Origin of the sequence: Fictibacillus fluitans, assembly GCF_030418125.1 — a bacterium.
Classification (GTDB): domain Bacteria; phylum Bacillota; class Bacilli; order Bacillales; family Fictibacillaceae; genus Fictibacillus_C; species Fictibacillus_C fluitans.
Genome location: NZ_JAUHTR010000025.1, coordinates 1 through 42,537 on the forward strand (window position 1 = coordinate 1; position 42,537 = coordinate 42,537).

Consider the following 42,537-nt stretch of genomic DNA (forward strand, 5'->3'; position numbering starts at 1 on the left):
CTTATAGGATTTCAGGCTCTTTCCATTTACATTAGTTAAAAATGATTTGCGGGGTAAAAATCATTTCAGAAACTTCTTCCACAGCAAAAACCTCTTGATGGCGTTCCTCTCCGGAAGGCGTCCACGTTTCAGTGAGCTGAAGTCTTCCATCGGGCAATGTTTGGGGAACTGCGGTACATGTACCGCCCCTGATTTCATGGTCCTGATTGATGTGGCTGTATGTCATTTGTATGTTTCCGTTCTCATCTGCCACTCCTACCATATTTCCTTTCAGTATATCGCCGCCGGAATAGGTGGCACTGACAATCGATCCCTCTTGTTTATATGAAAAATAGGTTTTTGATGAAACCTCTCCCTTTTTTGCTTGACGGATGGTTACAAATTGCCGGTTATTGTAATCAATCATTTAACGCGTCCTCCCTTTAAAGTTTTAAAGATAATGATAACAGAAGTATTAACTAATTAAAACAGAAAATTCAGTTTTTTATTATTTTTTTGAAGGAATTCTTGTTGGCTTGATGAATAAGTTCATGCTGTCCTTAATGGTAATACTTGTTTATAATAGATAAAGTGAACATGAGACTTTAAAAAGGCGGATGATAGAATGATAGGGAGAAAGAGGTTCGGAATCCGGGGCAAGATCTTTATCGGATATCTGGTCATTATTCTGTGTCTGGTCGTTTCAATAATCGCAGTGAACAACCAAGTTTCCTCCATGCAGAAAGAGCGGAATTATATTATTAACCACGATATTGAAGTGCACGGGCTAACGAACGAAATTGAAAAGCAGGTCCTCGATATGGAAAACGGACAGCGAGGCTTTATCCTTACAGATGATGAAAGCTTTCTGGAACCGTATAACCAGGCTGCGGACGATTGGAAGAATAATTACAACAAATTGTATGATTTAATTTCTGATAACCCGTCACAGCAAAAAAGGCTGCAGGATATCCGCGATGACATCAATCAATGGATTCAATATACGGCTGAGCCATCCATACAGATGAAGAGAGAAGGCCAGGACAGTGATGTGCTTTCTTTTTTCAGAAAAGATACCGCCCGTACCAAGGGAGTAGAGGACATCCGCAACCAGTTTGATACGTTCAGGACAACAGAAAAAGGATATACCAAAGAAAGAGCGGACAAGCTTGATCACCAAAATGATGTATTGAAGACAAGCCTGTTTGTACTGTTGTTCTTAGTAGTCCTGATATCTTCTGCGATTGCTGTGTTTGTGTCCGGTTCCATTGTGAAGACCGTAAAAGCGGTTGTACGATCCATAGCTGCCATGTCATCGAACGGCGATGTCAGCCAGCGGATCCATGTGAAAAGCAGGGATGAAATCAGAGACTTGGCGGAAGCGACAAACAACCTTCTTTCTGTTGTTGAAAGCAGGGAATGGCTGCAGTCAAGCACCAATGAGGTAGTAGAGCGCTATCAGGGAACCTCGACCATTAAAGTTCTGGGGGACAAGTTTATTACAGGGATCGCCCACTTTACGGAGGCATCCACAGGGGCCATTTATATACGTGAAGGAGAAGGCAATAAGGCTTCTTATATTAAAAAAGGCGTTTACGCAGCTCCGATGAATTCGGCTGGCCGGGAATCTTTTAAACAAGGAGAGGGTCTCATTGGCCAGTGTGCCGCTGAACAGCGTGTAATGGTCGTTGAAGATCTTCCGGATGATTACCAGATGATCGGTACCGGACTTGGTGAGGTACACCCAAGAAGTTTATTGATGGCACCGGTAATGTTTGAGAATGAAGTTATCGCCGTCCTGGAGCTTGCTTCTCTCGGAACATTTACACAAGAACATGTCGAGCTTGTGGAAAATACTACGAAAACATTTGGACAGACCATTGACAGTGTGATTCGCCGAATGGAGGTTGTGCGCCTCTTGAAGGAATCCCAGGCCATGACCGAAGAGCTTCAGGCACAATCTGAGGAGCTCCAGACGCAATCCGAGGAGCTGCAAATGCAGTCGGAAGAATTGCGCATGATTAATGAACAGCTGGAACAGCGTTCTATTGAGGCAGAAGGAAAATCAGCCGAACTACAGCAGGCAAAAGTGGAACTCGAAGAAAAAGCAAAACAGCTTGCCTTAAGTTCGCGTTATAAATCTGAATTTCTGGCCAACATGTCCCATGAGCTGCGCACGCCGCTCAACAGTATTTTAATTCTGTCCGAAATGCTTGCCGAGAATTCCGCGAAGGGACTTTCCTCTGAGGATGAGGAGTTTGCCCGGGTCATTCATTCATCCGGACAGGACTTGCTGAATTTGATTAATGATATTTTGGATTTATCCAAGGTCGAGGCAGGCAAGCTGGAAATGCATTTCAGTGAAGTCAACATGAGTGAATTGCCTTCACAGCTTGAACGTAATTTTGGTCATATGGCCGATAAAAAAGGGCTAACCTTTGAGGTGAAAAAGGATATCGATGTTCCTGATATTTTTTATACCGATGAAAAACGGTTCCAGCAAATTATCAAAAACCTTCTTTCCAATGCTTTCAAGTTTACAGAGAAAGGCCGTGTGTCTCTTCATATAGCGAAAGACAAGGCTCTTCATCCGGAAGTCGGAGCCGATCACTGGCTGAAGGTCTCGGTTAAAGATACTGGAATAGGAATTCCAAAGGATAAGCATGATCTCATTTTTGAAGCCTTCCAGCAAGGTGATGGAGCGACTGTTCGGAAATATGGAGGAACGGGTCTTGGCCTCTCAATCTGCCTGGAATTTGTTAAATTGCTTGGCGGACAGCTGGATCTGGAAAGCGAAGAGGGAGAAGGAAGCACCTTTACACTGTACATCCCGAGCCTGCCAAATGGCTTGATGAAAAGCGAGCCATTGCTGCCGTTTAATGAGACAGAAAGCGAAGTTGCTGCCACCATTATGGATGATTCAGCAATTGAAGAAGTGAAAGAATCCGAAGATGACATTGTCCGTGGACAAGAGCTTATCTCTGTCAAAGAAAATGACAGCTCTTTTAAGGGGAAAAAGGTGTTAATTGTTGATGACGATCACCGCAACATATTTGCGTTGAAAACGGCACTTGAAAATGAGCAAATGAATGTTATCACTGCGGAAAACGGAACGGCATGCCTCGAGATGCTTGAACATGAAAATGATGTGGACATCATTTTGATGGACATCATGATGCCAGTGATGGACGGTTATGAAACGATGAGAATAATCCGGGCTGAGAAGAGCATGGCTGATATTCCAATCATTGCCCTGACCGCCAAAGCCATGAAAAGTGACCGGGAAAAATGCCTGGAAGCCGGAGCCTCTGACTACATCAGCAAGCCGCTGAAAATTGAACAGCTGTTTTCTGTCATGAGGGTCTGGATATTAAACAAGTAAGGAAGAACTCGGATGAACAATCAAGTAATGTTAAGTGAAGAGGAACTGGACATTGGAATGGTGGAACACATTGAAGTCGATTTGCTGCTTGAAGCGATCTACCGACTGTCCGGTTTTGATTTCAGAAAGTACATGAAGTCCTCCATCATCCGGCGCATCCAAAACCGGATGAGGCTGGAGCGGATCGGGACCATTACGGCCATGCAGGAAAAAATCATTCATGAAAAAGGATTCCTGGAAAAGATCCTCAACGACTTTTCCATTAATGTAACCGAAATGTTTCGTGATCCTTCATTTTTCAGATCCTTCCGCCAAAAAGTGGTTCCTGAGCTGAAGAAGCTGGAGAACATACGCATTTGGCATGCAGGCTGTGCTACGGGTGAAGAAGTTTATTCCATGGCCATCCTGCTTAAAGAAGAAGGTCTTGCGGATAAAACAACGATATATGCTACCGATATGAATGAAAATGTATTGCAAAAAGCAAAACAGGGAACCTTTTCTCTAGTCAAAATGCAGACGTACACGAAAAACTACATGCAGGCTGGCGGAACAGAGGCATTCTCCGAGTATTATACAGCGGATGACCATTTCGCTTATTTCCATCCTTCTCTTTTGAAGAACATCAGCTTTGCACAGCATAACCTGGTTACCGACTCCTCGTTCAATGAGTTTCATGTGATTATTTGCCGGAACGTGCTGATTTATTTTACAGGGGAGTTGCAGAATCAAGTCCAGGATTTATTCTATGAAAGCCTGTGTACTGGCGGGTTTCTTGGTCTCGGCGACAAAGAATCCCTTCGTTTTTCAGAAAAGACCACACACTACCTGGAGTTTGACTGCACAGAAAAAATATATCAAAAACGATAAAAGACGGGCCGCCGGCCCGTCTTTTTCTGTTGTTATTCAGCTGTTTATAAGATGGAAGTCACTTTGCTGGCCTGTGCCTGAATCATCAGGATACACATATCATCCTGCTGATTGCCCAGTTCTTCTTCCGGGATGACCATATGGATGGGAGACGTAATCGTCTGGTTCCACTTTTGCGAAGCGATGTACTGAAGTTTCTCCAAAAGCAGATTTTCATCTTTGTTCGCTTCAACCACTCCGTCTGTAAAAAGAAGGAGCTGGATGTCGTTCTCAAAGTGAATCGTAGATTTTGTCACCTGCATCTGATCAAAAAAGCCAACCGCACAGCTGCCTCTCTCCAGCATGCAAAGTTCGGAATCATCGACTAAAACAAAGCCTGGAGGGTGGCCGGCATTCACATATTCCACTGTTTTGCTTTCTGTATCGATCACAAGGTATATACAGGTGAAATAATAATTGTAAAAGTTTTTTTGGTTATACAGCAGTGCCATATACCGGTTCAGCTCTTTAATCACGAGTTCCGGATCTTCAAGCATCTTGATCGCATCTCTCATGACAGAGGAGATGTACATGCAAACGAGGGAGGAAGACAGTCCATGACCCATCATATCCAGAAGAATGACACCGTATCGGTGATCATTGAAACGATGCCAGTAGTACATATCCCCTGCAAGCTTAAAAGATGGCAGATGGGATACATTGATTTGGATGTTCTCCTGAAGAAGTGGGGGATTTAATAGGCTCCGCTGCACTTGCATGGCCAGATCCAGTTCATCCCTGATTTTTTTCTCCTGCTCCATGTGCCAATCTTTTTCATATTTTAGCCGGAGGGCGACACGAATTCGGGCGAGCAGCTCGACTTTATTGATAGGTTTGGTTATGTAATCCATTCCCCCCACATCCAGGGCCTCAGCCAGTTTATTGGCGTCCTCCAGAGCGGTAATAAAGATAATGGGAATATCCTTTAGGCGTTCTGATTCCTGAATGCGCCGGCAGGCCTCGATACCGTCTGTTTCCGGCATCATGATATCGAGAAGAATCAAATCGACGTCGGGCTTAGGGGCCTGGGGCTTGTCGATCTGCAGATAGTCAAACAGCTGGCCAGCTGATGAGAGGGACACCGTATTTTCATATCCGGCACCTTTTAATATTTTATCAATAACAAATAAATTCACAGAATTATCATCTACCATAAGAATGGTCATGGACGGTTTTCTCCTTTAAATAAACTTCACGGTCATATTCTATTATTATACTAAAAATGTGAAAGAAAGGTATCAATTACCCCTTTTACATGCAAAAACCGTGAGAGAACGATGATAGACTGATAAAATGATAGTAATGGCAGTATTGTAAGGAGGAACTGAAATGGCACAGCATTCGTTTCACTTAAAAGCAAACTGGCCCGGCCTTCGCAATGATGTAGGAGAAATCGAGGCGGGCAATTTAAAAACAAAGATATCCATTCCACCGGAAATGGATGGCCCCGGTATAGGAACCAATCCGGATGAGATGCTTCTTGGGGCGGCGGCAACTTGTTATATTATTACACTCGCTGCCATGATGCAACGAAGCAAGCTTGAAAAAGTGAGCTTGACCATGGAATCAGAAGGAATCGTTGATGTAACAAAAGGGGTTATCACCTATAAGAAGATTATTCACCGCCCCCTTATTGTTTTAAAAGAAGATGCCTCGCAAAAGGACAAGGAGACGGCCAAGCTTCTTGCCGAAAAAGCGGAATCGTCCTGCATGATTACGAGGGCTATCCAGGGTAACGTGGAAGTCAGCCTGGAAGCAAGGATTGTTACCGGACAAGATCAATAAACCAGCACAATTGTGCTGGTTTTATTTTTTACATACAAGCCCACTCGTGTTCGAGGATGCTGTATAGAAGTGAATCACGCCAGCCGTTCTCCATCTTCAAATCTTCCCTCATCGTTCCCTCTTTTTTCATCCCGAGCTTTTCCAATACACGTATGGAGCCTGTATTTTCAGGGTGGCATGTTGCATAGATCCGGTGAAGCTCAAGGACGGTGTATCCTAAATGGAGAAGAAGAGCGCCTGCTTCTGTGGCGTACCCCCGGCTCCAAAAATCAGGATGGATGATATAACCTATTTCCCCGATTTTATTGCTGAAGTCACGTATGTTCAATTCCGCTACACCGATTAGTTCTTCATTTTCCTCTTCTATTACCGCAAACGCGAACCGTGATCTCGGGCTTTGTTTCGTATCCCTTATCGCCTGGCTCACAAACTTTAGTGTTTCTTCTTCAGAATTGGGCCCCCACGGCTGATAACGGCAGGAGATGTCGAGGCAAGCGTAGGAATGTATAAATCTCCAGTCGGTTTGCCTTAATTCTCGCAAGCGGGTTCTTTGTTGAATTGCCATGATTGGTGATCCTCCACTATTAAAAATTCTGTACTTAGATAATAGTTCTGCATAAAAAGTTGGTTTCCTGTTTCTTGAACGTCTTGAGAGCAGGAAGATGTCCGCTCTTATCGAATCCATAAAAGGCAGCTATTAATCGAAAAAGGGTGATATAAGGATGGAAAATTATTCACTGAAAATCATGAATTACCATCAATGGGCCAATCATAAATGGTTTGAACACTTAAAGAAGCTTCCGGAAGACATGATCACTCAAAACATCAACAGTGTTTTTCCAACCCTGAAGGATACACTTGTTCATATGCTGAAAACGGATTTTATCTGGCTTTTGACCATAACTGGCAAGGAATATACAGAAACCATAGACAGGTTGAATGAATTTAATGAAAAAATACAGAACATGTCACTGGCAGGACTGGAAAAACAGTTTGATGAGATCACAGGACAATATTTAAACTTTCTGAACGGAATTGAAGATCCGCAACAGACCCTCACCATTTCTCATCCGAAATTTGGTGAGGCCAAGGCTCCGCTGCAGGACCTTATTGGCCATGTCGTTAATCATGGCACTTATCACCGCGGGAACCTGACGGCCATGCTCAGGCAGATGGGTGAGTCAGGGGCAGCGACCGATTATATTTTTTATTTGTATGAAGAACAGTCGTTATTCGCTCCAAAACATTGACAGGTTTAACCGATCATTTCTATTCTTTTAGTGATAGTGCTATAATAAAAAAAAGAGTACAGATGTTCGAAGTTTTCGTTTCCCGGGAGTGAACCATGAAGTTAATTATTGCTGAAAAACCATCACAGGCCCAGGCACTTGCAGGGCCTTTTTCTAAAGTGAAAAAACAAAAAGGCTATTATGAGATTCCTCCTCAGGATCCCTTTCCTGACGGAGCTTATTTAACATGGTGTGTGGGCCATCTTCTGGAACTTGTGCCGCCTAAGGAGTATAAACCGGAATGGGAAAAGTGGAAGCTCGACACATTGCCCATGATGCCTGAGCGGTTCCGCTACAAAGTATCCCCCTCCAAATGGGACCAGTTTCAAATCATAAAAAAGCTGGCGTTTGATCCGAAAGTTACAGGCATTATTGGAGCAACAGATGCAGGGCGTGAAGGGGAACTCATTTACAAATCGCTTCTGATGAACATGAACTGCAAAAAGCCGGTCATGCGTCTGTGGATCTCTTCCTTGACAAAGAAAGCCGTTCTTGATGGCTTCCATCATTTAAAAAGCGGACAGGAAACGCTGCCTGTCTTTTTTGAAGCCTATTCCAGAGCATGTGCAGACTGGCTGGTAGGATTAAACACTACAAGAGCGTATACGCTGCTCATGCAGAAAAAAGGAATAAGAGAGACCTTTCCAACGGGAAGAGTAATGACTCCCACCGTTGCTTTGGTGGTGAAACGCGAAGCGGAAATTGAAAATTTTAAACCGGAGCCTTTCTTTGAAGTCATTGGGGAGTTTGATGTGAACGGCAAGCAGTACAGCGGAAAATGGCAGGAAAAAGAGAACAGCCGCCTCAAGAACAGGGAAGAAGCGGAGGCGATCCTGGAACGGACCAGGAATCAGCACTGTGCGGTCGCCGATATCAAAAAGGACAGAAAAGAATATCACCCGCCCATGCTGTATAACCTGTCTGCTTTACAGGCAAAAGCCAATCAAATCTACAAATACTCGCCAGATAAAACGCTGAATATCACAAGCGAACTGTACCTGAAAAAGATGGTCAGCTATCCCCGTTCGGACAGCCCGTATATAACGGAGGAAGAGGCAAAAACGCTGCCAGGCATTTTACAAAAGCTTGGCCAGCATGAAAACTATAAGCATTTGCTGCCGGCGCCTAAACGTTCCTTAATGGGAAATCCGCGCTTTGTGAATGCGGCCAAAGTTTCAGATCACTATGCTATCATCCCCACTGAAAATGTGGCAAATCCGGAAAAGCTAAGCCGAGATGAGCGGAATATTTATGACCTGATTGTCAGGAGTGTAATCGCCGCTCATTATGATAAGGCCATTATGGATACAACCACCATTGTAACGAAAGTCAATAACCGCGATGAGTTTGTATCTAAGGGGAAAGTGATCATACAGGAGGGCTGGCGCAAGGTCCTGTTTGAAAAGAACACCAAAAAAGAAGACACTAAAGACGATGAAGAGAACGTTGTACTGCCGGATGTTCAACCCGGAGAAAATGGTAACGTAGAAAAGGTATCCATAAGGGAAGGAAAGACACAGGCTCCGAAACGGTATACCCTTGGAAGCCTGGTCACCTTAATGAAAACCGCAGGAAAGACGATTGAAGATGAAGAGCTCAGCAAGGTGCTGAACCAGGTCCAGGGACTGGGAACAGAGGCCACAAGAAGCAGTATCATCAAAAAAATAGAAGAACTGGACTATATTCATGTTCAAAAAAACCAAGTGTTTGCGACTGAAAAGGCGAAAGCGTTAATTATGGCAATCGGCGAGGATTCGATTTTGACCTCCGCTGAGACAACAGCTCTCTGGGAGCAGCGCCTGCACGAAATTGGCAAGGGACGTGCGGACGCCAGACAGTTTATGGAAATGACGAAAAGGATGACAGAGAAAGTGATTCAGGATGCCATTGCAGCATCCGGAAGCTGGAAGGTGGAACCTCTGCCCGAATCCAGGACGGCAAAAACGGCAAATGAGCCTGTGGGCAAATGCCCGTTTTGCGGAAAAGATATCATCCATATTGCTATTAAACGTAATGATTTTTACGGCTGCAGCGGCTATAAAGAAGGATGCAAATTTACGATTTCGGGAAGAATTGCCAGGAAAAAGCTGTCACCCGCGCAGGTGAAGAGTCTTCTGAATAAGGGTGAAACCACCAAGCTGAAGGGGTTCAAAAGCAAGCAGGGCAAACCCTTTGCTGCTGCTCTTGCCCTGAACAAAGAAACAGGAAAAATCGAGTTTAAAATGTAGGGTGAAGAGTGTTCACTTCGGGACTGTCTTTCCGCGGATATGGTATCCTAAAGTCAGAAGGACAGACGAAACCAAACCCCAAAGGAGACAGGGCCATGAATCAAAAACAACTGGCAGGCGAAAAAGCAGCCGATTACATCGAAGACGGGATGACGGTCGGACTTGGCACAGGCTCCACCGTGTTTTATACCATACAAAAAGTTGGAGAGGCTGTGGAAAACGGCCTTCGGATAAAAGGTGTATCAACGTCAGCTTCTACGACCAAGCTGGCTGAATCACTTGGCATCCCGCTAGTCTCCATAGACGAAGTGGATCAGATCGATTTGACCATTGATGGTGCCGATGAAGTCGATCCGAAGCTTAATGGCATTAAAGGAGGAGGCGGGGCACTTTTGTTTGAAAAGGTGGTCGCGAATGCCTCATCAAAAGTAATCTGGGTGGTGGATCCTGCAAAGAAAGTAGAATCATTGGGCAAATTTCCACTGCCTGTGGAAGTGATACCATTTGGAGCACAGCGATTATTTCGATATTTTGAAAAACAGGGTCTTTCCCCGGTGATTCGGAATAAAGAAAACGCTCCTTATGTGACAGACAGTGGACATTATATTATCGATCTCCACTTGGAGAAAATTCGTGAGCCGGAACAGCTGGCAGCATGGCTGGACAGTCTGACGGGTGTTGTAGAGCACGGCCTGTTTTTGAATGGTGCCGATCTCATTGTGGTCGGAGAGGCTGACGGTCCGGAAATCATCGAAAAATATTAAAACGCTTAAAATATTTCTTGTATCAAACTGGAATATGCTGTATATTCTAATTTAATAAAACTGAACGGTTAAAAAGCATTGAAAGGAACATGAGTCATTCTGAACGGTTGCACAGAGAGGAAGGGTGCTGAGAACTTCCCAACGCAGCGGAACGACTTACCATCCCTGAGCTGTTTGGGTGAACACAGTAGCTCATACCGCAGACGCTGCGTTAAAGCCAAGGAGCCATCAATTAGCCATGCCTTTTTGATGGGAATCTGGGTGGAACCACGGGTAAAAACGCACTCGTCCCTTTTTTATGGGATGAGTGCGTTTTTTCTTTTAATCATCCTCTAAATGAAAATAGTGGAGAACAGGACAATATCCATTGCCAACCGGTCATACAGAGAAGGAAGGAAAGCTGAGAACTTCCTGACAAAGGGGCCTGGATTACCACCTGGGAGCTGAATGAGTAAAACTAAGATTGACTAGCTTATTCCGCAGATGCTGCGTTAAAGCAAATGGAGCTGCCATTGACCAATATGGCAGGAACCAGGGTGGAACCACGGGTAAAAGCACGCTCGTCCCTAGAATAGGGATGGGTGTGCTTTTTGTTATCTAAAAACAGATTGGAGCGGAGAAAAATGAAAGAAAACGAAATCAGCCTTCAGTTTCCCGATGGTTCCCGGCACAGCTATCCAAGTGGTGTATCTATTCAAGAAATTGCATCCTCCATCAGTCCTGGCTTAAGCAAAAAAGCAGCTGCCGGAAAGGTAAATGGACGGCTAGCGGATCTCAGCACATCTCTTGAAGAAGAAGCGAAAATCGAAATTATCAGCCTGCAATCCCCTGAAGGCGAAGAGGTATTAAGACATAGCGCAGCCCACGTACTTGCACAGGCCATTCAACGGATCTACGGAGAGGTGAAGTTTGGGGTCGGGCCTGCCATTGAGAATGGGTTTTATTATGATTTTGATTTGCCATTCTCTATCTCAAAAGAAAATCTTTCCGCTATAGAAGCTGAAATGAAAAAAATTATTGATGAAGATTTACGGATTGAACGCATCACGGTATCAAGAGACGAAGCCGCCTGCTACTGGCAGGATAAGCAGGATGAGCTTAAACTTGAATTGCTGCGTGATATTCCTGAAGGTGAGTTGATCACTTTTTATAAACAAGGAGAATTCCAGGACTTGTGCTGGGGGCCACACCTTCCTTCAACAGGGCGGATTAAGGCATTCAAATTAACTTCAGTTTCTGGTGCCTACTGGAGGGGAGACTCCAATAACCGGATGCTACAGCGGATTTACGGTGTCGCCTTTTCTTCTAAAAAGGAACTGGAAGAGCATCTGAAATTATTGGAAGAATCCGCTAAAAGGAATCACAGGAAGCTAGGTAAAGAACTGGAGTTGTTTATGTTTTCAGAGGAAGCTCCAGGGATGCCGTTTTTCTTGCCGAAAGGACAGGTGATTCGAAAGGAATTAGAACGCTTTTTACAGCAATTCCAGGACATAGGCGGATTTGAAGAAGTCAGGACTCCGCTGATGATGAACCAGAGGCTGTGGGAGAAGTCGGGCCACTGGGGGCATTATAAGGATAATATGTACTTCACGAACGTGGATGAAGCCAGCTTTGCGCTTAAACCCATGAACTGTCCCGGACATATGCTCATTTTCAAAAATAAGCGGCGTTCCTATCGGGACCTTCCGCTCAGATTGGCAGAGTTTGGACAGGTGCATCGACATGAATTCAGCGGTGCATTGAATGGACTTTTGAGGGTAAGAACGTTTTGCCAGGATGACGCTCACATTTTTGTAACACCCGGGCAAATTGAAGAGGAATTAGCATCTGTTTTACAAGTGGTCAGTAAGGTCTACAGCACATTTGGCTTTTCTTTTGAGGTCGAGCTTTCCACACGTCCGGAGGATTTTATGGGAGATGAAAAACTCTGGGATCAAGCTGAAAGTTCTCTGGCCAGGGTATTACAAAAGTCAGGTTTCTCTTACCGGATCAATAAAGGAGATGGCGCCTTTTACGGACCGAAAATTGATTTTCATATCCGTGACGCCATCAACAGAAGCCATCAATGCGCAACGGTTCAGCTTGATTTTCAAATGCCGGAAAAGTTTGACCTTCACTATATGGATGAGCATAATGAAAAGCAGCGTCCGGTAGTTATTCACCGGGCGGTTCTTGGCTCCATTGACCGTTTTTTGGGTATACTAATCGAACATTATGCCGGGGCGTTTCCAGTATGGCTTTCTCCGGTGCAGGTGAAAATTATTCCCGTGTCGCTTGAAGCCCATTCGGATGAAGCAATAGAAATCCTGAAACATTTGAAAAAATCGGGAATCAGAGCCGAAGCCGACCTCAGGGAGGAAAAACTGGGATATAAAATTCGTGAGGCACAAATGCTGAAAACTCCATACACACTTGTAATTGGTGATGAAGAGGTTAAAAACAAAGGAGTCAGCGTAAGGAGGTATAGTGAAAAGGCATCAGTTTTTATGAAACCAGATGATTTTTTAAATATAATAAAGGTGGAAATTGAGAATAAAAAATGATGGAAAAGAGAGAGTTTCTCATGTGAATGAGAACGTCTCTCTTTTTTTATTCATAGCTATTAGTACAAAAGCACTATTAATTATTCTTAGATAAGGGGGGAATCTGTTTCTGAACCAAGGGCTTCATAAAGGGATTAATCCCAGCTCTGCAAGGAATTTAAGCATATTTGGCAGCTAGATAACCATGCTGTTGAAAGGAGAAAAGATAATTGATAATGGTTCTCAAGTATGATTGACGATGAGAATAGTTTTCATTTAGAGTAGAGGCTGTAAATGTTAATGAAAATCATTATCAATTAAAGGGAGTTTTGATATAGATGGCCACCCAACAAATAACAAAGAATGAATTTCTTTTAAAACAACAGGAGCACAGAGAATCCAATGCCCGGTCGTATCCGCGCAGAATTCCTATAGCAATTGAGGAAGCCGAGGGTATTTTTGTAAAAGATGTGGATGGAAAAACCTATTATGACTGTCTGGCCGGTGCCGGAACGCTTGCGCTCGGACATAATCATCCTGTGGTGATTGAGGCGATACAGCAGGTGATCAAGGATAAGCGTCCTCTGCATACGCTTGACCTTACCACTCCGGTCAAGGAAGAATTTGTAACCGAGCTGTTCGACTGCCTTCCGGCGGAATTTGCGCAAAATGCCAAGATCCAATTTTGCGGACCGACAGGCGGAGATGCCATTGAGGCTGCCATTAAATTAACAAAAACCGCAACAGGAAGGCAGAGCATTCTATCTTTTCAGGGTGGTTATCACGGGTCGACACATGGCACGATGGCACTCAGCGGAAACCTTGGGCCGAAGGAGAAAGTAAGGGGCCTGATGCCTGACGTTCACTTTTTGCCCTATCCATATACCTACCGGGACCCGTTCGGAATTGGCGGAGAAGATGCCCACCGCATCAGTTCACAATACATAGAGAATCTTCTCGATGATCCGGAAAGCGGTATCTTGGCACCGGCAGCCATGATCCTTGAAGTCGTTCAGGGCGAGGGCGGCAGCATTCCGGCTCCGGTCGAATGGCTTCAAGAGATGAGGAGAATTACGAAAGAACGCGGCATACCTCTGATCATTGATGAAGTCCAGACAGGGATCGGAAGGACAGGGGAATTCTTTGCTTTCGAACATGCCGGAATTGTACCGGATGTACTTGTGCTGTCAAAAGCGATCGGGGGAAGCCTGCCGCTCTCGGTCGTAATTTATGATAAGCAGCTCGATCAATGGTCACCGGGAGCGCATATTGGGACGTTCAGAGGCAATCAAATGGCAATGGCAGCGGGTACAGCTACCCTTAGTTTCGTCAAAAAACAGAACTTGTCTGCCCATGCGAAAAGGATGGGAGCGCTTTTGAGTGAAAGGCTTGGGCAAATTCAGTCGTCTTATCCGCAAATTGGAGACGTAAGAGGGAGAGGATTGATGATTGGTGCTGAAATCGTCAACTCTGAGGGACAGAAAGGGAAGAACGGAAGCCTTCCTGCCGCTCCAGCGCTCGCGAGTGCGATCCAGCGGGAATGCTTTAACCGCGGGCTAATTCTTGAAGTCGGCGGCCGCCATGGCAGTGTGATTCGTTTTCTGCCGCCGCTCATTATTACAGAAGAACAGGTCTTGGATGTAGGCTGGATTTTTGAACAGGCCATACAGGCAGCTGTAAAGGAGGAATAGTTCACATATGACAACAGCAATTCATCCAAAAACAAAATTTGATGACTTGTTTATCAAGGAAGGATTGAACGGACAGGATGCCTACTTTCAGGCAATTGACCAGACAAAGAAGTTAATTTCGGATGTGTCAGCTCAAACGAGAGGACCGTTTTGCGGAGAAACGCCACAAATGATTCAACGAGCGGTGAAAGAGATGAAACTGGCTGCAGAAAAAGGCCAGCCGCTTGAGACGGTATTGGAGGATGTGGAGACGCTGCTCCTGCATGGCATCCAGGTGAATCACAAGGCATGTATCGGACATCTCCATTGCCCTCCGCTCATTCCGGCTCTTGCGGCTGAAATGGTGATCAGTGCGGCCAATCAATCACTGGACTCGTGGGACCAAAGTTCAAGCGCCACCTATCTTGAACAAGAGTTGATTAACTGGATTTGCAGCCGGCTCGGGCTTGGTAATACTGCGGATGGAACGTTTACGAGCGGAGGAACACAGTCGAATTACATGGGCCTGCTGCTCGCAAGGGACAGCTTTTGCCAACAGCAGTGGAACTGGAATGTGCAGAAAAAGGGCTTGCCTCCGGAAGCAAGCCGGTTACGAATCCTTTGCTCGGAAGCTGCTCATTTTACGGTAAAAAAATCTGCTTCACAGCTGGGGCTTGGTGAAGACGCAGTGATCCAGGTGAGCACGGATTGCCATCAACGTATGTCTTTAGGGGATCTGAAAGAGAAACTCCGAATCTTGAAAGCTGATAATCTGCTGCCTTTTGCACTGGTCGGTACGTGCGGAACCACTGATTTTGGAAGTATCGACCCTCTCGATCAGATGGCAGAAGCAGCGAAGGAAAACAGCTTATGGTTTCATGTGGATGCTGCCTACGGTGGAGCTCTTATGCTAAGCCATAACGATGTTCACCGGCTTAAGGGAATAGAACGGGCTGATTCGATCACCGCCGATTTTCATAAACTCTTTTTTCAGCCGATCAGCTGTGGTGCATTTTTGCTCAAGGACCGGAGGCATTTTCAACATATCAGCTACCATGCCGATTATCTGAATCCTGAACAGGACGATGAGGAAGGGTTGATCCACCTTGTCAATAAGTCGGTCCAGACGACCAGAAGATTTGATGCTTTAAAGCTGTTCATGTCCTTGAGAACAGTAGGATTGGAACGGTTTGGCGATATGATCGACCATACCATCCAAGTCGCCAGGGAAACGGCGCAGCTTATGCAGGAAAGTAGACTGTTTACGGTTATAAATGGAGAACCCGAACTTAATGCGGTTGTTTTCCGCTATGAACCTCCTTTTCTCAAAAACAACTGTGATGCGTTTAATAAACAGATTCACAGTGAGCTGCTTCATGGCGGCAGAGTCTTGTTGGCCAAAACCGTCTATGAAGGAGAGCTGTATCTGAAATTTACATTGCTGAATCCCAGAGTAACCATGGAAGACATGAAGAAATTGATTGCCGATATCGTGGAATTGGGCGACAACATACATAGAAGGGAAGGAAAACCATCGTGAATAGCAAACAGCTTGCCGAGCAGGCGACCATACAAAGCTTTCTGAACTGTTACTTGCGTGAGACGGGAAATTCAAATGAAAAGAAAGCGGGCATGATCCGGGTTATCACGCTGGAGAATCAAAACATTGAGGTCTTAATCCCAGTAAAGTATTGGTCCCCGACAGGAAGGCACCTCTTTTCGTTTCCCGTCATGTACCAAAGTAAAGGAGGAGGAAAACCTGTTCCGGCGGACTATCTGAGCCTGGTTTCACTGCTTGCAAAGGAGCTTTTGCTTAAGCAGGGCAGGGAAGATGCCGAAGACGAGCTTGTTCTGCGTGTCATCCTGAGCTGCAAGAACATGAAGGAGACGATCGAACAGCGGCTGGATGATGCAGGGAAACTAACGGAAGAACAGTTTACATTTATTGAAGCCGAGCAATCTCTTCTTCTGGGCCATCTGCTGCATCCGACTCCCAAAAGCAAACAAGGCATGCTTCCGGGAGAGGAATTGATCTTCTCACCTGAATTCAAGGGAGAATTTCCGCTGCATTATTTTAAGGTCCATCATTCACTCATTCTTCAGGATTCCACATTGAACCAGCCGGCGGTGGAAATTGTAAGACGCATGCTTCTGGATGATCCAGCTGTGCCCCGGGAATTTGCGGTGAATCATTGCATGGATGAGGACTTCTATCTCGTACCGGCGCATCCGCTTCAGGCGAGGGAGCTGGTGAAACAGCCCGCTGTCCAGAAGCTGATTGAGGAAGGCCAAATGGTTGATATCGGCTGTACCGGCAGCCCGTTTACACCTACATCTTCCCTCAGGACGGTGTACCGTAAAACCTCCCGATTCATGTTTAAGTTTTCCGTACCCATTAAGATTACCAACTCGCTCAGAGCCAATAAACCGAAAGAACTTCATCGGGGAGTTGAAATTTCCCGCCTTCTGCAAACTGAACTGGGGAAAGAGCTTAAAAATCGCTATCCTGGTTTTACAATTGTTGAAGACCCGGGCTATCTTTCAGTTGGGACAGAAGAAGAGGAATCAGGATTTGAGATCGTCATCCGGGAAAATCCTTTTTACGAAAATGATCGAAATGCCAGCCTGATTGCGGGACTATGCCAGGATGTACCATACAGCGGGAAAAACCGGCTGTTCTCCATCATTCAATCGATCGCACAAAAAGAAAACCGAACGACGGACGATGTCAGCAGGGATTGGTTTCAATCGTACTTATCACTTTCTCTCGAACCAATGCTATGGCTGTATAAACAATACGGATTAGCGCTGGAGGCTCATCAGCAAAATTCCATCGTCCGGCTTTCAGACGACGGATATCCCGCTGAATTTTATTACAGAGACAATCAGGGCTACTATTATGCTGAGTCCAAGGCACACCGATTGAAGCAGCTTCTTCCGGATTTGAACGGCAAGAGTGAAACAATTTGTTCGGATGCCACGGCCGAGGAAAGATTTCGATACTATCTCATTTTTAATCATCTCTTAGGATTAATTAATGGATTTGGAACGGCAGGGCTTGCGGATGAAACTGTGTTGCTTGATCTTCTGAGGAAAGCTCTTGCCAGGCACGAAGAGGACGATTCCGGTTCTCTGGTGCAGAGCCTGCTGAATGAGCCTGTCCTTCCGTGTAAAGCCAACCTTCTGACAAGACTGCACGACAAGGATGAGCTTGTCGGATCACTGGAGGAGCAATCGGTATATGTAAATGTAACCAATCCAATTGCACAAAGGGCAGAGGTCGCACATGGTGAATGAATTTGAAACATATGATGATGGGATTGAAAGCCGAATCTCCTTCCGGGAGGTCAATTTCAAAAAAGATGCCGAACTCCTCTATAAGTGGATGAACGAAGAGCATGTCATACCATTCTGGAAGCTCAACGGTCCGAGAAATAACTACTATAGACATTTGGAAAAAGCCCTGGCGGATTCCCATCAAACACTGTATATCGGATGCATCAACGATAAGCCGATGAGCTACTGGGAAGCGTACTGGGTAAAAGGGGATGTGGTAGAGAACGTCTATCCATCTGCCCCCTTTGATCAGGGCATCCATCTTTTGATCGGAGAGAAGGACGATTTAGGCAAAGGATATTCATTACCCTTGCTGAAGGCGATGGTGAGGCATCAGTTTGAAGAGCCGGGTACAGAGAAAGTGATTGCGGAACCTGATATCCGCAATGAAAAAATGATACATGTGTTTGAAAAATGCGGTTTTCGCGCGATCCAGCCAATTGAGCTGCCGGATAAAACTGCACTGTTAATGTTTTGCAGAAAAGATGAATTTTACAGGAGGTGGGGCTGCAGTGACAAGGAAAGAGCACAGACACATCTATGACGCGGTTGGAATTGGAATCGGACCGTTTAATTTAGGAATGGCAGCACTGGCTGAAGGCACAGGGATTGATTGCCTGTTTTTTGAACAAAAAAGCGAATTCAACTGGCACGAAGGAATGCTGATTGAAGGGACAACCCTTCAGGTGCCGTTTTTGGCAGATCTGGTCACGATGGCCGACCCGGCAAGTCCATTCAGCTTTCTTTCGTATTTGCAGGAGCAAGGCCGCTTATACCACTTTTATTTTCTTGAAAAGTTTCATATTCCGAGAAATGAGTACAACCATTACTGCCAATGGGCTGCCAAAAAGCTTACGTCCTGCCAATTCGGCATGAAAGTCGAGGAAGTATTGCCCTTTGGATCGGAGGACGGTTTTCTCTATAAAGTATACGTGCGGGATGAAAAGACTGATCAAGTGACATCGGTATATGCTCGCAACCTGGTCATGGGGATCGGCACAAAGCCTTATCTGCCCCCACATGCAGAAACGGTTTCAGGCAGCTCTGTCTTTCATTCATCACAGTACTTAAAAAGAAAAGAGGACATGCTTGGTGTCCTTTCCATAACCGTAGTGGGGTCCGGACAGAGCGCGGCCGAAATTTTTCTTGATATTGCCCGCAATATGGACGATGGGACGTGTCTTAACTGGCTGACCCGTTCAAAGGGATTCTTTCCAATGGAATATTCGAAGCTGGGACTTGAATACTTTTCACCGGACTACATTGATTTTTTTCATGCACTTCCTCAGGAGAAAAGGGATGCGCTTCTGGCTCATCAGGATCTGCTGTATAAAGGCATCAGCGCAGAAACCATTGGGGAGATATATGACCTGCTTTACGAAAAAACAGCAGCCGGGAAAGATACCTCTTTCCATCTTCAGCCTATGGTCGAGGTCACTGGAATCGATCAGTCCGATTCTGCTCATGTGCTGCATTGCCGGCAATGGCTGACGGAAGAATCTTTTAAAAAGGAATCGGACGTGGTTATTTTGGCTACGGGATACAAAACGGCAATTCCGTCTTTTCTAAGTGGACTGGAAGAATATATTGATCTGGATGACCAGGGAAGATTTGAGATCGAGCGGGATTACCGTCTGAAAACCCATTTGTATACTAAGAATGAGATTTTTATTCAAAATGGAGAAATGCATACACACGGAGTAGGAGCACCTGACCTCGGACTTGGTGCCTACCGAAATGCAGTGATCTTGAATGCCATTGCAGAAAAGCAACTTTACCCGGTTGAAAAGAAAAATATATTTCAACAGTTTATGAGTGAAACAATGCAAGAAGCTAAAACAATTAATCAAACCGGCAGAGGGGGACAAACGCATGTTTTTTCTTAAGGAGCTAAAGCAAAACCTGAATCATGAGAACTGGGTGCAAGCCAACCAAAAGCTGCTCGCCAAGATGATCGCAGAATTTATGTATGAGGATATGATTTACCCTGAACAGGCCGAGGCGAATACCTATCTGCTAACAATCGGCGGGCGGGTCCAATACCGTTTTCAAGCGGAATCTCGTTTGTTCAACAGTTATTCCGTAGATTATCAAACAATCGAAAAATACGGCCATAACAGCTGGGAACCGGCTGAAAGCGCGGTGCAGTTGATCCTGGATATTCAGGAAACCATCGGGATGTCAGCCGAAACAGCCGGTCACTTGATCAAAGAGTTGAACGCTACACTGCTTGCTGATGTGAACCTTATGGCCAACCATACCAAAAGTGCAGATGAACTAACTGAACTGGGATATGAAGAACTGGAAGGGGAAATGGCAGGGCATCCATGGATTACCTACAACAAAGGCAGAATTGGCTTCGGGTATGATGATTATTTGAAATTTGCTCCGGAAAGCCAGCAGATGGTACAGCTGTCGTGGATCGCTGTGAAAAAGGAGAAGGCTTCCTTCCAATCGGTTGCAGGCACAAATTATGAATACCTGCTGAGATCTGAGCTTGACCAAGAGACACTTCATGCGTTTCAGGAGCGTCTTGAGGCTGAAGGCTGTGACCACCGTCAGTATTACTTTATGCCGGTCCATGAATGGCAATGGAAAAACGTGATCATCCAGAATTTTGGACCGGAACTGGCTGCAAAGATTATTGTTCCTTTGGGAGATGGCCCGGACCATTACCTTCCGCAGCAATCCATCCGAACGTTCGTTAACACATCAAAAAAAACGAAGCATCATGTCAAGCTTCCGATGAGTATTCTGAACACGCTCGTGTATCGCGGATTGCCGGCTGAACGAACAGTGATCGCTCCCAGGATTACTGAATTTATTAAAGGCATAGCCGATCAGGACCGTTTCCTGAGAGAAGTGTGCCGGGTAATCCTTCCAGGGGAGAATGCCAGCATCAATGTAGACCAAAGCCATTTTTCAGAATTAAAGGGAGCACCTTATCAATACCTTGAAATGCTGGGTGTGATTTGGAGGGAAAGCATTCACACGTATACGGAGGAAGGAGAGCGCCCGATTACGCTTGCGGCACTGGCGCACGCGGATGCTTCGGGCAAGCCTTTTGTTCAAAGCCTTATGGAGAAATCGGGATTGTCGCCGGAGAAATGGATCAGTCAATTGTTTCATGTGGTGATGCCGCCGCTGCTTCATTACTTGTATCAGTATGGTACCGTTTTTTCTCCGCATGGACAGAATACGATTCTTGTATTGAAGGATTACAAGCCTCACCGCCTTGCGATCAAGGATTTCGTCGATGATGTCAACATTAGCGACCAGCCGTTTGCAGAGCTGGAATCACTCGGGCATGAGCTGAAAGCGGTATTGCGCAGCGAACCGCCGGAAGGGCTGACCCAATTTATTTTTACAGGACTGTTTATTTGCCATCTTCGTTATTTGTCTGATCTGCTAATGAAGAACGGCCTTTTGAAGGAAACCGTGTTTTGGCGCCTCCTTGCCGAAGAGATTTATGCTTATCAGGATAAATTTCCTCATCTGCAAGAACGGTTTGAACTGTTTGATTTCTTCCAGCCCAAGCTCACAAAGCTCTGCCTCAACCGGAACAGGATGGTGGATTACGGGTATGGAGACGGAGAGGACAGGCCGCATGCTTCTGAATTCGGAAAAGTCAGCAACGCTTTACATCTGTTTGCCAGGGAGGGAATTTCCTCGTAATATCAGAAAAGCCGGTGATCCTTTATTGGATCACCGGCTTTTTCTATTCAAGCGTTTTAATAATTTCATAGAAAGCGGCTGCAGGGTGGTAGTCTGTTTTGGGTGCAGTAGATTTCGTATCGCTGTATTTCTGGTTTTCTCTGTTGAGCAGCTTGTACCAGCCGCCATGTTCATGATCGATAAAGTTCTCGGAAGCATAGGACAGCACGGTTCCATACCATTTTTTAAATTCCGACTGTCCGGTGCGGCGGGCAAAAAGAGCAGAGGCGGCCACGGCTTCGGCTGTAACCCAATAATTTTTATCATGGTCAATTGGCTTATGGTTTGGATCAAGAGAGTAAAAGAAACCTCCATACTGCGAATCCCACCCTCTTTTCATCCCTTCACGATACAGCTCAAGCGCCCTGGGGATCATCCAATCCTGCGGACGGAAGCGTTCCATCAGAAGCAGCAGCTTGCTCCACTCGATGGAGTGGCCCGGGATAAAACCATATGGCCGCATTTCGTCCTTTGTATTTCCTTTGTTATAGCTCCAATCAATTCGCCAGTTCTCATCATAATGCTCCCAGATCATGCCTCCCGATTGCGCCGCGAGTCCCAGTGTAACATTGCGTGCCAGAAGAATGGCTCTGTCGAGATATTTTGGCTGTCTGGTTGCTTCATAAGCAGTGATCAGTGCCTCGCACATGTGCATGTTACCATTTTGTCCCCGGTAAGGAGAAAGGTATCCCCAATTTTCAGAGTAATGGTCCTTGTACAGGCCATGGACGGGATCCCAAAAATGTCTTTCAATTTCATCGAAAATATCAACTGCCCATTCTCTTGCCTCTTCAATGCCGGCTTTATATGCCATATTGGCGGCCAGAAATGCAAAAGCATGGCCATACAAATACTTTTCCTTGTTTATAGGAGCCTGCCCCTGCAGTTCCAGATAAAAACCGCCGTGTTTCCGGTCCAGGTGATGGCTGCAGAGAAAATCCAAGCCCTCCAGAGCCGCTTCCTTGCACCAGTCTGGTCCCACCAGCAAAGCCCCCGTACTAAAAAGATAGATGAATCGGGAAGTGCCAACCAAATGCTTTCCTTTTTCGTCCAATACGGTCCCATCGTCTTTATATGTATGTAAATAACCTCCGTTTTGGTGATCCAGGCAACTTGGATAATAAAAGTTCAAAATGTTCATCACCTGTCCGGTAAGCCATTCTTTATCCCAGCCTTTTCCAGTGTATGTGTCCTTCATTACCATTCCCTCCCGCTCTTTTGTTACATGAATCGCTTTTCCCGGAATTGGAAAAAGACAAACAAAAATGGGTTTGACATTATCTTCCGTCTCAGTGTATTGTGATACTAGTACACTAGTTCATTGTAACAATTTTGAATGGAGGTCTGCTAAAGTGAATCCTTGGTGGGGTCAATTAGCGAAAGAATATCGTTTGGGAAGAGGAGGGGCCATTGGAGCTCTGATTGCTCTTTTCTTGTATCTTGGAATTGGAGTTTATACTTCTTGGAGAATGGGCAATCCGGAAACATTTCTTGCATTTTGTGCGTTTGCCCTGATGATGCATGTCCTTTATATGGCAGGTTATATGTGTGTGAGTTTAATCCGTGAACAGCGGACGCTTCATCTTTGGCTGCAGACACCGCTGCCGGCTTATAAGCTTTTGCTTGCAAAATTATTGAACGGATGGGGTGCACTTGCGTTTTCGCTTTTCATCATAAGTGCAATTACGCTGATTTCAGGGACCATGATTGTTAATCTATTTGAACTGAACCCGGAACTCACGTGGCCGGATGTGATTTCCACAGGTGTTTTCATCGAAATTCATATCATTCTGATTGCGCTCTATATTGGCATCGGATTAACGTTTCTATGGGCAATCTACCTCGTTGTCTCCAAATCCCTTGGAAAGGTGAGCGGTAATGTCATCGGTATCGTCCTTTTCTTCTTCCTTCCATGGCTGATGTCCAAATGGGAGAGTACAGGACTGTTTGATGCATTGTTTGTCTGGGGAAGGATCGATCTCAATTTCAGTGACGTCGCGTATGTAGCCTTTAAGCATGTATATATCGGTTATTATTTTTATCATTTTCTTCTGGCACTTTTACTCCTATTCACAGCAAGCTGGTTGATTGAACGTAAAGTAGAGGTGTAACAAATGGCTGAAGATTTTAATGCATCAAAACCTATATATTTACAGCTGGCAGACCGGATTAACCGCCAGATTCTCAGAAAGGAACTGGAAACCGGACAAAAACTACCTTCAGTACGGGAAATGGCGATTCAATCGGGTGTAAACCCCAATACGGTTCAGCGGACGTACAGTGAATTGGAAAGGATGGGCAGTGTGGAATCCAAAAGAGGGCAGGGGACGTTTGTGACAGAGGATCAATATGTGCTTAATGAGCTTCGGCAGCGTTTAAAGAAAGAGCAAATCTCTTCTTTTTTTGAAGACATGAAAGAGATGGGCTTTACTGAAGATGAGATGGTTTCCGGGTTGAAGGAGTACATTTCCGGTGAGGAGCGGGGTGGAACAAATGATTGAATTTAATCAAGTGACTAAAAAGTACAGAAGCCAGGCAGCATTGAATGACTTTTCTCTTACGCTGCCTCACGGGAAAATCATTGGACTGGTCGGAGAAAACGGAAGCGGAAAATCGACCGTTCTAAAACTCATTTCAGGGCTGATTTCTCCAACCAAAGGCAGTGTAACCGTAGACGGCGAACCGGCAACCCGGAAGATCAGCAGCAGGGTTTCGTATTTGTCGGAACTGGATGCTTACTATACCTTTTATACCGTTGGGGAAACCGTCGATTATTATAAGTCTCTATACAGCGATTTTAATCAGAGCAAAGCAGAAGAAATTCTTGACTACATGAAGCTCGACCGCAGTAAAAAAGTGAAAGATTTATCAAAGGGTAACCGCGGCCGCTTAAAGATTGCGGTGACACTGGCACGCGAAGTTCCTGTCATCTTAATGGATGAACCGCTGTCCGGGCTGGATCCCATGGTGCGGGACTCCATTGTAAAAGGGCTGCTTTCCTTTATGGATTATGAAAAGCAGACACTCATTATAACAACCCATGAAATTAAAGAAATTGAACCGATTCTCGACATGGTGGTCCTCATTAAAGACGGGACACTTTTAAAAGTGGAAGAAGTTGAAGAATTGAGGATCGAACAAAATGTTTCCATCGTCGAATGGATGAAGCAGGTATATCAGGATGGAGGGATGGGTAAATGAGCCAGAAACCGCTGGTTGAATTAAAGGATGTTAAAAAGAGGATTGGAAAAAAAGATATTATTCACGGTCTGACGTTTGATATTTATGGCGGAGAAGTGTTTGGGTTCCTGGGGCCAAACGGCGCAGGCAAAACAACAACGATCAGGATGATGGTAGGATTGATGTCCTTAAGTGGGGGACAAATTCTGATTAAAGGAAAAAATATTGAAAGTCACTATAAACAGGCTATTTCTGAAGTTGGAGCCATTGTGGAAAATCCGGAAATGTACAAATTTTTGACAGGCTATCAGAACCTGATCCACTACAGACGCATGGTTAAGGGAGTGAGTAAGGGAAGAATCGCAGAAGTAATCGAGCTCGTTGGACTGACAAACAGAATCCATGAAAAAGTAAAAACCTACTCCCTTGGAATGAGGCAGAGGCTCGGTCTGGCACAGGCTTTGCTTCATTCTCCATCCGTTCTTATCCTGGATGAACCGACTAATGGCTTGGATCCGGCCGGTATCCGGGAAATCCGTTATTATCTCCGGCAGCTGGCTGAAAAAGAAGGGATCGCTGTGATTGTATCAAGCCATTTGCTCTCTGAAATGGAGCTGATGTGTGACCGGATCGCGATTATTCAAAACGGAAAGCTGATCGGTGTACAAAGCACAAAAGAGTTCGTTGAAAGCGGAACGGAAAGAAAGGTTCGTTTTCTTGTGGATGATCCCGCAGCTGCACGCCATGCTGTCAGCCATCATGTGAAAGCGGAACGGATCACACTCGGAAATGAATACCTGGAAGCAGAGATGGAGCGGGAGATGATTCCTGAGGTTACCGCAACGCTGGTTGTTGAAGGCGTAAAGGTGTATGGCATCTCATCAGAAACGAAAACATTGGAAGACAAATTCCTGGAAGTGACGGGAGGAAAAGAAATTGTCTAATTTTATTGGCTTGATTCAAAATGAAAATATGAAAATTTACAGACGCATGGGAAATCTAATCATGATCCTTCTTCTCATCGGGTTTATTGGGCTGACCGGGATCCTGACCAAAACAGACAAAACAAAGCCTGTGAGCGATAACTGGAAACAGGAGCTGAAGGCAGAGAATGCTGCCATGCAAAAGACCATTAAAAAAGAACCAATGATGAAAAGTCATTATGAACGGAGTATCGCGTTAAATGAATACAGAATCACTCATGATATAAAGCCTGTAGACGCAAAAAGCCAATGGTCTTTTGTCGGGGAGAGCCCGGATGCCATCCAGTTTATTTTGATTTTTACTATCATTGTGGCGGGAGGCATGGTCGCCAGTGAATTTTCGTGGGGAACGATTAAGCTTCTCTTAATCCGGCCGGTCAGCAGAACCACTATCCTCGCTTCCAAATATCTATCGACCATGCTTTATGCTCTTCTCTTGATAATCATCACGTTTGTGTTTGCCTGGCTGTGGGGGGGCGTGCTGTTCGGATTTGATTTCAGCCCGGGAACTCATCTAAGTTATGCGAACGGAAAGGTGGTTGAGGAAAACATAGTATGGCATATGTGGAAAGAATATGGATTTGCGAGCATTTTGCTTTTAATGATGGCTACGTTTGCTTTCATGATGTCCACCATCTTCCGAAACAGTTCACTTGCCATCGGATTCTCCATTTTTTTATCAATGTCTGGAACCGTTGCGGTCCAGCTTTTGTCCAAGTACGATTGGGTGAAGTATATCCTTTTTGCCAACGTGGATTTAAAGCAGTATTTTGATGGAACGCCTCTGATTAAAGGAATGACCTTGAACTTCTCCTTGTCAGTGCTTGCCGTATATTTTGTACTGTTCACGGCACTTTCCTGGCTGGTATTCAAAAAAAGAGATGTGGCCGCGTAAATTAATGGATGAGTTGAAGAACCAAAAACTGATCCCCTAAACAGATTGAATCATTTAAATCAACAACAGTAAAGCAGACCAGTCCGTGGGAGGACTGGTCTGCTTTTACATGTGTGAATTGATTTGTTTATACCTCAACAGATAACGGACGATTTGCCATCTTCCTTTATCTATCTATTCTTCATTTTTTCCGTCTTTTACTGCATCTTCTAGTTTACGGGCATTACCCTTGGCGTTAATCATTTCCAGTACGCTGTTAAGGCCGGATTCTTCATTGTCGTTCTCCGGTTCATTTTGGTCAAGGATTTTTTCTTTGTTTTTGTCTTCCATGAAAAAACCTCCTTTGTTTTTTTATACCCTTTATCCTCTGGGCTTACACCGGCTAAGAGAGCTTCCTGCTTGATCTTAATCTGGTGCGTAACGGAGTTTCTGATGTCCTTTTCTGCTGGTGTGCTGTGCGGTGGAGACCACTTTCAATACAATAGCGGGGTCTTTTCTTCACTTCCTTGAATACTTTTCCCACATATTCACCAATGAGTCCGATCGCCATCAGCTGCAGCCCGCCGATCAGCCAGAGGGAGAGGACAATGGAAGTCCAACCTGGAACCGTGTACCCGTTCATTTTTTGAAAAAGGGCGAAGAGACCTGCGGCCGCACTGATGAAAATAAATAAGAAGCCACAGGCGGTAAGAAAACGGATCGGTTTAATGCTGAAGGAGGTAATGCCATCAAATGCGAAAGCAAGCATTTTTCCGATTGGATATTTTGATTCCCCTGCTGCCCTTTCTTTTCGGTCGTAATAGACCTGGGCAGAAGGAAAGCCGATAAGAGGAACGATGCCTCTCATAAAAAAATTACTTTCTCCATAACGTTCAAGTTCCTTTAGTGCCCGTTTACTCAGTAGGCGGTAATCCGCATGATTGTAGATGAGTTCAACGCCCAATTTACCCATCAGCTTATAGAAAGCCTGTGCCGTCTGACGTTTGAAAATCGTATCATTTTTGCGCTGGCGCCTGACTCCGTAAACGACATCGCATCCTTCCCGAAACTTCAGTACAAACTGGCGGATAACCTCAACATCGTCCTGAAGGTCGGCATCAATGGAAATGATGCAATCCGAAAAATTTCCGGCTTGATCCATTCCTGCGAGCAAAGCGTTTTGATGGCCGGCATTTTTAGCCAGCTTGATCCCGCTGACATGCCGGTTGGTTTTATGCATAGCGGAGATGAGTTCCCATGTTTTATCCGTGCTTCCATCATCCACAAAAAGGATGGTGCTTTCCATCGAGACGAGCGATTCGGAGATCATTCCCTGCAGGACACCTGTCAGTTCTCGTGCTGTAATCATAAGCACTTCTTCTTCGTTGTAGCAGGGGACGACAATAGCAAGGACAGGGAGTTTATTTGAATTCATGTCTAATTCCTCCTTCATTCCAAGAGGCGGGTTTATTCATACCGGGTCGCTTCAATCGCGTTCGTTGTTTCCTGAAGATGTCGAAGGTGCTCATGAGCATGCAACAGTTTTTGGGCCTGCTCTTGAGATAATCCTTCAGTATGCCGGATTTGATTTACCTTTTCATGAGCTAGTTCAAGCAGTTGCCTCCCCTGCTGGAATTCAGCAGGATTATTGCTTCCCTGGGCTTCTTCAATTGCTTTTCTGGCATTTTCCACGCATTCTAAAGCTTGGGCATACAGGTATTGATCCTCCATTTACCGATGGCTCCTTTTCTTTCTTTATCCTTAACATGCGTATTGGAGAATTTTGTTATTCGTTCTTTCTTAATTTCACACCCAAAAAAGGTCGTACAACCCGTCCTGCTTGAATAGACTTGTACTAATTCAAATAAACAGGCGGAGGGCTGAAGTGGGGATATTGATAAAATATATGCTTTTGGGACTATCATTGGCGGCACCAATCGGGCCGATTAACGCTGCTCAAATGGATAAAGGTATACGCAGCGGGTTTTGGCATGCCTGGATGGTTGGTCTCGGAGCCACAACGGCAGACGCCATTTATATGGCACTTGTTTATATGGGGCTGGTCCATTTTTTGGAGGCGCCGGTTATTAAAGCCTTTTTATGGTTGTTTGGATGTTTTGTTCTGATTTATACCGGTATTGAAAGTTTCAGGAGTTCTGCCGTTTTGGTGCTTTCGAAAAAGCAGGAAAATGAAAAAATGAGAAAATGCTTTTTGTCCGGTTTTTTTATGTCATTGACCAATCCGCTCACCATTTTATTTTGGCTGGGAATATACGGGTCGGTTCTTGCAGAAACCGCTGCCGTTTCTCAAACCGAGCAGCTCATCCTTTACAGTTCAGCTATCTTTGGCGGTATTCTACTATGGGATTTTACGATGGCACTGGTAGCCAGCAGCTTTCGCCGTTTTCTCGCCGATACACTGCTCACCCTGATTTCGAGAATATCAGGAATATCATTGATCGGGTTTGGCATTTATTTTGGGTATCAGGCCTTTGCTTTCCTTTGGAGATAAACCATTTGTGAAAGTGACATGCATTTGAGACAATAAAAGAAATGCTTGTCGGCAGTGGGGAGGAGGGGCGCATCCGATGAAATTGTATAAGTGGATCTGCTTTTTGCTTGCTCTGTTCAATCTTGCGGATGCGTTTTTAACGTTCAGGCTGCTCGAACGGGGAGGAAATGAGTTAAACCCGGTGATGAGGATTCTCTATCATTTTCATCCGTTAGCGTTTTTGGGTGTCAAACTCTTATTCTCCATCCTCGTTATTCTTTTGTCCTTTTTGCCGCTGCGCGGCAAGTACAATATCTTTGTATATGTTGCCTTCAGTGCCTATCTTCTTTTGATGGGATGGCATATTTATATTCTCGTTTTTCTTTCATAGCAATAAGACAAGCGCACCGGCTAAGCCGGTGCGCTTGTTTTATTATGCTTTGTTGAGATTGATCCGGAAACGGTCAAGCATTTCATTATAGCTGGCAGCCGTCTCTTCAGGTGGTGTATGAAGCCGGCTGCTTAAATAGTCGACCGCTTTCTCGTCGTTCATAAGCCATGAACTGTACTGCCGTTTCACATGGTTTTCGGCAGATTGAAAGTCAGAAAAAGCTTCCGAAACAGGCTGGTGGTGATGAATAAGCTTCCACTGGTGGTCGCTGTCTTTGAAAATGATCGTTGTCTCTTTTTTATGGTTAAAGAAAATGGTTCCTTTTTCATTTTCCTTAACATTTTGTTCATTATCATGTGCGTCCGGCCGGCGTGGCGGAATTTCAAACGCAGGGAGAACAAACCGCTGAAACCCTTCCGGTGTAAGAGTGCATCCCGAAGCTTTCGGATGTCCGCCGCCACCGAATTGTGCAGCATATTTGGAAACGTCCACATGGTCATAAATGGTACGGAACCCTGCCCTTTTCCCGCCTATGTTCAGGATGACAATTAAATCCAGGTGGGGGTTTTCGCGATTCAACTCATTCCCAAGCTCTGAATGGTGGCTTTCTGCGTGAACAATGCCGATTCGGTAAGGCTCGCTGCCGGTTTCATATACAGAATCCCAGGTCTCGGCCATTTGCCGCTGTTTTTTCTTGATATACGCTTTTCTGCTGTCTTCTTCAAGCTGAAGAATGGTTTCTTCGGTTTGTGAAAAACGGAAGTGCTCTTCTGTTTTCAAGCGCTCAATCATGTCCTTTTCAAACTGTCCTTGAGGAAGAAGAAAAAACAAATCATTCAGGCGCTTGGCATCCTCGTTTTCATTCTCAAACCATTCCCATGTATCATACTGTCTGACAAGTTCAACAAACTCTTTTAAGGCACCTTCGTCTTTCAACATTCCTTTATCAATAAAATGCTCATAAAGAAGGGAGGTGGCAGAGGTAAGCTTTCCGTCTTCCTTTTTTGCTTCAACATATCCCCATTCATAGCCGTTAAAGTGGTCGGCTGTTACATGGTGGTCAATGAGCTGAATTTCACGCCCATCTTCATATTCCTCTTCCAGCTGGCGGGCAACCTGATCATTCACTGCAATATCCGTTATGTAAACAGGAGTATTCTTGTGTTGTTGCAATTGTATATAATCGGCCACACGACGATTGATGTTTTCGTGTGAACAATAAAAAGTCTCTACGTTTTCCTCTCCGAGTACAAGCATTGCTACGATGCCGCAGGATTTTCCATCCAGGTCATTATGTGAAAAAAGTTTCATTTCACTAACGCCTCCTTTCTATTTCCCTATTCAATAGTATAGGCATGGGGCCATTCTTTCAACCCAAAAAGGAATTTAAAGTAGATAGCCGAATACTAGCAGAGCAGCTTTTATTTATGTTTGAAAGGGTAGAGAACATGCAATCATTATTTAAACGTGCCCGTCAGATGGCGGAAGTATATCAAAAAAACGAAAACATAGCGGGTGTTTTACTGGGCGGATCGGTATCAAGAGGATGGAATGACAGTCATTCCGATATCGAACTTCATATTTTATGGAAGATACCGCCGGGAGACAGGGACCGCCTTTGCCCAATAGAAGAGGTACACGGCGAGATCATTGATTTTCATCCATATGAAGAGGAAGAGTGGGCGGAAACGTATATTGTCGATGGTGTAAAGTTCGAAATCAGCGGTTTCCTCGTCCGCACGATGCAAGAGGTTATTCAGCAGGTCGTAAAGCAGGCAAATACGAACTATGACCTGCAATGTCTGGCTGCTTCTATTAAAGATGGGAAGATTCTTTTCGAGGATGAAGGAACACTGTCTGTCTTAAAAGAAGAAGTGAAATCATATCCGAAGGCGCTGTCAGAAAATATGATTCTGGAAAACCTTGAACTGGGAAGCAGGTGGAACAACCGCAGTGCACTGCTGGCCCGTAAAGATTGGCTGATGTATTATGATGTGATGACTGCCGTACAAAAACGGATGCTCGGCATTTTGTTTGGTTTGAATGGCGTGTATGTTCATCACCCTGCATTCAAATGGCTCAATCAGAGTATTGGTGAGATGATAATCGTGCCTGATCGTTTATATGAAAGGTTCACCGAAGTTCTTACAGGTGAACCAGAGGTGGGCCTGGCGGTTCTTGAGGAAGTTGTTGAGGAAGTATTTACACTTGTCGGGAGACATTCTCCCCATCTTCCCGTTGAGGAGAAAAGAAAACAGGCTGCATTCAGGAGGCCGGAGCATTTTTGATCTTTCTGTAACTAATTACCTATTTGATTAGAATTGTACGAGCTTATTTCCTCATGTGACATAAATTAGTATGCATCTAAATTCTTATTTTTCTGAATATTATTGTTTTTGTATGAGGAGGGTGCTACAATAAATGCAAACACCTATTCCCCTTTTTGGAACCTGACATTTGGGAAAAGGCGGTTTAATACTCTTTACCTGTTCCACCATTATCTTTTTAAAGGAGGAAGAACGAATGAGTGATGTTCATTTAATTCCTTTTAAGTTAGAAGAAGTTGTACAAACAGCCGGTGAAGAAATTCCGTATGGTATTCAAATGATCAATGCTCCTGCCGCATGGGACCAGGGGTATAAGGGGAAGGATGTGGTTGTCGCTGTTCTTGATACGGGCTGCGATGTCAACCATCCGGATTTAAAGGACCGCATTATCGGCGGACGAAATTTTACGAGTAATGATCCAGAGGACTTCCTTGATGGCCACTATCATGGAACGCATGTAGCCGGAACGATTGCCGCCACTCTCAACAATAAACTTGGAGTTGCCGGTGTAGCACCGGAAGCGAAGCTTCTGATCCTGCGGGTGCTCGGGAAAGATGGCAGCGGAAGCTACCAGGGAATTATTGATGCAATTAACTATGCTGTTGAATGGCGGGGCGACAATGGCGAAAGGGTTCGGGTCATTTCTATGTCCCTTGGCGGACCGGACGATATTCCGGAAATGCATGAAGCCATCAAGAACGCCACTCAAAACAATGTGATGGTAGTCTGCGCAGCAGGCAACGAAGGCGATGACAATGAAGGCACTGATGAACAAGCATACCCTGGTTATTATAAAGAAGTTGTCCAGGTCGGTGCAGTAGATGAACAAAAGCATCTGGCCGAGTTTTCAAACACAAATGACGAAATTGATCTTGTAGCTCCGGGAGTCAATGTGCTTTCTACCTATCCTGGTGAAAAGTACGCCAAGCTTTCAGGTACATCCATGGCTACGCCACATGTTTCCGGTGCCCTGGCTCTGCTCATCCTGAAAGAGGAAGCAGAATTCGGCAGGGAGCTAACCGATCCCGAAATATATGCCCAGCTTTGTAAGAATACCCAAACCATTGGCCTGACGAAAAAAGGAGAAGGCAATGGGCTGCTTTATTTAAAAATGGGCGAAAGAACCGATTCAGGCAATAAAGTGGAAGAAACAACAACCGTTCAAAAGTAAAGCGGCTCCCAATTTTAAGAGGGGATGTTGATTATGGCGGTTTATCAAGTATTATCCTTGATGATTGGCTTTGCCATGCTGACATTGAAACTGGTGGATGAGCGAAACCGCAGAAATCGGAAAACAACACGTCCTTCCAAAAAGGAACAGCCCAAACGAAAAAGAGCCCAATGATAAAAGAAAGCTGATTCTCCTGTTAGAATCAGCTTTTTGACTTATTTGGCCGTTACTTTAACAGCGGCAGCCGGGCTTGTGGCATTCTTTGAATCTTTATACGTTACCTGTAGGACTGTGCCTGCTTTTTGTAACGGAATATTCATGGTAAATGATCCGGTTGAATTCGTTTTAATGGTCCCAAGGCGTGAACTCCCCTTTTTAACGGTGATGACACTGTTTTTTACCGCTTTCCCTGAAATCTGCCTGCTCTTGCTGTTTACCGGTGAAACGGTTGGCTTAGAAAGCATTTTGGTGATATAGGAAGAAGCTATGTACCATGTGCCTTTCTGTCCCGGAACAGAAACCGGATACCAGACAAATGGGTTGGAACTGTTTAGCGAACGGTCGAACGAGTAAGGTCCTGTAATGGTGAGTTGGCTTCCCTTTTTCATCCACTTGAAGGAGCTGCCGGTAGAAGGTGATTTCCGAATTCTGACCTCATTAAGATTAGAATTATCCCAGCTGGCAATCACTTTGTCATTCTTTTTCAAGCCATATCTTGTCTGGTGAAGAAGGCTGGACAAAGTGTATGTTTTCTTCAAAAAAATAATATTAGCCTTGTTTTTAGGGTCATATTTAAAATCTTTGACTGAAAAAGCGGGCTTGCGAATGGTGGTATCCTCCAGGAAACTTTCACTGTTCAGGTGGGTCCAGACTTTTTCCTGGTAGGCATTGGTGTTCACTTTCCCAGTGCTCTGATAGAGCGGGCTGTTGATGGGCTTGGTGCCGTTGTAGGCCATAACCGCAAAATACCACGTTTCAAGCACGTCTTTATCCTTCGGCAGGATGGAAGGAAGATCGGACCGGCTGTACATGTCGTTCAGCAAATCGGCACCAGCCTTCAGATTATAAGGAATATCGTATTTTAATTTTTCGGTATCATACCGTTTTTGGTTGGTAATCTGCATGACGCCGATCCCCTTGTCGGAAGAAATGACCGGTTTTCCTTTTTTATCAAATTGTCTCCAGGAGTTGTTTTCCTGGGTGGCTACAGCTTTCATAATTTCTGGCGGAATGCCGGCTTCTATGGCAGTCTGTGTCAGAAGGCAGTTCATGTGCTGATAGGAAGGATTTATTCCTTTTTTCAATATGCCCAGCGAACTGCATTTCGACTGAACATTGGAGCTTGATGCTGCCAGTGCGTGGTCCTGAAAAAGGGGAAGCCCGAGTGCCAGGCAGCTGGCTAAACCGGCTTTTATAAATAAAGATTTCATGTGCCATCCTCCATATCTCTTAATCTTCTACATGATACCATATTTTACAAGGTTAATAGTGTAAATTAATAGAATATAGTGGAATAGAGGAATGGCTGGCTTCTTTAAAGAATACATAGGACAGAGTATTACAAAGGAGGCGGTTCTTATGAAAAATGTGATCGCAGTGGAGAAAGGGAAGGGTAAGGAGAATAAATAACAGGAGATGATGATTTGAAGCAAGCACTGCTAATCATTGATGCACAACAGGAATTAATGGACGGCAACAAAGAGAATGAGGAAGTCTATCAAAAAAAGGAAGTCATTCAAACGATTAATAAAATTATTGATAAAGCCACACATTTAAAGGTGCCTGTAGTTGCGGTGCGGGACTTGGACGTAGCGGGAGGCAGGGGTGATGGATTTCTTGTTCATAGCGATATCCAATTGCCTGCAGATACACCTTTCTTTGACAAAAGCGCCACAAGTGCCTTTTACGGAACTGGATTACTGGAACATCTGCAGAAGTATGAGATTAAGCATCTGGTGGTTGCCGGGTGTAAAACCGAGCATTGTATCGATACCGCTGTTCGCATGGCAACAGTGCAGGGGTTTGATGTCACCTTGATTAAGGAAGGGCATTCCACCACATCCTCAAAGAGCTTGAGTGCCAAAGAAATCATTCAGCATCACAATGAAATCCTTCACGGCCATTATAATGTGGATCACTTTTCCATGGTAAGAAGCGCAGACGAAGACGTCTTTCAACCGCTTCATGACAAGTACCGGTAAACAATATAAGAACGAAGGGGCTGTCCAGAAAGTCAGTAAAGTTGACTTCTGGTAGCTCCTTTTTCATTTTGGCAGCATTGAGTTTAGCATTCACCTTCATCGTTCAGTTACTTGGAGTGGAGGGTGCGAGACTCCTGCAGGGGAAGCGTGACAGGTGAGATACACAGGCGCTTGCGCCGGTGGGGCTCAGCGCACGCCCTGCGGAAAGCGAGCGACCCGGAACGGAAAGTAACGCTTTCAAGAGCTTCTAAGACACTAATTGGACCGTTTTTTTTATTGGTCTTTTTTATATTAAGAAAGTCTTAAGAATTATGCTGACTGATTGTTAAGATTTACAGGTTAAGATACAGGTAATCAGGAAAACAGGACATGGTATAATTTTGAAGGGAGCGTGAGAAGATGAGCGAATTTACCGTATTGGTTGTAGATGATGAAAAAGAAATCAGAGATGCCATTGAAATCTATTTGAAAAACGAAAAGATGAATGTTCTGCAGGCATCGGACGGCATAGAAGCAATAGAGATCTTGAATGAAGAAATCGTTCATTTAATCATACTGGATATTATGATGCCTCGCCTTGACGGCATTGCGGCAACGTTCAGGATCAGGGAAAAGAAGAACATCCCGATCATTATGCTAAGTGCGAAAAGTGAGGATACGGACAAAATATTAGGATTGCAAATTGGTGCGGATGATTACTTAACAAAGCCTTTCAATCCGATTGAACTCATTGCCCGGGTGAAATCCCAGCTGAGGAGGTACATGACACTGGGTACATATGAGGGAAAGAATTCTGTTATCAATCTTAGCGGCCTTACTCTTGACAAGGATGCAAGAGAAGTTGCCATTCATGGGGAAGCGGTTAAACTGACCCCCATTGAATACAGAATTGTAGAGCTCTTGATGTCCTATCCCGGCCGTGTATTTTCCATTCACGACATTTATGAACGTGTCTGGCAGGAGCCATGCTATAACGCAGAAAATACAGTGGCTGTTCATATCCGGAAAATCAGAGAGAAAATCGAGATTGATCCAAAAAATCCAAGATATTTAAAGGTGGTGTGGGGCGTTGGGTACAAAATGGAAAAGTAGGATGGGCTGGGGCGCATGGCTGCTCTTGTTTACTATTGGATTGAGCGGTACCCTAACCTTTTTGTCTCACTGGGATGCGTACCTCGGGAAGAGTTACTTTGATAGTGATGAATTTGAAAGTGAGTATAATACATTTCTGGGATATCTGCATATTTCTGAAGTCAGCAATTTGACAGCGGATGAGATGAAAGAAAAAATAACCGTTTCAAATGAAGAAATGGAGGAATACCGATTCAGATACGGTGATTTATCTGAACAAATCAACAATATCCAGGAACAATACAGACCGCAGCTGGAAGAAGCGAGAACAGAAAATAATGAAAAACTAGAAGGTTATTATCAAAAACAAAGAGATAAAAAGATTGAAGACATTCAGAAGAATTTCGACAGTGATAAATATGTAAAAGAGAAAGTGAAGAAGGAGAAAGAGAAGCAGATCGATCAGTTTATTGAAAATAAACAAGAGGTAAAAAGGCAGTTCAGGCAATGGAATTCATCCTTTGATTATTATTTGCAAAATAACAATAGTGCTGAAGTTTTTACCAACCTTACATCCGGTAATAAACAGGATGCTCTTCAAAAGATGAATAACAGCAGCATGTTGTATATTCAGGAATACAACAGTACAAAGGATCTCTCTATCTCAGATTACATGCCTCCAGGAGACTACACGGGAGAGGGTCCCAATTATGAAAATACGGTTGCCGAGGTTTTGTCAGATGAAAATCCCGTGCTGATCGGGAAGATTGGTGTGCCGAAAGCTTTGCCAAAAAACAGCATGATTTATGAGCAGTACCATATGTTCAAGATCAATCAGCTCTTTTTTTACATTTACAGTGCTTTAGGTGTTCTTGGTTTAGTGATAAGTATCTGGCTTGCAAGGAAATACCGTATGCTGTCCGTCATCGGTGAACTGCCGTTAAGGGACTTCTATAAAAAAGTGCCAATCGATCTAAAAGGAGCAGCTTTACTTCTTTTTATTGTTATCCTCCTGGTTTCAATCGGGAACATTTTCACTTTTTCCATGTACGGAAATTATTCAGTCATGATGAAAAATACACTTTTTGATATTTTATTTACTACCATTATTGCAGGGTTAATCCTGGTTCAGGCGGTCTGGCTCCGTTCAGGAATAAAAGAAAATGGTCTGACCAGTGAAGATTGGAAACATACCCTTGTTTACAGGTTATGGATGGATGTGCTGAAAGCTTTTCATTCGTTGGGATTTGCATTCCAAATTATAGTTCTGCTTGTTATTGTTTTTGCTTCCGGTTTTGGTGTGGGGTTCATTATGTACAACAATCAGCTTTTATCATTGTATCTCATTCTCTTTATAGTCGTTACGGTTCCTGCGCTCCTGTTGCTGCTTCGAAAAGTTTCCTACTTCAACCGGATCGTTATCCATTCGTCCGACCTGGCTGCCGGGAAAATGGAGCCGGATCTTGTAGCGAAAGGGCACTCACCGCTCGCCGGGCTGGCAAGGAACATTAATACATTGAAGCACGGCGTCAAAGCACTTCAGAAGTCCGAAGCCAAAAGTGAGCGGCTGAAAACCGAGCTCATTACCAATGTGAGCCACGATTTAAGAACACCGCTTACGTCTATCATTTCTTACACGGAGTTATTAAAAACACCGAATCTTGATGAGGACAGCCAAAAGGCATACGTTGAAATTATTGACCGGAAATCAAAACGCCTCAAAGTCCTGATTGATGATTTGTTTGAAGCATCGAAAATGGCAAGTGGTAATATTGAACTTGTCCGAACAAAAGCGGATATCGTTCAGATGCTGCAGCAGGCACTTGCCGAAAATGATGAAGCTATAGAAAAATCTAATTTGCAGTTCAGACTGGCTTTTTCTGAGCAGCCTATTCTGGCCGATGTGGATGGGCAAAAAATGTGGCGTGTATTTGATAATCTGATCGGAAACGCCCTGAAATATTCTCTTGATCATACGAGGGTGTATATTGGGATTGAACAAATGAAGGACGAAGTTATTATTACCTTTAAAAACATTACCAAATATGAACTGGGAGGCAATACGGATGAACTGTTTGAACGGTTCAAAAGAGGAGATGCCTCGCGTCATACAGATGGCTCTGGCCTTGGCCTTGCAATCGCCAAATCGATTGTTGATCTTCATGAAGGAAGGATGGACGTGGAAGTGGACGGTGACTTATTTAAAGTGATAATCCGTCTTGAAACGGTATAAAATGAAAGATAGCCAAAGAAGCGGCTTAGGCCGCTTCTTTTTGGTATCCGGAAAAAACTTTTGTTTACATTTCTATAAGGTTCTGTTTTATTATAGGAATAGACTGAATGTAAGAGGTATAGCCAATGCTAAAAGTTTATTACACAGACACCGCCAACCAACTGACAGAAGTGGAAGACATTCAAAAGGGCTGTTGGATTAATCTTATTGCACCGACCAATGAAGAAATTAACTGGGTGGTTGAGAAGATAGGAATAGATCCTGATTTCCTGAGAGATGCCCTTGATGAAGAAGAGCGTTCAAGGGTAGAAAAAGAAGAAAGCACCGTCAGTGTTATCGTGGATTTGCCGATTTTGGATTCAGACGAGAACGGTGTTCAATATGATACGTTTCCGCTTGCCATGATTTCCACAGATTCTCATTTCATAACGGTTTGCCTGAGAGAAAACCCGATTCTTGAACTGTTTGCCAAGCGAAAGGTAAAAAACTTCTACACGTATAAGAAAACACGTTTTGTTTTTCAGCTGCTTCAAATGATTGCTACTTATTATTTACGTTACCTGCGTCAAATCAACCGGAAAACAGAGCAAATTGAATATGAATTGAGACAGACACTCAAAAATGATGATTTGTTTGAACTGCTGCGATTGGAGAAGTCCCTTGTTTATTTTGCCACTTCCCTTAAATCGAATGATGCAGTGCTTGAAAAATTGCTGAAGGTCAGCTACTTGAAGATGTATGAAGAGGATAAGGATCTTCTTGAAGACGTTATTATTGAAAACAAACAGGCTATTGAAATGAGCCTTATTTACAGAAACATATTAAAAAGCCTTATGGATGCCTTTTCCTCGGTTATATCCAATAACCTGAACATTGAAATGCGGTTTTTAACGTCCATTACGATTATCCTTGCACTGCCGACCATGGTGGCCAGCTTTTACGGAATGAATATTCCGCTGCCATTCCAAAAATATCCACATGCCTTTTTTGTAAGCCTGTGTGTTGCTTTTACCATATCGGGACTGGTTGCGTTTATCTTTTGGAAAAAGCGCTTTTTTCGGAAATAGAAATACTGCTGCAGAAGGGGACTTTTCTTGTAAAGTTCCCTTTTCATTTCGCTGAAAGAGAAAACGCTTTCCTATTTAAGGCAAATGGGTTTACAATCAGCTTATCTTATCTTTAAAATTATGTTAACATTGTAAAGCGAAATGATACTTAGATTAATGTGTATCCTATGAACGATGATATAGAATATTAAGCATAGTGATCCAAAAAAGGAGATGCCAGCAATGAGCCAGACCGTGTTAGAGAATGAGTCGCTGTCTCCCTACCTTTCTTTTACAAGAGAAGAATGGGCGGGCTTGTATTCGGCCGATATACAACCGTTAACTGAATGGGAAGTGTCTGAACTTCAAGGAATTAATGAAAACGTATCCCTCAATGAGGTATCATCCATTTATTTGCCATTGTGCCGGTTGCTTAACCTATATGTCACCTCTTCACAGCAGCTTCATCAACAATCGAATGCATTTTTGCGCAAGCAAATAAAAAAGCCGCCATTCATTATCGGGATTGCCGGAAGTGTAGCGGTAGGCAAAAGTACAACTTCCCGCATTATCCAGGCGCTATTGTCCAGATGGCCCAATACGCCAAAGGTTGAACTCGTTACAACAGACGGCTTCCTTTATCCCAATGCGGTTTTGGAGCAAAGAGGGCTGATGGGAAAGAAGGGGTTTCCGGAAAGCTACGATTTAAAAGGATTGATTCAATTTTTGTCCCAATTGAAATCAGGGAAACCGGTAGTCGAAGCTCCCATCTATTCTCATCTGGAATATGATATTTTGCCTGACCAGGTACAGACCATATCTGAACCGGACATCGTGATTGTGGAAGGAATTAATGTGCTTCAGGTCCCTAAACAAAAGAAAAACAAAAATCAAAATACACAAATCTTTGTCTCGGACTTCTTTGACTTCTCCCTTTATGTGGATGCGGATGAAGAAGAAATCAAACAATGGTATGTGGACCGCTTTAAAATTTTGAGGAACACAGCTTTCCAAAGTCCTGTTTCTTATTTCCACCGTTATGCCGATTTGAAAGATAAGGAAGCGGTTGAATTCGCACTAAATATATGGAATACCATTAATGGACTTAATTTGCGTGAAAACATACTTCCGACAAAGTACCGGGCTCATCTTATTTTGGAAAAAGGAAAAAATCATTCTGTATCTGGCGTTAAAATGAGAAAAATGTAGGTAAAAGACGGCAAAAGCCGTCTTTTTTTATGAACTGGTGCGAACTACACATAGCGGGGAAAGAAACAGGGTATACAGAAGGAGTCGACCGATAATTGGAGCGTATATTACAAGATTTGTATCTATTTTCTTATTTTTATGAGAGAGGATATAGAGTATGGTAATAGTACAATACTTACAAAAAAGTAACTTATTATCTTTTGGCGACTAAACAGCAACTACTGATTGAATGAAAACCCGCATGGGAGCTGATGTTGTGAAAGATTTTGAATTGAATAAACATGTCTTTTTGGCGAAACTGATTACACAGTATGCACGAGTTCATCAAAAAGCAGTGGGTCCTGTTGCTGAAGAATATATACGCCAGATCGGGATCCGTACAGGAGAGTGGATTGAAGGATATTACAATGAATACAGCAGCCCGTGGACTGTTGAGCAATATGTTGATATCCTTATCGATCTGAAAAATAAAATCGGCGGAGAGTTTGATATCATTTCCATTGATGGTGACCGAATCGTATTAAAGGCCATACAGTGCCCATTTGGAGATGACATCAGTGACGCTCCCCACCTTTGCATGATGACATCCAGCGTATTCGGCGGGATTGCTGCGAGACATTTTGGTTACGGCAAAGTTTCACTCAGAAAAAGAATAGCGCTTGGAGACAGAAATTGCGAAATTGCCATTTATTTATCACCTGATGATTCTGAAGAGGGAATCGAGTATAAGGATTTGGCTGTTTCCCCCGCTAATGCCGACCCTTTTAACTGGGAGGAAGAAACCATCACCATGTTGAATGAAGAGCTTAAACGCACGGATGAAATGATGATTAAGCTGCTCGATGAATTGGAAGATTTAAGGAGAAAAGTCAATAAGGATGGACAAGCGCACAAGATGGAGAATTCAGAATGTTAATGCGTGTGGTTGCTGACCGCACGCTTTTTTTAAAAAAAGAAAGTCTGAACGCATAAGTAGGATTAAAGGAGTGGAGTACCGTGAAAGTCAAAACAGCTAACCTTGATACAAGAAAACTTGCCTATGTTGATGAAGGAAAAGGAGAAACTATCGTGTTGATTCACGGTTTTTGCGGCAGCCATGAATATTGGGAAGACGTTATCCCCGAGCTGGCAAAAGAGTATCGTGTGATTGCACCAGATTTAAACGGACACGGAAAATCATCTCTCAGTGATTCCGTGTGTGCCGTGGAAGATTTATCTGAGGACATTAAGGATTTGATCGGGCATTTGGGTCTGGATCAAGTCACAATGCTGGGCCATTCGCTTGGTGGTTACATTACTTTAGCGTTTGCCGATCATCAAAGCAACAGGCTGAAAGGGTATGGACTTATCCATTCCACTGCCTTTCCGGATGATGAAGCCGCCAGAAAGAAGAGGGACAGCACCATTGAAGAAATAAAGGAAAAGGGAATCAAATCAGTGATTGATCAAATGGTTCCGAACCTGTTCGCACCAGATACTTCGCTGACAGAAAAAATACAGAAGGCCAAAAGAATTGGATACGAAACGGCATCGGAGGGAGCAATCGCTGCCGCCATTGCGATGAAAAACCGGCCCAATCGCAATGATGTCCTCCAGAATTCGAAAATCCCGGTTCTCCTGGTCGCTGGTGAAAGCGATCAAGTGGTTCCACCGGAAAAAACATTTTCGGTTGCCAAGGAGAATATCATTCAGGCAACCCTGAAGGGAGCCGGGCATATGGGGATGTACGAAGCTAGGGATGCTCTGGTAGAAGAAATTAATGCTTTTATGAAAAAAATAAAATAA

At 44.2% G+C, this 42,537-nt stretch carries 39 protein-coding genes and 1 other annotated feature; of the genes, 30 read left to right on the forward strand and 9 right to left on the reverse strand.

Annotated features, from left to right (window positions below; genetic code table 11):
* Positions 1-31 precede the first annotated feature (31 nt).
* The gene (locus tag QYB97_RS23905) at positions 32-406 is read right to left on the reverse strand and encodes an avidin-fold protein (RefSeq protein WP_301168512.1); all 375 of its coding nucleotides are present in this window, start codon (positions 404-406) and stop codon (positions 32-34) included.
* 198 nt (positions 407-604) lie between these two features.
* On the opposite strand from QYB97_RS23905, the gene QYB97_RS23910 reads away from it, so the two are divergent.
* Both QYB97_RS23910 and QYB97_RS23915 read left to right on the forward strand, forming a co-directional pair.
* Positions 605-3,361, forward strand: a complete 2,757-nt coding sequence (locus tag QYB97_RS23910; protein WP_301168513.1) for a CHASE3 domain-containing protein — start codon at positions 605-607, stop codon at positions 3,359-3,361.
* A gap of 12 nt (positions 3,362-3,373) precedes the next feature.
* On the forward strand, positions 3,374-4,228 hold the full coding sequence (locus QYB97_RS23915; RefSeq protein WP_301168514.1) for a CheR family methyltransferase: 855 nt from the start codon (positions 3,374-3,376) through the stop codon (positions 4,226-4,228).
* Between the two features lie 44 nt (positions 4,229-4,272).
* Here the strand turns inward: QYB97_RS23915 and QYB97_RS23920 are convergent, their stop codons facing one another.
* Positions 4,273-5,433 carry a fused response regulator/phosphatase gene (locus QYB97_RS23920; protein ID WP_301168515.1) on the reverse strand — a complete coding sequence of 387 codons (1,161 nt, stop codon included), beginning with the start codon at positions 5,431-5,433 and terminating at the stop codon, positions 4,273-4,275.
* A 163-nt stretch (positions 5,434-5,596) separates the two neighbouring features.
* Here QYB97_RS23920 and QYB97_RS23925 point away from each other — a divergent pair, with 163 nt between their 5' ends.
* Positions 5,597-6,052: an OsmC family protein gene (locus QYB97_RS23925; RefSeq protein ID WP_301168516.1), complete on the forward strand. Its 456-nt coding sequence runs from the start codon at positions 5,597-5,599 to the stop codon at positions 6,050-6,052.
* A 28-nt stretch (positions 6,053-6,080) separates the two neighbouring features.
* Here QYB97_RS23925 and QYB97_RS23930 read toward each other — a convergent pair whose 3' ends face one another.
* Positions 6,081-6,617, reverse strand: a complete 537-nt coding sequence (locus QYB97_RS23930) for a GNAT family N-acetyltransferase (RefSeq protein ID WP_301168517.1) — start codon at positions 6,615-6,617, stop codon at positions 6,081-6,083.
* Between the two features lie 157 nt (positions 6,618-6,774).
* Between QYB97_RS23930 and QYB97_RS23935 the strand changes: the two genes are divergently transcribed.
* The 10 genes from QYB97_RS23935 (at position 6,775) to QYB97_RS23980 (ending at position 21,536) form a co-directional block, all read left to right on the forward strand.
* Complete coding sequence (locus QYB97_RS23935) at positions 6,775-7,302, forward strand: DinB family protein (protein ID WP_301168518.1); 528 nt, start codon at positions 6,775-6,777, stop codon at positions 7,300-7,302.
* A 95-nt stretch (positions 7,303-7,397) separates the two neighbouring features.
* Entirely contained in the window at positions 7,398-9,569 is a 2,172-nt protein-coding gene (locus tag QYB97_RS23940; protein ID WP_301168519.1) for a type IA DNA topoisomerase, read from the forward strand.
* Between the two features lie 95 nt (positions 9,570-9,664).
* Complete coding sequence (gene rpiA, locus QYB97_RS23945) at positions 9,665-10,333, forward strand: ribose-5-phosphate isomerase RpiA (protein ID WP_301168520.1); 669 nt, start codon at positions 9,665-9,667, stop codon at positions 10,331-10,333.
* Positions 10,334-10,402: 69 nt separating this feature from the next.
* Positions 10,403-10,629, forward strand: a binding site (T-box leader).
* Positions 10,630-10,956: 327 nt separating this feature from the next.
* Entirely contained in the window at positions 10,957-12,876 is a 1,920-nt protein-coding gene (gene thrS, locus QYB97_RS23950; RefSeq protein WP_301168521.1) for a threonine--tRNA ligase, read from the forward strand.
* Between the two features lie 317 nt (positions 12,877-13,193).
* On the forward strand, positions 13,194-14,546 hold the full coding sequence (locus QYB97_RS23955; RefSeq protein WP_301168522.1) for an aspartate aminotransferase family protein: 1,353 nt from the start codon (positions 13,194-13,196) through the stop codon (positions 14,544-14,546).
* A gap of 7 nt (positions 14,547-14,553) precedes the next feature.
* Positions 14,554-16,065, forward strand: coding sequence for a pyridoxal phosphate-dependent decarboxylase family protein (locus tag QYB97_RS23960; protein WP_301168523.1), 1,512 nt, complete (start codon positions 14,554-14,556; stop codon positions 16,063-16,065).
* On the forward strand, positions 16,059-17,822 hold the full coding sequence (locus QYB97_RS23965; protein WP_301168550.1) for an IucA/IucC family protein: 1,764 nt from the start codon (positions 16,059-16,061) through the stop codon (positions 17,820-17,822). Before QYB97_RS23960 ends, QYB97_RS23965 begins: the two co-directional genes overlap by 7 nt.
* A gap of 22 nt (positions 17,823-17,844) precedes the next feature.
* Positions 17,845-18,405, forward strand: a complete 561-nt coding sequence (locus QYB97_RS23970; RefSeq protein ID WP_425589842.1) for a GNAT family N-acetyltransferase — start codon at positions 17,845-17,847, stop codon at positions 18,403-18,405.
* Positions 18,374-19,747 (forward strand): lysine N(6)-hydroxylase/L-ornithine N(5)-oxygenase family protein, encoded by a 1,374-nt coding sequence (locus QYB97_RS23975; RefSeq protein ID WP_301168525.1) that lies wholly within the window; start codon positions 18,374-18,376, stop codon positions 19,745-19,747. Before QYB97_RS23970 ends, QYB97_RS23975 begins: the two co-directional genes overlap by 32 nt.
* On the forward strand, positions 19,734-21,536 hold the full coding sequence (locus QYB97_RS23980) for an IucA/IucC family protein (RefSeq protein WP_301168526.1): 1,803 nt from the start codon (positions 19,734-19,736) through the stop codon (positions 21,534-21,536). The genes QYB97_RS23975 and QYB97_RS23980 overlap by 14 nt, the downstream gene beginning before the upstream one ends.
* 43 nt (positions 21,537-21,579) lie before the next feature.
* Here QYB97_RS23980 and QYB97_RS23985 read toward each other — a convergent pair whose 3' ends face one another.
* Positions 21,580-22,773, reverse strand: a complete 1,194-nt coding sequence (locus QYB97_RS23985) for an AGE family epimerase/isomerase (protein ID WP_301168527.1) — start codon at positions 22,771-22,773, stop codon at positions 21,580-21,582.
* A gap of 154 nt (positions 22,774-22,927) precedes the next feature.
* Between QYB97_RS23985 and QYB97_RS23990 the strand changes: the two genes are divergently transcribed.
* The 5 genes from QYB97_RS23990 to QYB97_RS24010 are packed head-to-tail and all read left to right on the forward strand — an operon-like array spanning position 22,928 to position 26,633.
* Positions 22,928-23,686: a hypothetical protein gene (locus QYB97_RS23990; protein ID WP_301168528.1), complete on the forward strand. Its 759-nt coding sequence runs from the start codon at positions 22,928-22,930 to the stop codon at positions 23,684-23,686.
* Positions 23,687-23,689: 3 nt separating this feature from the next.
* Positions 23,690-24,076: a GntR family transcriptional regulator gene (locus QYB97_RS23995; RefSeq protein WP_301168529.1), complete on the forward strand. Its 387-nt coding sequence runs from the start codon at positions 23,690-23,692 to the stop codon at positions 24,074-24,076.
* The gene (locus QYB97_RS24000; protein ID WP_301168530.1) at positions 24,069-24,776 is read left to right on the forward strand and encodes an ABC transporter ATP-binding protein; all 708 of its coding nucleotides are present in this window, start codon (positions 24,069-24,071) and stop codon (positions 24,774-24,776) included. The genes QYB97_RS23995 and QYB97_RS24000 overlap by 8 nt, the downstream gene beginning before the upstream one ends.
* On the forward strand, positions 24,773-25,699 hold the full coding sequence (locus QYB97_RS24005) for an ABC transporter ATP-binding protein (RefSeq protein WP_301168531.1): 927 nt from the start codon (positions 24,773-24,775) through the stop codon (positions 25,697-25,699). Before QYB97_RS24000 ends, QYB97_RS24005 begins: the two co-directional genes overlap by 4 nt.
* Entirely contained in the window at positions 25,692-26,633 is a 942-nt protein-coding gene (locus QYB97_RS24010) for an ABC transporter permease (protein WP_301168532.1), read from the forward strand. Before QYB97_RS24005 ends, QYB97_RS24010 begins: the two co-directional genes overlap by 8 nt.
* A 174-nt stretch (positions 26,634-26,807) precedes the next feature.
* Here QYB97_RS24010 and QYB97_RS24015 read toward each other — a convergent pair whose 3' ends face one another.
* The 3 genes from QYB97_RS24015 to QYB97_RS24025 are packed head-to-tail and all read right to left on the reverse strand — an operon-like array spanning position 26,808 to position 28,343.
* The gene (locus QYB97_RS24015; protein ID WP_301168533.1) at positions 26,808-26,963 is read right to left on the reverse strand and encodes a hypothetical protein; all 156 of its coding nucleotides are present in this window, start codon (positions 26,961-26,963) and stop codon (positions 26,808-26,810) included.
* 52 nt (positions 26,964-27,015) lie between these two features.
* Positions 27,016-28,047, reverse strand: a complete 1,032-nt coding sequence (locus tag QYB97_RS24020) for a glycosyltransferase family 2 protein (protein ID WP_301168534.1) — start codon at positions 28,045-28,047, stop codon at positions 27,016-27,018.
* Between the two features lie 32 nt (positions 28,048-28,079).
* Positions 28,080-28,343 (reverse strand): hypothetical protein, encoded by a 264-nt coding sequence (locus QYB97_RS24025; RefSeq protein WP_301168535.1) that lies wholly within the window; start codon positions 28,341-28,343, stop codon positions 28,080-28,082.
* A gap of 154 nt (positions 28,344-28,497) precedes the next feature.
* Here QYB97_RS24025 and QYB97_RS24030 point away from each other — a divergent pair, with 154 nt between their 5' ends.
* Both QYB97_RS24030 and QYB97_RS24035 read left to right on the forward strand, forming a co-directional pair.
* On the forward strand, positions 28,498-29,124 hold the full coding sequence (locus tag QYB97_RS24030) for a LysE family transporter (protein WP_301168536.1): 627 nt from the start codon (positions 28,498-28,500) through the stop codon (positions 29,122-29,124).
* A gap of 76 nt (positions 29,125-29,200) precedes the next feature.
* Positions 29,201-29,494, forward strand: a complete 294-nt coding sequence (locus tag QYB97_RS24035; protein ID WP_301168537.1) for a DUF5658 family protein — start codon at positions 29,201-29,203, stop codon at positions 29,492-29,494.
* A 42-nt stretch (positions 29,495-29,536) separates the two neighbouring features.
* Here QYB97_RS24035 and QYB97_RS24040 read toward each other — a convergent pair whose 3' ends face one another.
* On the reverse strand, positions 29,537-30,805 hold the full coding sequence (locus tag QYB97_RS24040) for a DHH family phosphoesterase (protein ID WP_301168538.1): 1,269 nt from the start codon (positions 30,803-30,805) through the stop codon (positions 29,537-29,539).
* A 137-nt stretch (positions 30,806-30,942) separates the two neighbouring features.
* Here QYB97_RS24040 and QYB97_RS24045 point away from each other — a divergent pair, with 137 nt between their 5' ends.
* From QYB97_RS24045 to QYB97_RS24055, 3 genes are all read left to right on the forward strand, one after another.
* Entirely contained in the window at positions 30,943-31,782 is an 840-nt protein-coding gene (locus QYB97_RS24045) for a DUF4037 domain-containing protein (protein WP_301168539.1), read from the forward strand.
* A gap of 235 nt (positions 31,783-32,017) precedes the next feature.
* On the forward strand, positions 32,018-32,992 hold the full coding sequence (locus QYB97_RS24050; RefSeq protein WP_301168540.1) for a S8 family peptidase: 975 nt from the start codon (positions 32,018-32,020) through the stop codon (positions 32,990-32,992).
* A gap of 33 nt (positions 32,993-33,025) precedes the next feature.
* Entirely contained in the window at positions 33,026-33,166 is a 141-nt protein-coding gene (locus QYB97_RS24055; protein WP_301168541.1) for a putative holin-like toxin, read from the forward strand.
* Positions 33,167-33,207: 41 nt separating this feature from the next.
* On the opposite strand, the gene QYB97_RS24060 is transcribed toward QYB97_RS24055, so the two are convergent.
* Positions 33,208-34,422 (reverse strand): Ig-like domain-containing protein, encoded by a 1,215-nt coding sequence (locus QYB97_RS24060; RefSeq protein WP_301168542.1) that lies wholly within the window; start codon positions 34,420-34,422, stop codon positions 33,208-33,210.
* A gap of 213 nt (positions 34,423-34,635) precedes the next feature.
* Between QYB97_RS24060 and QYB97_RS24065 the strand changes: the two genes are divergently transcribed.
* The 7 genes from QYB97_RS24065 (at position 34,636) to QYB97_RS24095 (ending at position 42,537) form a co-directional block, all read left to right on the forward strand.
* A complete protein-coding gene (locus QYB97_RS24065) occupies positions 34,636-35,193 on the forward strand; it encodes an isochorismatase family protein (protein ID WP_301168543.1) in 558 nt (185 codons plus the stop codon).
* A 399-nt stretch (positions 35,194-35,592) separates the two neighbouring features.
* Entirely contained in the window at positions 35,593-36,285 is a 693-nt protein-coding gene (locus QYB97_RS24070; RefSeq protein WP_301168544.1) for a response regulator transcription factor, read from the forward strand.
* Positions 36,263-38,497, forward strand: coding sequence for a sensor histidine kinase (locus QYB97_RS24075; protein ID WP_301168545.1), 2,235 nt, complete (start codon positions 36,263-36,265; stop codon positions 38,495-38,497). The genes QYB97_RS24070 and QYB97_RS24075 overlap by 23 nt, the downstream gene beginning before the upstream one ends.
* A gap of 125 nt (positions 38,498-38,622) precedes the next feature.
* The gene (locus QYB97_RS24080; protein ID WP_301168546.1) at positions 38,623-39,564 is read left to right on the forward strand and encodes a magnesium transporter CorA family protein; all 942 of its coding nucleotides are present in this window, start codon (positions 38,623-38,625) and stop codon (positions 39,562-39,564) included.
* 222 nt (positions 39,565-39,786) lie between these two features.
* On the forward strand, positions 39,787-40,752 hold the full coding sequence (gene coaA, locus QYB97_RS24085; RefSeq protein WP_301168547.1) for a type I pantothenate kinase: 966 nt from the start codon (positions 39,787-39,789) through the stop codon (positions 40,750-40,752).
* A gap of 256 nt (positions 40,753-41,008) precedes the next feature.
* Positions 41,009-41,668 (forward strand): methanogen output domain 1-containing protein, encoded by a 660-nt coding sequence (locus QYB97_RS24090; RefSeq protein ID WP_301168548.1) that lies wholly within the window; start codon positions 41,009-41,011, stop codon positions 41,666-41,668.
* Positions 41,669-41,748: 80 nt separating this feature from the next.
* A complete protein-coding gene (locus QYB97_RS24095) occupies positions 41,749-42,537 on the forward strand; it encodes an alpha/beta fold hydrolase (RefSeq protein WP_301168549.1) in 789 nt (262 codons plus the stop codon).

Bases quoted from the DNA above. Each gene is read 5' to 3' on its own strand.
- QYB97_RS24015 (WP_301168533.1), bottom strand. From the start codon at position 26,963: ATGGAAGACAAAAACAAAGAAAAAATCCTTGACCAAAATGAACCGGAG.
- QYB97_RS23955 (WP_301168522.1), top strand. From the start codon at position 13,194: ATGGCCACCCAACAAATAACAAAGAATGAATTTCTTTTAAAACAACAG.
- coaA (WP_301168547.1), top strand. From the start codon at position 39,787: ATGAGCCAGACCGTGTTAGAGAATGAGTCGCTGTCTCCCTACCTTTCT.
- QYB97_RS23980 (WP_301168526.1), top strand. From the start codon at position 19,734: ATGTTTTTTCTTAAGGAGCTAAAGCAAAACCTGAATCATGAGAACTGG.
- QYB97_RS23920 (WP_301168515.1), bottom strand. From the start codon at position 5,433: ATGACCATTCTTATGGTAGATGATAATTCTGTGAATTTATTTGTTATT.
- QYB97_RS23960 (WP_301168523.1), top strand. From the start codon at position 14,554: ATGACAACAGCAATTCATCCAAAAACAAAATTTGATGACTTGTTTATC.
- QYB97_RS24045 (WP_301168539.1), top strand. From the start codon at position 30,943: ATGCAATCATTATTTAAACGTGCCCGTCAGATGGCGGAAGTATATCAA.
- QYB97_RS24070 (WP_301168544.1), top strand. From the start codon at position 35,593: ATGAGCGAATTTACCGTATTGGTTGTAGATGATGAAAAAGAAATCAGA.
- QYB97_RS24040 (WP_301168538.1), bottom strand. From the start codon at position 30,805: ATGAAACTTTTTTCACATAATGACCTGGATGGAAAATCCTGCGGCATC.
- QYB97_RS23905 (WP_301168512.1), bottom strand. From the start codon at position 406: ATGATTGATTACAATAACCGGCAATTTGTAACCATCCGTCAAGCAAAA.
- QYB97_RS23940 (WP_301168519.1), top strand. From the start codon at position 7,398: ATGAAGTTAATTATTGCTGAAAAACCATCACAGGCCCAGGCACTTGCA.
- thrS (WP_301168521.1), top strand. From the start codon at position 10,957: ATGAAAGAAAACGAAATCAGCCTTCAGTTTCCCGATGGTTCCCGGCAC.
- QYB97_RS24020 (WP_301168534.1), bottom strand. From the start codon at position 28,047: ATGAATTCAAATAAACTCCCTGTCCTTGCTATTGTCGTCCCCTGCTAC.
- QYB97_RS24025 (WP_301168535.1), bottom strand. From the start codon at position 28,343: ATGGAGGATCAATACCTGTATGCCCAAGCTTTAGAATGCGTGGAAAAT.
- QYB97_RS24050 (WP_301168540.1), top strand. From the start codon at position 32,018: ATGAGTGATGTTCATTTAATTCCTTTTAAGTTAGAAGAAGTTGTACAA.
- QYB97_RS24060 (WP_301168542.1), bottom strand. From the start codon at position 34,422: ATGAAATCTTTATTTATAAAAGCCGGTTTAGCCAGCTGCCTGGCACTC.
- QYB97_RS23930 (WP_301168517.1), bottom strand. From the start codon at position 6,617: ATGGCAATTCAACAAAGAACCCGCTTGCGAGAATTAAGGCAAACCGAC.
- QYB97_RS23915 (WP_301168514.1), top strand. From the start codon at position 3,374: ATGAACAATCAAGTAATGTTAAGTGAAGAGGAACTGGACATTGGAATG.
- QYB97_RS23985 (WP_301168527.1), bottom strand. From the start codon at position 22,773: ATGAAGGACACATACACTGGAAAAGGCTGGGATAAAGAATGGCTTACC.
- QYB97_RS23995 (WP_301168529.1), top strand. From the start codon at position 23,690: ATGGCTGAAGATTTTAATGCATCAAAACCTATATATTTACAGCTGGCA.
- QYB97_RS24035 (WP_301168537.1), top strand. From the start codon at position 29,201: ATGAAATTGTATAAGTGGATCTGCTTTTTGCTTGCTCTGTTCAATCTT.
- QYB97_RS24080 (WP_301168546.1), top strand. From the start codon at position 38,623: ATGCTAAAAGTTTATTACACAGACACCGCCAACCAACTGACAGAAGTG.
- QYB97_RS24055 (WP_301168541.1), top strand. From the start codon at position 33,026: ATGGCGGTTTATCAAGTATTATCCTTGATGATTGGCTTTGCCATGCTG.
- rpiA (WP_301168520.1), top strand. From the start codon at position 9,665: ATGAATCAAAAACAACTGGCAGGCGAAAAAGCAGCCGATTACATCGAA.
- QYB97_RS24005 (WP_301168531.1), top strand. From the start codon at position 24,773: ATGAGCCAGAAACCGCTGGTTGAATTAAAGGATGTTAAAAAGAGGATT.
- QYB97_RS23935 (WP_301168518.1), top strand. From the start codon at position 6,775: ATGGAAAATTATTCACTGAAAATCATGAATTACCATCAATGGGCCAAT.
- QYB97_RS24000 (WP_301168530.1), top strand. From the start codon at position 24,069: ATGATTGAATTTAATCAAGTGACTAAAAAGTACAGAAGCCAGGCAGCA.
- QYB97_RS23925 (WP_301168516.1), top strand. From the start codon at position 5,597: ATGGCACAGCATTCGTTTCACTTAAAAGCAAACTGGCCCGGCCTTCGC.
- QYB97_RS23910 (WP_301168513.1), top strand. From the start codon at position 605: ATGATAGGGAGAAAGAGGTTCGGAATCCGGGGCAAGATCTTTATCGGA.